Annotated in this window: 49 protein-coding genes, 1 tRNA gene and 3 pseudogenes (1 of these 53 running past the window's edge); 13 read left to right on the forward strand and 40 right to left on the reverse strand. The window is 58.8% G+C overall.

Annotated elements, in window-relative coordinates; genetic code table 11:
- Positions 1-76: 76 nt before the first annotated feature.
- Positions 77-490: an alternative ribosome rescue aminoacyl-tRNA hydrolase ArfB gene (gene arfB / locus FZE95_RS00005; protein ID WP_150298779.1), complete on the reverse strand. Its 414-nt coding sequence runs from the start codon at positions 488-490 to the stop codon at positions 77-79.
- A 69-nt stretch (positions 491-559) separates the two neighbouring features.
- Between arfB and FZE95_RS00010 the strand changes: the two genes are divergently transcribed.
- Complete coding sequence (locus tag FZE95_RS00010; RefSeq protein ID WP_190324441.1) at positions 560-1,747, forward strand: hypothetical protein; 1,188 nt, start codon at positions 560-562, stop codon at positions 1,745-1,747.
- An 11-nt stretch (positions 1,748-1,758) separates the two neighbouring features.
- On the opposite strand, the gene FZE95_RS00015 is transcribed toward FZE95_RS00010, so the two are convergent.
- The 3 genes from FZE95_RS00015 to FZE95_RS00025 form a co-directional block, all read right to left on the reverse strand.
- A complete protein-coding gene (locus FZE95_RS00015; RefSeq protein WP_150298780.1) occupies positions 1,759-2,484 on the reverse strand; it encodes a glutamine amidotransferase-related protein in 726 nt (241 codons plus the stop codon).
- Positions 2,485-2,623: 139 nt separating this feature from the next.
- Entirely contained in the window at positions 2,624-4,753 is a 2,130-nt protein-coding gene (katE, locus tag FZE95_RS00020) for a catalase HPII (RefSeq protein WP_150298781.1), read from the reverse strand.
- A 162-nt stretch (positions 4,754-4,915) separates the two neighbouring features.
- Positions 4,916-5,353 (reverse strand): nucleoside deaminase, encoded by a 438-nt coding sequence (locus FZE95_RS00025; protein WP_150299311.1) that lies wholly within the window; start codon positions 5,351-5,353, stop codon positions 4,916-4,918.
- 176 nt (positions 5,354-5,529) lie between these two features.
- On the opposite strand from FZE95_RS00025, the gene FZE95_RS00030 reads away from it, so the two are divergent.
- The gene (locus FZE95_RS00030; protein WP_150298782.1) at positions 5,530-6,582 is read left to right on the forward strand and encodes an AI-2E family transporter; all 1,053 of its coding nucleotides are present in this window, start codon (positions 5,530-5,532) and stop codon (positions 6,580-6,582) included.
- A gap of 25 nt (positions 6,583-6,607) precedes the next feature.
- Here the strand turns inward: FZE95_RS00030 and FZE95_RS00035 are convergent, their stop codons facing one another.
- Both FZE95_RS00035 and FZE95_RS00040 read right to left on the reverse strand, forming a co-directional pair.
- Positions 6,608-7,606 carry an Lnb N-terminal periplasmic domain-containing protein gene (locus FZE95_RS00035; RefSeq protein WP_150298783.1) on the reverse strand — a complete coding sequence of 333 codons (999 nt, stop codon included), beginning with the start codon at positions 7,604-7,606 and terminating at the stop codon, positions 6,608-6,610.
- Positions 7,607-7,689: 83 nt separating this feature from the next.
- A complete protein-coding gene (locus FZE95_RS00040; protein WP_150298784.1) occupies positions 7,690-7,956 on the reverse strand; it encodes a DUF2798 domain-containing protein in 267 nt (88 codons plus the stop codon).
- A 218-nt stretch (positions 7,957-8,174) separates the two neighbouring features.
- Here FZE95_RS00040 and FZE95_RS00045 point away from each other — a divergent pair, with 218 nt between their 5' ends.
- The 3 genes from FZE95_RS00045 to FZE95_RS00055 are packed head-to-tail and all read left to right on the forward strand — an operon-like array spanning position 8,175 to position 13,973.
- Positions 8,175-9,350 carry an efflux RND transporter periplasmic adaptor subunit gene (locus FZE95_RS00045; protein WP_150298785.1) on the forward strand — a complete coding sequence of 392 codons (1,176 nt, stop codon included), beginning with the start codon at positions 8,175-8,177 and terminating at the stop codon, positions 9,348-9,350.
- Positions 9,347-12,526, forward strand: a complete 3,180-nt coding sequence (locus FZE95_RS00050) for a multidrug efflux RND transporter permease subunit (protein WP_150298786.1) — start codon at positions 9,347-9,349, stop codon at positions 12,524-12,526. Before FZE95_RS00045 ends, FZE95_RS00050 begins: the two co-directional genes overlap by 4 nt.
- Entirely contained in the window at positions 12,519-13,973 is a 1,455-nt protein-coding gene (locus tag FZE95_RS00055) for an efflux transporter outer membrane subunit (RefSeq protein ID WP_150298787.1), read from the forward strand. The genes FZE95_RS00050 and FZE95_RS00055 overlap by 8 nt, the downstream gene beginning before the upstream one ends.
- 283 nt (positions 13,974-14,256) lie before the next feature.
- On the opposite strand, the gene fdhE is transcribed toward FZE95_RS00055, so the two are convergent.
- The 19 genes from fdhE to FZE95_RS00150 all read right to left on the reverse strand — a co-directional run bounded on the left by fdhE (position 14,257) and on the right by FZE95_RS00150 (position 34,816).
- Positions 14,257-15,147: a formate dehydrogenase accessory protein FdhE gene (fdhE, locus tag FZE95_RS00060; RefSeq protein WP_150299312.1), complete on the reverse strand. Its 891-nt coding sequence runs from the start codon at positions 15,145-15,147 to the stop codon at positions 14,257-14,259.
- 35 nt (positions 15,148-15,182) lie between these two features.
- The gene (locus tag FZE95_RS00065) at positions 15,183-15,884 is read right to left on the reverse strand and encodes a formate dehydrogenase subunit gamma (RefSeq protein WP_150298788.1); all 702 of its coding nucleotides are present in this window, start codon (positions 15,882-15,884) and stop codon (positions 15,183-15,185) included.
- Positions 15,881-16,816 (reverse strand): formate dehydrogenase subunit beta, encoded by a 936-nt coding sequence (gene fdxH / locus FZE95_RS00070; protein WP_150298789.1) that lies wholly within the window; start codon positions 16,814-16,816, stop codon positions 15,881-15,883. The genes FZE95_RS00065 and fdxH overlap by 4 nt, the downstream gene beginning before the upstream one ends.
- A 12-nt stretch (positions 16,817-16,828) precedes the next feature.
- A complete protein-coding gene (gene fdnG / locus FZE95_RS00075) occupies positions 16,829-19,891 on the reverse strand; it encodes a formate dehydrogenase-N subunit alpha (protein ID WP_190324473.1) in 3,063 nt (1,020 codons plus the stop codon).
- Between the two features lie 157 nt (positions 19,892-20,048).
- Positions 20,049-20,144 (reverse strand) — tRNA-Sec (locus FZE95_RS00080).
- Positions 20,145-20,164: 20 nt separating this feature from the next.
- Positions 20,165-22,105, reverse strand: coding sequence for a selenocysteine-specific translation elongation factor (selB, locus tag FZE95_RS00085; protein WP_150298790.1), 1,941 nt, complete (start codon positions 22,103-22,105; stop codon positions 20,165-20,167).
- A gap of 315 nt (positions 22,106-22,420) precedes the next feature.
- Positions 22,421-22,936 carry a hypothetical protein gene (locus FZE95_RS00090; RefSeq protein ID WP_163983642.1) on the reverse strand — a complete coding sequence of 172 codons (516 nt, stop codon included), beginning with the start codon at positions 22,934-22,936 and terminating at the stop codon, positions 22,421-22,423.
- A 93-nt stretch (positions 22,937-23,029) separates the two neighbouring features.
- Positions 23,030-23,461: a DUF1810 domain-containing protein gene (locus FZE95_RS00095; protein ID WP_150298791.1), complete on the reverse strand. Its 432-nt coding sequence runs from the start codon at positions 23,459-23,461 to the stop codon at positions 23,030-23,032.
- An 89-nt stretch (positions 23,462-23,550) separates the two neighbouring features.
- Entirely contained in the window at positions 23,551-24,012 is a 462-nt protein-coding gene (locus FZE95_RS00100; RefSeq protein WP_150298792.1) for an HPF/RaiA family ribosome-associated protein, read from the reverse strand.
- A gap of 94 nt (positions 24,013-24,106) precedes the next feature.
- Positions 24,107-25,117 (reverse strand): hypothetical protein, encoded by a 1,011-nt coding sequence (locus tag FZE95_RS00105; protein ID WP_223824910.1) that lies wholly within the window; start codon positions 25,115-25,117, stop codon positions 24,107-24,109.
- Positions 25,118-25,124: 7 nt separating this feature from the next.
- A complete protein-coding gene (locus tag FZE95_RS00110) occupies positions 25,125-25,370 on the reverse strand; it encodes an acyl carrier protein (protein WP_150298793.1) in 246 nt (81 codons plus the stop codon).
- Positions 25,367-27,283 (reverse strand): HAD-IIIC family phosphatase, encoded by a 1,917-nt coding sequence (locus FZE95_RS00115; RefSeq protein WP_150298794.1) that lies wholly within the window; start codon positions 27,281-27,283, stop codon positions 25,367-25,369. Before FZE95_RS00115 ends, FZE95_RS00110 begins: the two co-directional genes overlap by 4 nt.
- A 21-nt stretch (positions 27,284-27,304) precedes the next feature.
- Positions 27,305-28,843 (reverse strand): MBOAT family O-acyltransferase, encoded by a 1,539-nt coding sequence (locus tag FZE95_RS00120; protein ID WP_150298795.1) that lies wholly within the window; start codon positions 28,841-28,843, stop codon positions 27,305-27,307.
- A gap of 547 nt (positions 28,844-29,390) precedes the next feature.
- Complete coding sequence (gene xth, locus FZE95_RS00125; RefSeq protein ID WP_150298796.1) at positions 29,391-30,179, reverse strand: exodeoxyribonuclease III; 789 nt, start codon at positions 30,177-30,179, stop codon at positions 29,391-29,393.
- A gap of 42 nt (positions 30,180-30,221) precedes the next feature.
- Positions 30,222-31,487, reverse strand: a complete 1,266-nt coding sequence (locus tag FZE95_RS00130; protein WP_190324442.1) for a cation:proton antiporter — start codon at positions 31,485-31,487, stop codon at positions 30,222-30,224.
- A 131-nt stretch (positions 31,488-31,618) separates the two neighbouring features.
- A complete protein-coding gene (locus FZE95_RS00135; RefSeq protein WP_150298798.1) occupies positions 31,619-32,320 on the reverse strand; it encodes an RES family NAD+ phosphorylase in 702 nt (233 codons plus the stop codon).
- Positions 32,314-32,715, reverse strand: a complete 402-nt coding sequence (locus tag FZE95_RS00140; RefSeq protein WP_150298799.1) for an antitoxin Xre-like helix-turn-helix domain-containing protein — start codon at positions 32,713-32,715, stop codon at positions 32,314-32,316. Before FZE95_RS00140 ends, FZE95_RS00135 begins: the two co-directional genes overlap by 7 nt.
- A 78-nt stretch (positions 32,716-32,793) precedes the next feature.
- Positions 32,794-33,753, reverse strand: a complete 960-nt coding sequence (locus FZE95_RS00145) for a cation diffusion facilitator family transporter (protein WP_150298800.1) — start codon at positions 33,751-33,753, stop codon at positions 32,794-32,796.
- Positions 33,754-33,844: 91 nt separating this feature from the next.
- Positions 33,845-34,816: a MerR family transcriptional regulator gene (locus FZE95_RS00150; RefSeq protein WP_150298801.1), complete on the reverse strand. Its 972-nt coding sequence runs from the start codon at positions 34,814-34,816 to the stop codon at positions 33,845-33,847.
- Between the two features lie 219 nt (positions 34,817-35,035).
- Between FZE95_RS00150 and FZE95_RS00155 the strand changes: the two genes are divergently transcribed.
- The 3 genes and pseudogenes from FZE95_RS00155 to FZE95_RS20000 all read left to right on the forward strand — a co-directional run.
- Positions 35,036-35,488: a PAS domain-containing protein gene (locus FZE95_RS00155; RefSeq protein ID WP_150298802.1), complete on the forward strand. Its 453-nt coding sequence runs from the start codon at positions 35,036-35,038 to the stop codon at positions 35,486-35,488.
- 415 nt (positions 35,489-35,903) lie between these two features.
- Positions 35,904-36,590: pseudogene (locus FZE95_RS19995) on the forward strand (PAS domain-containing protein); the annotation flags it as partial.
- A gap of 99 nt (positions 36,591-36,689) precedes the next feature.
- Positions 36,690-37,136: pseudogene (locus tag FZE95_RS20000) on the forward strand (methyl-accepting chemotaxis protein); the annotation flags it as partial.
- A gap of 20 nt (positions 37,137-37,156) precedes the next feature.
- Here FZE95_RS20000 and FZE95_RS00165 read toward each other — a convergent pair.
- The gene (locus FZE95_RS00165; protein ID WP_223824911.1) at positions 37,157-37,915 is read right to left on the reverse strand and encodes an EAL domain-containing protein; all 759 of its coding nucleotides are present in this window, start codon (positions 37,913-37,915) and stop codon (positions 37,157-37,159) included.
- A gap of 138 nt (positions 37,916-38,053) precedes the next feature.
- Between FZE95_RS00165 and FZE95_RS00170 the strand changes: the two genes are divergently transcribed.
- From FZE95_RS00170 to phrB, 3 genes are read left to right on the forward strand one after another with little or no spacing between them, the layout of a single operon-like run.
- Positions 38,054-39,013, forward strand: a complete 960-nt coding sequence (locus tag FZE95_RS00170) for a YbgA family protein (protein WP_150298804.1) — start codon at positions 38,054-38,056, stop codon at positions 39,011-39,013.
- Positions 39,010-39,924 carry a MerR family transcriptional regulator gene (locus FZE95_RS00175; protein ID WP_223824912.1) on the forward strand — a complete coding sequence of 305 codons (915 nt, stop codon included), beginning with the start codon at positions 39,010-39,012 and terminating at the stop codon, positions 39,922-39,924. Before FZE95_RS00170 ends, FZE95_RS00175 begins: the two co-directional genes overlap by 4 nt.
- Before the next feature lie 10 nt (positions 39,925-39,934).
- The gene (gene phrB, locus FZE95_RS00180) at positions 39,935-41,563 is read left to right on the forward strand and encodes a deoxyribodipyrimidine photo-lyase (protein ID WP_150298806.1); all 1,629 of its coding nucleotides are present in this window, start codon (positions 39,935-39,937) and stop codon (positions 41,561-41,563) included.
- Here the strand turns inward: phrB and FZE95_RS19670 are convergent.
- From FZE95_RS19670 to FZE95_RS00240, 12 genes and pseudogenes are all read right to left on the reverse strand, one after another.
- Positions 41,563-42,141: pseudogene (locus FZE95_RS19670) on the reverse strand (SOS response-associated peptidase family protein); the annotation flags it as partial. The gene phrB and the pseudogene FZE95_RS19670 overlap by 1 nt on opposite strands.
- 168 nt (positions 42,142-42,309) lie before the next feature.
- On the reverse strand, positions 42,310-44,247 hold the full coding sequence (locus tag FZE95_RS00190) for a response regulator (protein ID WP_150298808.1): 1,938 nt from the start codon (positions 44,245-44,247) through the stop codon (positions 42,310-42,312).
- Positions 44,240-45,085 (reverse strand): sensor histidine kinase, encoded by an 846-nt coding sequence (locus FZE95_RS00195; protein ID WP_150298809.1) that lies wholly within the window; start codon positions 45,083-45,085, stop codon positions 44,240-44,242. Before FZE95_RS00195 ends, FZE95_RS00190 begins: the two co-directional genes overlap by 8 nt.
- A complete protein-coding gene (locus FZE95_RS00200) occupies positions 45,078-46,082 on the reverse strand; it encodes an ATP-binding protein (protein ID WP_150299317.1) in 1,005 nt (334 codons plus the stop codon). Before FZE95_RS00200 ends, FZE95_RS00195 begins: the two co-directional genes overlap by 8 nt.
- Entirely contained in the window at positions 46,079-46,483 is a 405-nt protein-coding gene (locus tag FZE95_RS00205) for an anti-sigma regulatory factor (RefSeq protein WP_150298810.1), read from the reverse strand. The genes FZE95_RS00200 and FZE95_RS00205 overlap by 4 nt, the downstream gene beginning before the upstream one ends.
- Entirely contained in the window at positions 46,480-46,842 is a 363-nt protein-coding gene (locus FZE95_RS00210; protein ID WP_150298811.1) for an STAS domain-containing protein, read from the reverse strand. Before FZE95_RS00210 ends, FZE95_RS00205 begins: the two co-directional genes overlap by 4 nt.
- Positions 46,843-46,844: 2 nt before the next feature.
- Positions 46,845-47,696: an STAS domain-containing protein gene (locus tag FZE95_RS00215; RefSeq protein ID WP_150298812.1), complete on the reverse strand. Its 852-nt coding sequence runs from the start codon at positions 47,694-47,696 to the stop codon at positions 46,845-46,847.
- Between the two features lie 215 nt (positions 47,697-47,911).
- The gene (locus FZE95_RS00220) at positions 47,912-48,370 is read right to left on the reverse strand and encodes a hypothetical protein (RefSeq protein WP_150298813.1); all 459 of its coding nucleotides are present in this window, start codon (positions 48,368-48,370) and stop codon (positions 47,912-47,914) included.
- A 107-nt stretch (positions 48,371-48,477) separates the two neighbouring features.
- The gene (locus FZE95_RS00225) at positions 48,478-48,933 is read right to left on the reverse strand and encodes a DUF305 domain-containing protein (RefSeq protein WP_150298814.1); all 456 of its coding nucleotides are present in this window, start codon (positions 48,931-48,933) and stop codon (positions 48,478-48,480) included.
- 10 nt (positions 48,934-48,943) lie between these two features.
- On the reverse strand, positions 48,944-49,489 hold the full coding sequence (locus FZE95_RS00230) for a c-type cytochrome (protein ID WP_150298815.1): 546 nt from the start codon (positions 49,487-49,489) through the stop codon (positions 48,944-48,946).
- A 221-nt stretch (positions 49,490-49,710) separates the two neighbouring features.
- Entirely contained in the window at positions 49,711-50,673 is a 963-nt protein-coding gene (locus tag FZE95_RS00235; RefSeq protein WP_397387063.1) for a copper resistance protein B, read from the reverse strand.
- Between the two features lie 13 nt (positions 50,674-50,686).
- The gene (locus tag FZE95_RS00240) at positions 50,687-52,498 is read right to left on the reverse strand and encodes a copper resistance system multicopper oxidase (RefSeq protein ID WP_150298817.1); all 1,812 of its coding nucleotides are present in this window, start codon (positions 52,496-52,498) and stop codon (positions 50,687-50,689) included.
- Between the two features lie 407 nt (positions 52,499-52,905).
- On the opposite strand from FZE95_RS00240, the gene FZE95_RS00245 reads away from it, so the two are divergent.
- Together FZE95_RS00245 and FZE95_RS00250 are read left to right on the forward strand one after the other, a co-directional pair.
- Positions 52,906-53,232, forward strand: coding sequence for a four-helix bundle copper-binding protein (locus FZE95_RS00245; protein ID WP_150298818.1), 327 nt, complete (start codon positions 52,906-52,908; stop codon positions 53,230-53,232).
- Positions 53,233-53,388: 156 nt separating this feature from the next.
- The gene (locus FZE95_RS00250; protein ID WP_150298819.1) at positions 53,389-54,078 is read left to right on the forward strand and encodes a heavy metal response regulator transcription factor; all 690 of its coding nucleotides are present in this window, start codon (positions 53,389-53,391) and stop codon (positions 54,076-54,078) included.
- A gap of 10 nt (positions 54,079-54,088) precedes the next feature.
- Here the strand turns inward: FZE95_RS00250 and FZE95_RS00255 are convergent, their stop codons facing one another.
- Together FZE95_RS00255 and FZE95_RS00260 are read right to left on the reverse strand one after the other, a co-directional pair.
- A complete protein-coding gene (locus FZE95_RS00255; protein ID WP_150299318.1) occupies positions 54,089-55,465 on the reverse strand; it encodes a heavy metal sensor histidine kinase in 1,377 nt (458 codons plus the stop codon).
- Positions 55,466-55,590: 125 nt separating this feature from the next.
- On the reverse strand, positions 55,591-57,671 hold the 3' portion of the coding sequence (locus FZE95_RS00260) for an efflux RND transporter permease subunit (RefSeq protein WP_150298820.1). Its footprint extends 1,060 nt past the window's final position; the window shows 2,081 of its 3,141 coding nt (coding positions 1,061-3,141); its start codon lies off the right edge, out of view; its stop codon occupies positions 55,591-55,593.

Raw genomic sequence — 57,671 nt, forward strand, 5'->3', positions numbered from 1 at the left:
TAGGAAAACCATACAAGGCGCGACCCGCGGCGATGCTGGCCCCCAGGCCAGCCTGGTTTACAGCGCCGCCACAAACTCAGATATCCACCCTTCCCCGCAATACCTTCGCCCGCCCCCTCGCGGTCTTACTATCTACCCGCCGCTTTTTCGAAGCCTTGGTCGCCTTGGTCGGCCGTCGCTGTTTCTTGATTTCAACCGCGCTGTTGATCAGCTCAGCCAGCCTGGCGAAGGCATCCTCGCGATTCTGTTCCTGGGTTCGGTATTGCTGCGCCTTGAGCACTATTACCTTGTCCTTGGTAACACGCGAATCCGACAGCTCGAGCAGCCTTTCCTTGAAAAAATCAGGAAGGCTGGACCTGTTTATATCGAACCGCAGATGAATCGCACTGGATACCTTGTTAACGTTCTGCCCGCCCGCGCCCTGGGAGCGAATGGCGGACACTTCCACCTCCGCCTCATCGAGCTCGACACCGTAGAGCAGCTTGATCATCAGGGTTTTTCTCCGTGTTGGCGAAACAGGATGGCTATTCTGGCCCCAAGGTTAAAGGAGTACAGCAATATGCACAAAAGCCTGCTGCCCGGCATGTTGATGATGTTGACCTTCACCGCAGTTGCCGAGCCGTCTGGAGACAGCGACCTTCCCGACTGGACAGTCGAACGTATCGACCCGCTTCACGATCGCCTTTCGCGCTGGGTAAACAATTCCTCACGCAGCATCGATGGGTTCTTTGGAACAGACGAGCACCTCGCTGTACGCAACCGTTCCTATCTGCGCCTTAGCCAGGAATTCGAATGGGAGGAAAGCGAAGGCATCGACAATGACACCAGCATTCGCTTCAAACTCGATCTGCCTACAACCAAGGACAGGTTGCGGCTGATCATCGAAAGCGATCCGGAAGAAACCCAGGGCACGCTCTCGGAACAGCAGGCAAATCGCCTCGGCGCGGAACAGCCCGGCAGCGGCAACACCATTCTCGGGCTGAGTCAGCTGGGCGGTGACGACAAGACCATTGGCTGGGAAACCAGTGCTGGAGCGGGTATCAAGTTTCGTTTTCCGCTGGATCCCTATGTGCGACTCACCGCCGAGCGCCTGTGGGATGTCGGCGAAGGTCCCTGGCAACTGGAATCCTACAATCGCGCCTCATGGTTCAACAGTGACGGCTACCGGGTCAGGACCCGCTGGGATCTGGGGCGCCCGCTGGATGATACCCAGCACCTGCGCTTCATAACGCATGTGCAATGGCAGGAGGATGAAGACACGCTGGAGTTTTCCGAGTCCATCGAGCTGAACCAGATACTCGGCAAGCGCAGCGCCATCCGCTATGCCGGTATCGTGATCGGCAGCAGCCTGTCCCACACCCGGGTCGAAGACTACGTATTATTGGCACAGTATCGCCGTAACCTGCACCGCAACATTCTCTTTGCCGACATCGTCCCCGAGCTGAGATTCCCGCGCGAGGCTAACTTTGCGCCGCGCTGGGGATTGGTTCTGCGTGTGGAAATGTTCTTCCGTGGCGAGGTAGTTGATCGCAGACAGTCAGCGATGCCAACCGATGACGCGCGGGGTTATTCTCCGGAGCGAATCACCCAAGCCTTCGAGACGGCCCTGGGCAGCCGGCATCCCCCTGCGCTCTATGCACAGCCTATCAGCTGGCCCAACACCAACAACCGGTACGGGCCCATGGGGCAGACCCCACGGACCCAGGCCAGCATGCTTGCCAACGCAAACCGTTTCGGCCAGCTATAGTCACGATGGCATCAGGCGTTGCGTCGAAGGACCAACGCCTCGTGCATGAAGTTGACCATCCACTTGGTCATCAGCTCGCCATCGACATCAGCACTGAGCGAGGCGTTACCTGCTCGCAGACGGACATCCGGAATAATCCCCTGACGTGCCGCCATGAGATCCCTCGAATACTCCTTGGAGAACTCAGGGTGCCCCTGAATGCTGAGAAAATGGTCACCGTACTGGACCACGTAGTATTCGCAAAAGTCGCTTTTTACCAGCACTTCAGCCTCGGCTGGCAACTCCACCACCTGGTCCTGGTGGCTGACAACCAGATCCAGCTTGTCCTGCCAGGGGTCCATCCAGGTCCTGCGCTGCACAAGCTGATTGAAGGAGACACCGACGCCCCAACCCTTTTCGGATCGCTCGACCTCGCCGCCGAGAGCCCTGGCAATCAGTTGATGCCCGAAGCATATCCCTACCAGCGGTTTTTTTGCTTCCCATAGCTTGATCAGGAAGTTTTCCAGCGCTTCGATCCAGGGTAGCGGATCATAGACACTGAACCGGCTGCCAGTAGTCAAGTAGCCGTCGTATTCATCGATGGAGGCAGGCAACTCGCCGTCATGTGTACGATAGATGACGACATCTGAAGTTCGGACATGCCCTTCTAGCCGCCTCAGCAGCATGTCCGGATAATTGCCATGGTTCGGTTGGAGATTCTCGGTCACATCGTCGCACTGCAAAATCCCGATCTTCACGTATTCCTCCCGTCAAATAACGCCCAGCAGCACACGGCTGAGATGCTTGAATCATGAGCGGAGTGGACCGGGATGGCAAGACATCGGCCACGCCTCAATCCGGAAGCGGGGCCGACTCCTTACAAGGGGCTGGCGTGTCCTACGCCGGGATGCTTTTGACTTTAGGTTCGCGGGCCCAGACCCGATGTTTGGTCATCGCTACGACGAGCTTGTCGCCAAGATCCTTGGCGGTTGGTGCACTGATCAAGCCTTCATCGGCGTCCAGGCGCAGGTGGCTCGCCAGGTTGCCGGCGTCACCACACAAGGCGATGGCCTTAAGGTGTTTATAGGCCTCCAGCAGGTAATGCTGTGCGGTGCCGTTCGCTTTCATCGCCTCGACAGCGGCTTCACCGCCAGGCACGAACACTGCGTCGAAGGCAATTGACGGCAGGCCTTCCATCGAAGCGTCTGGCACCAGACTTTGACCTTGCGCAGTCTTCACCGGCGCGGCGGAGGGAGCGATAAGCTTGGCCATCGCGCCTTCCTGCTCGAGCATGTTCATGATGAAACTGATATCAGCTTCCTCGACTCCGTCGGCAATCAGGATGGCCACCTTCCGTGACTTGATGTTCCCAGCCAGCAGGTGGAGTTGGCTGAGTGCCGGAGACTCCTTCAGGCTCAGCGCGCGCGGCGGAACTGTCGGCCCGGAAGGCGCGGCAACGCCAATATTCTCCGCGACGCGAGTGGCCAGGGTGAGATCAATATTGGCGAGGATCTCGTTTACCTGGCGTTCACGAATAAACATCCGCTCAACCTTGGACAGCTCGAAGCTGTAGGCGCCGATGATGTGCTCCTTCTCCGGCTCGCTCATGCTGTTCCAGAACAGCGTTGCCTGGGAGAAATGATCACCAAAGGATTCGCTGCGGTTGCGGATCTTGGTGCCTGAAACCGGTTCCGGATAGGATTCGAAACCACCGCCACTGGGAGCCGGCGGGGCTTCTTTCGGCCAGCCACCATCGATCGAGTTGGGCTCGTAGGAAGCGCGCCCCTTGTTGATTGTCTGGCGATGCGGAGCGTCACGCTGGTTGTTATGAAACGGACATACCGGCCGGTTGATCGGAATCTCGTTGAAATTGGGACCACCCAGGCGCAGCAACTGCGTATCGGTATAGGAGAACAGCCTGCCCTGCAACAACGGATCATTGGTGAAATCGATACCGGGCACCACGTGGCCAATATGGAAGGCGGCCTGTTCGGTCTCGGCGAAAAAGTTGTCCGGATTGCGGTCGAGCGTCATCTTCCCGACGATACGCACAGGAACCAGCTCTTCGGGAATGATTTTGGTGGGATCCAACAGGTCAAAGTCGAACTTGTGCTCATCCTCCTCCGGTACCACCTGCAGGCCAAGCTCATACTCTGGATAGTCACCTTTCTCGATGTCTTCCCAGAGCATGCGGCGGTTGAAGTCCGGGTCCTTGCCGGCGAGCTTTTGCGCTTCATCCCAGACCAGCGAATATACGCCTGACACAGGACGCCAGTGAAACTTGACGAAAACACTCTTGCCCTGCGCATTGATCATGCGGAAGGTGTGCACGCCAAAGCCCTGCATTGCGCGATAGTGCACGGGGATGGCGCGGTCAGACATGGTCCACAGCACCATATGTGCCGACTCAGGCGTCAGCGACACAAAGTCCCAGAAAGTGTCGTGGGCGGACTGACCGGTGGGGATCTCGTTATGCGGCTCGGGCTTCACCGCATGCACAAAGTCGGGAAACTTGATGGCGTCCTGGATGAAGAAGACCGGCATGTTGTTGCCCACCAGGTCGAAGTTGCCTTCATCGGTATAGAACTTGGTGGCGAAACCACGTACGTCGCGCACCGTATCCGCCGAGCCGCGCGGACCCTGCACGGTTGAAAAGCGCACGAAAACCGGGGTTTTCTTGGACGGATCGTTCAGAAAGTCAGCCTTGGTCAGATCTGACAAGGGCTCATAGACCTGAAAATAACCGTGCGCAGCGGATCCACGGGCGTGCACGACGCGCTCGGGAATGCGCTCATGATCGAAGTGCGTGATCTTTTCACGCATGATGAAATCTTCGAGTAGCGACGGCCCGCGGTCTCCCGCCTTGAGCGTGTTCTGATTGTCGGCAATCCTGGTGCCTGTATTGGTAGAGAGTGACTTGCCCGTGGCGTCTTCTCGGTAGGCTTCAAGCTGATCAATCTTGGTACTGGAATTGCCGCGATCGGTAGTATCGGTGCCCGCCAGATCACTTTTATTGTCGCTGGACATATGATTCTCCGTACTGAATGAAGGAGGATCCTCACAGCGGTGCTTCGGTTGCCGCAGGAGGGGTCTCAGTATCGGAGCCTGTCACCACGGTTTCGTTCGTCTACGGCGAAATAGGCTTTTTCAATGCCAGCTATTGTTTTTGTAAATCAGTCAACTCCGCTGTTATTCACCGATGTCTTCATTCCATAACGCCGGGTTGGTTGAAATAAACCGTTGCATCAGCTCCAGACAGTCGGGATTCTGTAACACCTGAACGTCCACTTCGCGCGAACGCAGCAGCTCCTCTTCACCCAGGAACGTCTGGTTCTCGCCGACAATCACCTTTGGAATGCCGTATAGCAGGATCGCACCGGTGCACATCGGGCATGGCGAAAGCGTGGTGTATAGCACCGAGTTGGCATAGACGGACGCAGGCTGGCGTCCCGCGTTCTCGAACGCGTCCATTTCTCCATGCAGAATGGCACTGCCCTGTTGCACGCGGCGGTTGTGTCCGCGGCCGATTATTTTGCCGTCATGAACGATAACCGAGCCGATGGGAATGCCACCCTCGGCGGCGCCGGCACGGGCTTCGTCAATAGCGCACTGCATGAATGGATCCATGGATACTCCCGGGTTGAAGGGTCTGACCAACGTGACCAGCACGGACAGTCGGGCTAAGCGCATTATGCATCCAAAAGCGGCGTTGCAAAGATCGTATTTTTAGCAGTGCCACCCCTGTAGCTGACAGGGATTCCGCCTTATGATGGCGCCCCCGCGCTTACTTGCAAGGATTCTCGATGCAACCGCAGTTCTCCTCCCAACCAACATCCTTTTCCGTCAGTCTGCACTGGCTGCTCGGCGCGGCCGCGCTGGTTGTCGTGCTCGGTGGCTTGAAAGCGATCAGCCATATCGTCACGCCCATTTTGCTGGCGGTATTTCTCGCCATTATCAGCGCCCCGCCGCTCACCTGGATGCAGCGCCGGGGCGTGCCCGGGCCGGTGTCCATTCTAGCGCTGTTCTCTGTCGTAGGTTTCACCTTTTTTCTGTTATTCCTTGCACTCAAGGGCGCTGCCGAGAGCATGGCAACCCAGGCGCCGATCTATCAGGCGCGCTTTACCGGCTGGATGCTGGAGCTGCGTGAATTCATTGCGCAACGAGGCCTGCCGCCCGATCTGTTACCGCGAGAACTGTCATTACCTGCGACCCCGACCATCACCGGTGCGGCGCGGGATATAGCCGGCGGGCTCGGCCAGTTCACCGCGACATCGCTGTTGGTATTGCTCGCCTTCATGTTCCTGCTACTGGAAGAACGCACCCTGTCCGACAAACTTGACGCAGCCTTCCCCAATCGGCGGCGGGCGCGCGTACGTGCACGCCGCTTTCTCCGTTCGGTATACCGTTATCTGCTGATCAAGACAGCAGCCAGCGCGGCAACCGGCCTGGTGATTGGTATCGGTCTGCTGGTTATCGGGGTAGATTTTCCGATTCTGTGGGGAATTGTCGCAGGGCTGTTGAACTTCATTCCCACCATTGGCTCGATCATCGCTGCGGTCCCGGCCGTTCTGATCGCCTTTCTCGGTCTGGGCATAGCAGAAGGTCTTGGCGTGCTCGGCCTCTATGTTGCCGTCAACACCCTGATTGGCAACATCCTGGAACCACGTTTCATGGGTCGGAGTCTAGGGCTCTCGCCTTTGGTGGTGTTGGTGTCATTACTGATATGGGGCTACGTGTTCGGCCCGGTCGGGATGCTGCTATCGATACCCTTGACGATGGTTGCCAAGCTGGCACTGGATGCCTCGCCCCAAACGCGTTGGGCGGGCATCCTGATGAGCGATGAAGCCAAGCGATAAGCCGGAACATCCAGACCGCCATCGCTCAAGGAATCGATTCCCAACCCGGCACGCCTCGTCTGATCACCTGGGAAAAGTCCTCGTCATCCTCAGCCTGCCGTGCCCGTTCGGTAAAATTACCACGGTCCTTCAGCGCTTCCAGCGGCCTGTCCACCAGGCCACCTACGTCTTTGACGTAGGAAGGTAGATACGCCGATAGCAACAGCCGCACGTCTATCGGCAACCCATCAACGATCTGCTCCATCATGTTGTAAACGATGATTGTGCAGTTCGCGGTAACGGTATGGTAGAAGCGCGGCTGCGCAGCAAGCCGGTTGGCCTCCTCGACATACGCCACGAACAGATCGCGCATGGCAGGCTCCGGCATCTCGACGCGATAGAGGTGCGCCTCTTCGCCGCGCACATTGGTTCGTACCCGAACGGCATCGCGTTCATCCGAGGCGAGCACGTCCAGCTCAAACTGTTTGAAAAACCCGCCAATTGCAGAAAAGCTCTCATCCCGCTCGCGGCGAATCTCCACCGTGAAGGTAATAAACTCCCCATCATCGAAGCCGAAGGACACCAGGATGTGGGCAATCCCTGGCATCCCCCATTGCGACGTGATCAGGTCAACCGAGCGTAAAGTGCCCAGATCATAACGGCGGGTTTCCCAGCGCACGTCATAATCATCCACCGAGCGCCAATGGAAGTTGCGTACGTTGTGCAGCGTAGCCTGCTGGCCATTGATATCGCCCTGGGTAATCCGCGCCAGGTCATCGGCCCACTGCCGCTCATGGCTCGGCTCCAGGCTGCCCCACCACACCATCAGCAAGGCGAACAGCAGCGCATATCCGGTCAGGCCGAGACCCACGGCGCCGGTCCAGATCAACCACAGGATACCCAGAGCGGCCCCACCCCAGACAACAATCAACCCGATACGCCCGGCCGGAGGCCATGGCAGCTGGAACCACAGCGCCATGCTTCCCCATACGCAGCTCAGGATGATGATCAGTGTTCCGAGGGAAAGTAACAGGGTGCGAAGCATCAAGCGGGTCCGTAAGGGCTTTGGTCAGCGTCAGTCTAGCCGCCCTGAAGCCGAAGGTGTACCGGCGATACCGCGTGACAGCCTCAGCTGCTATGGACAGTGCAGGTCACCAGCCTGATCACCAGTGGCCTGACCGCGAGTATGCAGAGAAAGGCGCTGGGCATGGCTACCTTGTAAGCTTGCCATACCTGTCCGACATAGCCCTGGCCCAACCCCGCGTTCGCTGCTGTAATCACCAGGCACATCAGAAACGCCATGATGCTGGACATATAGAATGCCACCGCAAAAGGCGTATAGCGCGACGGCAGTTTGAACCGCTGCGAGCGGGATGAGGGAGGTTGCGAAGACATGAGATACTCTCGTAAGCGTTGCGGAATCATCGGCCAGACCGGTGATCACACCGGAGCGGCCCGGGAGTGCGGGTCGCAAATGATAACATCTGGTTTTGCTTGTCGCATCGCTGGCCGAGACAAGGGCCGCCGATCAGGAACCCACACGCGCGCAGCGGTGTCGAGATTGATACTTCAATCAAGACCTCCGTCGCGGAATAATCACAAGAGAGACGTCAATGCAGTCACTGCCCCAGCGCCTGATTCTCTGTTTGGCCCCGCTTTTCCTTGTCGCCTGCGATGAAGAACAAACCAGTCCCGAGCCACCACCACCCACGGTATCGGTTGTAACCGTCGAAACCCAGCCGGTCGCCAACGTCGTTGAAATACCGGGGCGAGTCGAAGCCATAGCTGTCGCCGAAGTCCGCGCCAGGGTCGACGGCATTATTCAAAAGCGGCTGTATGAAGAAGGCACGGACGTCGAAGCCGGCCAGCAGTTATTCCAGATCGACCCGCGGGAAATGCAGGCCAATATCAATTCAGCCGAGGCAGCACTCGACCGCGCTAAGGCGACCGCCGCCAATGCTGCCCAGGATGTAAAACGTTACGAGGGCCTGGTCGCCAAACAGGCGATCAGTCAGCAGGAATATGACACAGCGCTGGCCCGCCTGCGTACCGCCCGCGCGGATGTGTCCCAGGCCGAGGCTGCGGTGGAGACAGCGGAACTCAACCTCGGTTATACGCGTGTCGAGTCTCCCATTGACGGTGTAGCGGGACGCGCAGAGGTGACTGTCGGTGCTCTGGTCAGCGCGGCCAACGGAACATTGCTGACCCGCGTCGAACAGTTCGACCCGGTCTACGTAAACTTCTCACAATCGAGCTCCGACCTGCTCTCGGTACGTGCCCAGATCGCTTCCGGGGCACTGGAAATGCCGGAGAAAGGCAAGGTCCCGGTACAGTTGGTTCTGGAGAACGGCGAGCCGTATCCGCATACCGGTTATGTTGATTTTCTGGCCATGTCGATTGACCGCGCCACCGGCACCGTCGCAGTACGGGCCCAGGTACCGAACCCCGATCGCCTGTTGTTGCCCGGCCAGTTTGTGGAGGCTCAGGTTGAAGTAGGAACGCGCCCCGCCAGCATTCTCTTGCCGCAGCGCGCGGTGATCATGAACGAGCGCGGTGCCAGCGTGATGGTCGTGGACGAGCAGGATGTCGCGCAATCGCGGGAAGTAAGAACCGGCAGCATGTATGACGGCAAGTGGGTCATCCTGGAAGGTCTCGAGCGCGGCGAAACAGTCATTGTCGAAGGCTGGCAGAAGGCCCGGCCCGGTACGCCGGTAACGCCGGAGCCCTACGACCCCGGGCAGCCACCAGGCGCTGGTGCGCCGGCGCAGGATGAGGCCGCCGCGCAATGACCCCGACATTCTTCATTCGCCGTCCAGTATTCGCCTGGGTCATTGCGCTGGGCATTCTGCTCGGAGGCATCCTTGCCCTGCGCGCCCTGCCCGTCGAACAGTACCCTTCGATCGCCCCGCCCCAGCTGAACATCAACGTGACCTATCCTGGCGCAGATGCCGGGGTCCTGGAAACCAACGTCACGCAGGTCATTGAGGAAGAGCTGAACGGCGTAGAGGGTTATCTGTATATGGACTCGACCAGCCGCTCGAACGGCACGGCGTCCATTTCCCTCACGTTGCAGGCCGGCACCGACATCGACGTCGCGCAGATGGAAGTGCAGAACATGCTCAGCCGCGTGGAGCCACGTTTGCCGGAAGAAGTGCGACGTCAGGGTATACGCGTCTATCAGGCCTCATCCAGCTTCGCACTGATCGTCTCGCTGGTATCCAAGACCGGCACCATGGGTAGCCTGGAGCTGGGCCATTTCGCAACCACCAATATCATCAGCGAACTGCGCCGGATCCAGGGCGTCGGAGATATTCGCGAGTTCTATACGCCCTACGCGATGCGCATCTGGCTGAATCCCGACCGGCTGGCGAGCTTCGGCATCTCGGCTGCCGAGGTCATGGCCGCCGTGCGCGAGCAGAACAGTCAGGCAGCCGGCGGCTCCCTCGGCGAACCACCTCTCAGCGAAAACATCGAGATTAATGCGCCCATCGAAACCCAGGGGCGCTTCAGCAACCCCGATGAGTTCGCAGAGATCATCCTGCGCGCCGACAGTGACGGCTCGGTGATTCGGCTCAAGGATGTCGCCCGCGTCGAACTGGGCGCGCAGAATTTTACTGCGCGCAGCGAGCTCAATGGTCAACCAGCTGCCGGCCTCGCCGTGCAGCTTGCGCCCGGCGCCAACGCGCTGGATACCGCCGAAGCTGTCAAGCAGCGGATGAGAGAACTCGAGGCGGGATTTCCCGAGGACATTGCCTGGACCGTCCCCTTCGATTCCACGCCCTTCATTTCCGCATCCATCCGTCAGGTACTGCTGACCCTCCTGCAGGCTATGGCACTGGTGGTGCTGGTGATGCTGGTGTTCCTGCAGAGCTGGCGCACCACACTGATCCCCACTATCGTCATCCCCATCACACTGATCGGTACCTGCCTGGGACTCTGGCTGCTGGGATTTTCCATCAACCTGCTCAGCCTGTTCGGACTGGTGTTGGCGATAGGTACGCTGGTGGACGACACCATCGTGGTCGTGGAAAACGTCAAGCGCTTGATGGATGAGGAAGGATTGCCCCCCTACGAGGCCGCAGTCAAAGCGATGGGGCAGGTATCGGCGGCAATCATCGGCACCACGCTGGCCTTGATCGCGGTGTTCGTGCCGCTGGCGTTCTTCCCGGGTTCCACGGGCGGAATTTACCGCCAGTTCGCCGTCACCCTTTCCATCGCAGTCGGGATATCCACCCTGCTGGCACTGACATTGACGCCCGCCATGTGCGCTGCGTTTCTCAAGCCAGCAGAGAAGGAAAAGGACAAGCCTGGCTGGAGCAAACGTATCTTTGCCCCCTTCAACCGCGGCATGTCATACATGACCGATCGCTATAACGGCGGAGTCGGTTTCGTACTGGCCCACCCGCTTATTTTTCTGCTGGGTTTTATCGCGCTCCTGGCATTGACCGCCCTGCTCTTTGTACGCATGCCGACCGCCTTTCTGCCCGATGAGGATCAGGGCTCGGTGATGACAGTCATTCAGGCCCCACCGGGCTCCACGATTGAGCGCACGACCACGGCGGTCAAGCAGGTACAGGCGTTCTATGCCGACCAACCGACCGTTGAAGATGTGGTCAGCGTGTTCGGCTTCAGCTTTTTCGGCCAGGGTCAGGCGCATGCCATGGCGTTCGTGCGACTCACCCCGTGGTCTGACAGGCCGGATGAAGAGCAAAGCTCGCTGGCTCTGGTACGCAAGGCCATGGGGGCCTTTTCACAGATCAAACAGGCCCAGGTATTCGCGCTGAATCCTCCATCCATCCCCGCGCTCGGCGTATCGGGCGGCTTTTCCTTCAAGCTGGAGGACCGCGGCGGCAATGGATACAAGGCGCTGCTCGACGCCCGGGACCAGCTCCTGGGTTTGGCTAGCGAGAGTTCGATTCTGGAGGGCGTGCGTCCGGAAGGTGCCGATGAGGCGCCCAAGTTGCGGCTGGATATCGACCGGATCAAAGCCCGCGCCCTGGGCCTGTCGATCAATGATGTCAACACCGCTTTAGGCACAGCGTTCGGCAGTGCTTACGCCAATGACTTCAACCTCGATGGCCGGGTGTTACAGGTTCTATTGCAGGCGGATTCACAGTTTCGCATGACGCCCGAAGACGTACTCGATCTTAAGGTGCTGAACGACGAAGGCGAAAATGTGCCCTTTGGCGCGTTTTCCAACGCAAGCTGGACCCTCGGTCCGATTCAGCTGCAGCGCTATAACGGCTATCCCGCCGTAACGCTCTCGGGCAACGCGGCGCAAGGGCATACCACCGGCGAAGCCATGGATGAGATGGCGCAGCTGATGGAGCAATTGCCCGCCGGCTTCGCCCATGAATGGTCCGGCGCATCCTACGAGGAACAGCAGGCCTCGGGTCAGGTGGGCATGCTGCTCGGGCTGTCTCTACTGGTCGTGCTGATGGTGCTGGCGGCGCTCTATGAAAGCTGGACCATCCCTATTGCCGTGTTGCTGGTGGTGCCCTTTGGCGGCCTGGGCGCGATCCTGTTCGCGATGCTCAGAGACTTGCCCGCCAATGTGTACTTCAACGTCGGCCTGGTAACCATCATCGGCCTGTCGGCAAAGAATGCGATTCTCATTGTCGAGTTCGCCATCGAAGAGGAAGGACGCGGCAAATCGCTCATTGATGCGGTGATGAGTGCAGTACGTTTGCGCTTCCGCCCGGTACTGATGACCTCGCTTACGTTCATTCTCGGCATGCTGCCGCTGGTGCTATCCAGCGGTGCCGGCGCGGCCTCGCGGATCGCAGTCGGCACCGGTGTCATGGGTGGGATGATCGTCGCGACACTGCTTGGCCTGTTCTACATCCCGCTGTTTTACATGTCAGTCCGGCGCTGGTTAAGCCGCAAGGGCCCTCCCGGCGTGCGGGACAATTCCGACAATGAGGACAACTCCGACGGCAACAAGGAGCAGCCAGCGCATGAATAAAACCTGCTCTGTTCTGCTGATAGCGCTTACCGCCGGCTGCCAGCTGGCTCCGGAACACCAACGACCCGAGCAGCCGACGGCAGCGCTTTATCCCAAGGTGTATGCGCCGGCACGGGGCGAAGCCGTCGCCAGCGATATCGCCTGGCAAGCGTTCCTTACTGACCCTCGCTTGCGGCAGCTGGTCACCACCGCGTTACAACACAACCGCGATCTGCAAATAGCCATCGAGCGTATCGAGGAAGCGCGCGGCCTCTATCGGGTCCAGGGCGCGAGCCGCTATCCCACGCTTGGCGTGAATGCCGAAGTGACCCGGGGCCGCTACCCTACCGGCGCGGGTGCCGGCGGGGCGACTGCGTCGCCGGGATCCCCCGGTGCCGCTGCCGGAGCCGGCGGTGGGATCGTTGAGCGCTACTCGCTGGGCCTGGGCGTTTCGGCCTTTGAGCTGGATTTCTGGGGACGTGTACGCAACCTGACCGAAGCCGCCCGAGCGCAGTATCTGGGTACGCTTGAAGCGCAGCGGGCATTTCGCCTGTCCTTGATTGCCGATGTCGCCTCAACCTACCTGGCATTGCTTGAGGCGGAAGAGCGTATCAGGCTCGCCGAGGCAACCCTCGAAAGCCGCCAGGACGGCCTGCGTATCGCCAGGGTGCGTCTTGACGCCGGCATTACCTCTGCACTGGACTGGAACCAGGCCCGCGCGCTGCTGACCCAGGCAGAAACCGAACTGGCGGGGCTACGGCTGACCCAGGCGCAGCAGCGCAACTTTCTGGCGCAACTGGTCGGCGCAGAGATTGAGCGCACCCTGCCCGAGCCTCTGCCGCTGACTCAGCAGATCAGCGAAACCACATTGCGCGCCGGGCTGCCCTCCGATCTGCTGTATGTCAGGCCGGATATTATTGCCGCCGAAGAATCGCTGCGCGCCGCGCGGGCCAATATCGGCGTCGCACGTGCTGCATTTTTTCCGCAGATTTCGCTCACAGGTACCTTCGGGTATGCCTCGAGCGAACTGGACGGGCTCGTCAACAGTGACAACGAAACCTGGAGTATCGGGCCCACCATCAGCCTGCCGCTGTTTGATTTCGGCCGAAACCGCGGCAACCTGACGGTGGCCCAGGCGCGCGAAAATATTGCTGTTGCAGAATACGAGGACGCCATTCAAACCGCCTTCCGGGAGGTGTCGGATGCGCTGGCCGGCCGGCAATTTCTGGCCGAGCAGTTGATTGCACAGGAAGAGAATGTCGAGGTTCTACGAGAGATCGCCGAGTTGGCGCAAGACCGCTACGCCGAAGGCGTGGTGAATTATCTGCAGGTACTGGATGCGTCGCGCAACCTGTTCCAGGCGGAACAGGCGTACGTACAGATCAAACGCGCGCAGGTGCAGAATCTGATCGAGCTTTATGTGGCGCTGGGGGGCGGGACGACGGCGCCAAGACAGCTGGCGGAGTAAAAGCCAAACCCTGGCGTAGCGCAGGCGCGCTACACCCCCAGGAGCCGCCCGCATCTTCCTGTGGGTGCTGCGGGCCCTGGGCCGGGTACAGAGTGCGCGTGGAGGGAGGCATTGGCGTAGCGCAGGCGCGCTACACCCCCCAGGAATAGCGTCAGAGCCGGGTTTCCGAAGGTAGGGTTTCCTGGGGTTGACTGGCCCCGGCCTGCGTTCGGACTCGCCTGGCGGGTTTGGTGTCGCGGCTGAGCTGGCGTAGCGCGGGCACGCTACACCCCTGGGCGAGTAATCAGTCCCCGATGATCAACAGCGGGTTATAACCGCTGGGCGAGTATTTGCCTTCCTCGGCCAGCATCACATCCAGCGCCAAGCTGGCCAGATTGTCCGCAACGGGATCGGCGCGGCCATGCAGCTCGCGCAGCGCCACCTTCAGGTAATGATCGCAATGGTCGCAGGCTTCGGCCTGAATCGGCAGGAAAGGCTTGCCGTTTTCATCATCCAACCCGAGATAGGTCAACTGCCCGCCCTCCCCGCACAGACTGCATTTGACCCGTTCGAGATGCCATTCGGTCGCACACAGACTGCAGTGCAGATAGCGTACACCGCTGCGGTATTGTTCACCGTGAATGACGCTGGCAACCGGCGGGCTACCGCAGGTGGGACATAGCGCTTCGGCTTGTATACCAGGCTTGTCAGGCGCGCGCGGCAGAGCTTGCGCCAGTCGTACCCAGGTCACCTGGAGCGCAGCCGCGACGAGCGGCATAAGCGGCCGGTCATCATGCGAACCGGAACCCGCTTCCAGCACATTCACCGCGATCGCATCGAGCTCCTCAGCTGTTTTGTTTCGCAGCGATTCCAGCAAGGCGCGTTGCCGCTGACCGATATGAAATTCGACGCTATCAAGCAATGCAGACAGATCGCTCTGCCAATTCACATCGCGCAGCAACGACTGAAAACCAAGCGGTGGCAAACCATGCTTGAGCGCTTCGTCGAATGCACCCTCGGCTGGCTTCCAGCCGGGCTCCTGTTCAGTCAGAACCTGATGCTGGGCCTGGACAACGCGGGCCATGAACTCGAGGAACTCATCCAGCGGCGGCACCTGGACCATCAACTCACGCAGCCGCGTAGCACGTTTCTGAAACAGACCTGCTCCTGCCAGAGCGACCTTGGGCGGGTCCATGATGCCGGATGGTGCACTTCCGTATGTATGATTCACTACGGCTCCTTGGGTCGTTCAGGGGTTGTGGTTGTTCTGGCCTGCGGACGGGTTTGCCCCTCAGGGTCACGGTTATTCACCACATCGTCATACCATAGTTTGTGATGATGGCGAGCCCAGGCATGGCTGACGCGACCCTGCGTCATCGCGCGAACCGAGCCCTTGACCCAGATCGCCGAATACACGTGAATGACCAGCGTGATGATGGCGATAAAGGCTGTGAAGGCATGGATCATCGCCGCCCAGCGTAAGGCCCAGATTGGCATGCCGTCAGCAATCCACGGGCGCCAGAGCACCACACCAGTGATCAGCAGGATCGGCACCGTCAGCAGGAAGATCCAGTACACGGCCTTTTGCCCGGCGTTGTTCTTGCCCACCGCAGGCAAACGGTCATCCCGGTTGCTGAGCATATCGGGCATGTGCTTCACCCACTGCACATCGTATCGGCGAAACAGGTTGTCGGTGAAAAACCGCACTGCCTGAATCAGAAAAAAGATGCTCATGAACACGCCAATATAGGGATGTGCTATCCGCGTCGGTTCAGGCCCGCCGAAAAGCGCGGTAAGCCCGAAGAACGCCGGGTAGAACAACGCCAGCCCGCTCAACGTCAGCAACACAAAGCAGATCGCAACTATCCAGTGGTTGGTACGTGACCACCAGCCATAGCGCAGGATGCCTTTGTTCACGTTGGAATGACTCATGGCCGGTCCTCCTCGCGACGGTCAATCTCCCGGGCTTGCGCCGCCTTTTCGGGATCCGGATCATCCTCAGGCTCTTCCTTGGGGCCCTTGATCATGTAATGGAAGAAGCCAGCCAGGACCGACGCGCCCAACAACGCGGACATGATCGGTTTGGTGACGCCCTTCCAGAGTTCGACCGTAGGGCTGATATGCGGGTCTTTCGGGAGGCCGCTGTATATCTCTGGCTTGTCGGCATGTTGCAGCACATACACCACATGGGTGCCGCCCACGCCAGCCGGATCGTAGATCCCGGCGTTGGCATAACCGCGTTCCTGAAGATTCTCGACCCGACCCGCGCCATAATCGAGCATGTCTTCCTTGGTGCCGAACATGATCGCCGAGGTCGGACAGCTTTTGACACAGGCCGGCTCCAGGCCATTGAACACCCGGTCCGAGCACAGGGTGCACTTGTACGCCTTGTTGTCCTTCTTGGAGATGCGCGGAATATCGAAGGGACAACCGGCCACACAGTAACCGCACCCGATGCAATGCTCGGAGTTGAAGTCGACGATACCGTTAGCGTACTGCACGATCGCTCCGGGTGCCGGGCACGCCTTGAGGCAACCCGGTTCGGCGCAATGCATGCAGTTATCCTTGCGGATCAGCCATTCCAGATTGCCCTGCTCATTTTCGTACTCGGAGAACCGCATCACCTCGAATGATTCGGGCGTCAGATCCTGCGGATTGTTGTAGGTCCCGTCACACTCGCCTACTTCGTCACGCAGATCATTCCATTCCGAACACGCTACCTGGCACGCCTTGCAGCCGATACACACCGATACGTCGATCAACTTGGTGACCTTCTCCACGCCGCCATGGCGCACTTGCGGAGAAGGCACCGTCGTCGCCGAACGGGCGATGACGTTCTGCAGGTTAATTTGATCACCTCGCATTCGGCATCTCCTCTATAGCTTCTCGACGTTCACGAGGAACGACTTGAATTCCGGGGTTTGCGTGTTTCCATCACCAACGAAGGGCGTCAAGGTATTGGTCAGATGCGCCTTCTTGGTAACACCCTTGAAGCCCCAGTGAATCGGGATGCCGATGTGATGGACCGTTCTGCCATCCACCTGCATGGGTTTCATCCGTTTGGTCACCACCGCCACCGCGTGAATGAATCCGCGCTTGGAGCTGACCCGCACCTTCTCGCCCACTGCGATACCCAGCTCTTCGGCGAGCTCCTCGCTCATTTCGATAAACTTCTCGGGTTGCGCAATGGCGTTCAGACGCACGTGCATGGTCCAGTAGTGGAAATGCTCGGTCAGTCGGTAGGTAGTCGCCGCGTAGGGAAACTCCTCGTTGCTGCCGAAATTCGCCCGATCCCGCTCGAATACCCGGGCAATCGGGTTGCTCATCGCCAGGGCATTGGTCGGACTCATCGGGTTGCGGTTGATCGGGGATTCCAGCGGCTCGTAATGCTCCGGGAAGGGTCCTTCATTCAACCATTCAGCCGCGAAGAAATGTCCGCCTCCGGATTGCGTGATGATGAAAGGCCCAACCCCGGCAGAAGGTGGCGAAGTAAGCGGGAAGTCGGGCACGTCCGCGCCTACCCAACGCTCACCGTTCCACCATATGAACGCCTTGTTCGGCGCCCAGGGCGTGCCGTCCGGCCGTGCCGAAGCGCGGTTATAGAGCAGGCGCCGGTTCATCGGCCAGGCCCACGCCCAGCCCAGCGTATTGCCGGTATTGTAAGGATCGGAGTTATCCCGACGCGCCATCATGTTGCCTTCCTGCGGCCAGGCACCGGAATAGATCCAGCACCCGCATGCAGTGGTACCGTCATCGCGCAACTCGCTGAAATCCTTCAGCTGCTGGCCTTTCGGGCGAATAACGTTGCCCTCCTGATCCAGCACATCTTCCAGTGCGCGGCCGTTGTACTCCTGTGCGAGCTCCTCAGCTGTAGGGGCAGCCGGATTCCTGTAATTCCAGCTCAGGTTGAGAATCGGATCGGGGAAGGCACCGCCCTCCTCCTGATACAGCTTCTTCAACCGCAGCATCAAGGCGCCCATGATGGTGGTATCGGTCATGGATTCACCGGGTCCCGGCGCAGACTTGAAATGCCACTGCAGCCAGCGCGAGCTATTGGTGATCGATCCATCATCTTCAGCGAAACAGGTGGTCGGCAAACGGAACACCTCAGTGCCGATCTGCGACGGATCCACATCATGGAATTCACCGAAGTTTTTCCAGAACTCGCCGGTTTCCACCGTCAGCGGATCCATGATGACGAAGAACTTGAGCTTGGACAGTCCTTCGAACACCTTCGCCTTGTCCGGGAACGCTGCGAGGATGTTGAAACCCTGGCAGAACGCGCCGTTGGCCTTGCCCTCCGTCATGTCATTGATCGCGTAGAGCACGTCGTAGATCGGCTCGGAGAGCTTGGGCAACCAGTCGTAGCACCAGTTGTTGTCCGCGGTAGCCATATTGCCGTACCAGTCTTTCATCAGACTGACGAAGAAACGCTCGTAATACTTCCAGTAGGAGACCTCGCCTTCCAGCAACGGCTGTTTGATCCGCGTCTGCATATAGGCCTGGTAATCCTGCAAGTCTGCGGAGGGAAGGTTCATGTAACCGGGCAGCAGGTTCGACAGCAGCCCGATATCAGTCAGCCCCTGGATATTGGAATGGCCACGCAGGGCATTCACCCCGCCGCCGGGCATGCCCATATTGCCCAGCAGCAACTGCACCATGGCACCGCAGCGGATAATCTGCGAACCGATGGAGTGCTGCGTCCAGCCCAGCGCATAGAGGATGGTCATGGTCTTGTCAGGCGCGGAGGTCTGCGCCATCAAGTCCCAGAGCCTGAGGACCATTTCCCGGTTCATGCCACAGATATTTTCAACCTGCTCAGGGGTGTAACGGCTGTAATGCTGGCGCATCAACTGAAACACACAGCGCGGATGCTGCAGGGTCGGATCGGTGCGAGCAAAGCCCTGTTCATCCGTTTCGAAATTCCAGGTTTCGCGGTCATAGGTACGGTCCTGCTGGTTATAGCCAGTGAACAGCCCTTCCTCGAAACCAAAGCCTTCGCGAACGATCAGGCTGGCATCGGTATATTCGCGCACATATTCCTGCGCATAGCGGTTGTTCTCGATCAGATAACTGATCAAGCCACCGAGGAATACGATGTCCGTCCCGGTCCGAATGAACGCGTGGTAATCCGCCACCGCCGTGGTGCGGTTATAACGCGGGTCAATCGAGATCAGTATGGCGTTATTCTGGTTCTTGGCCTGCATGACCCAGCGGAAGCCCACAGGATGTGCTTCGGCAGAGTTACCGCCCATGGACAGCACGACATCAGCATTGCGGATATCGACCCAGTGGTTCGTCATGGCACCGCGACCAAATGTTGGGGCAAGACCTGCCACCGTTGGTCCGTGTCAAACGCGCGCCTGGTTGTCCAGCTTGAGAATGCCGAGTGCCCGGGTGACCTTCTGCGTGATATAGGCGGTTTCGTTGGTCGTCGCCGAGGCAGCGACCATTGAAGTCGTCATCCAGCGATTGACCAGCCGACCCTGTTCGTCATGGGTCTCGAAATTCGCATCCCGGTCATCCTTCATGAGCCGGGCGATGCGGTCCAGCGCCTCGTCCCAGCTGATGCGCCGCCACTCGTTGCTGTAGGGGTCGCGCACCTCGGGATACTTGACTCGGGATTCACTGTTGATGAAATCAAGCACACCCGCGCCACGCGGGCACAGCGAACCACGGCTGACCGGGTGATCCGGGTCGCCTTCGACGTGGTAGATCTGATCGATGACGTTGATGGCTCCGTCGCCGCGTGAATACAGCAACATGCCACAGCCCACCGAGCAATAGGTGCAGATATTGCGCGAGACTGTGGAGCCGGAAAGTTTGAAATGGCGGACAGACGCAACGGCTTCATCCGGGGCGAACCCCATCATCGCCATACTCGATGCGCCCAGACCCGCTGCCCCTAGCTTCAGAAAGCTTCGTCTGGATACGTTCACGGACACGGAGGTCTCCTTGATACCTGGGATCAGCCACCCATACAGGTGCTTGAATGGCAAATCCGGCGCGCTTCTACGGCGCAGATTGAGAACTAGCTCAAAGTGTTGACTTCGCCGCCTGTGCTTGGTTCCGCTGCCCCCGGATCTCCGGATAGTATGGCGGAAGGCAGTGAGAGTCGAACTCACCCGGGAACGGCTGCCGCCCCCAACCGGGTTTGAAGCCCGGCCGCGCCACCGGACGCGAATGCCTTCCATATGTTGCTCAGCGGCATGCTACTCAGCGACCCTGGCCGTGAGTGTAGTGGAAACCTCAGATGTGGCCAGCGCATTGTCCGGCCTGATCCTGCGAAGATCGCCGACCCGCCTGGTCAGGCCGATACGGTCGAAATGCTCAAGCAGCTGGATACTGCGCTTGCGACCGAGACCGATGCGGTCACGAAAATCAGCTGTGGCTATGACGCCGTTGCGCCTGGCGAGTTCCATCGCGGCCGCCGCGAGGCTGCGCAACGTACCTTCGGGATAGAACAGATCCTTCACCACCTGCTGTAATTGCCCGAGCCGCGCGAGCTTGCGTAGCAGAAGACGGACCTCGCTCTCCTCCCGTTCCAGGGTTCGCGCCAGATCACGTACCCACGGCGGATCGTACCCGCCCTCCTCCAGCAACGGCCAGATCTGCGACTGCAGGCGCTCTTCATCAGCAGTAAGACGCACCCTGTGCCCGGGCTGATGCAGCCAGGGACCGCTGGCCTCGATACGCCCGGCGGCCAACAGGGATTCCAGCAGTGCCACAAAAACAGGCCGTTCCAGCCCGGGCATGGCATAACGGCGCAGGCGATCGCGATCTGGCCCCAACTCGTCAGGCTGTTGCTCATGGAACTGGCCAAGCCTGGCCTCCAGCTCATTCTGCAGCGTATGCCAGGCAGGCTCGTTGAACAGTCGGGGGCCCTGGCGCGTGGCGACTGCCAGCACACCCGCCGGTAACGCCCAGCTTCCAGCAGGACGGTTGAACTGGCGTTCCAGACGCCAGGGCTCGAGCCCCTGATGCGATTGTTCGAGCAAGCCAGGAAAGGCGTCTTCCAGCGAGCCTGCGGCCAGGGCCTGCAACTGGGCTATGCGCTCAGGGGTGCGGCGATGGCGCGCCGGAGCGAAGGGGTCCAGCACCTGACCGCCGCCAATGGTGCGTTGTGCCGATTGGTCACGCAGCACCAGCCGATCGCCATGCACAGCATGCGTGGGCGCGTTCAGTACCAGCTGCACCAATGCTCTGCCACCGGGTTCAAGCGTCTGCTCCTGCAGTAACGCAACACGCCCCGTCAGATCATGCGCCCCCAGGTGGATATGCACCGGCGACCAATGCCGTAGCGCTCTCGCCTCGCTGGCAAGCAGGTCAAGCTGGATATCCACCCGGGTGACAGGCGCATGCAAGGCCGGCGCAACCAGCCACTCGCCCCGGTGAATCTGTTGCACTGTCACGCGATCGCCCGCGATGTTCAGCGCCACGCGCTGGCCTGCGTGCGCTTCATCAACTTTCTGGCTCTGTGCATGCAGTCCACGCACACGGACCGTTCTGCCCGACGGGCTCAGCTTAAGCTCATCACCCACAGAGACCTGACCGGCGAACGCCGTGCCGGTGACCACAACGCCGGCACCGGCAACGCTGAATACACGATCGATGGCCAGGCGGAAATGCCCGACCTGGCTGCGTTCAAGTGCCTGCCGTGCTTCGGCGGCAAGCGCACTGCGTAATACATCTATCCCCTTTTCCTGTACCGCTGACACGGCAAACTGCGGGGCCCCGGCAAAGCGGCCGGCGGCCAGCAGCGCTGCGACCTGCTGCTGTACTTCGTGCAACCGCGCGGGCTCAACCCGGTCGACTTTGGTGATCGCCACGAGGGCGCGTGGAATGCCAAGCAGTTCGGCGATGGAGAGGTGTTCACGGGTCTGCGGCATCACGCCGTCATCGGCGGCAACCACCAGCAGCAGTAGATCAATGCCACTGGCGCCTGCGAGCATGTTATGCACGAACCGCTCGTGGCCCGGCACATCGATGAAACCACAGGGCTGATCGGCACCCAGGTCGGCATAGGCATACCCCAGATCGATGGTGATGCCGCGTTCACGCTCTTCCCGCCGGCGATCACCCCGGGCACCGGTCAATGCCTGCAGCAAGGCTGTCTTGCCGTGGTCGATGTGCCCGGCGGTACCTACGATCAAAAGATTCTCCTCAACAGACTTCGGTTTTCATGGGAGCACAGCCCACCACCCTCATCAACGGTGCCATGTAGCACCATAGAAGCTGGGAGGGAAAAAGCTGGAAGCTGGAAGCTGGAAGGGAGAGCCTGGGGTCGTTGTTTGGCCCTTCGAGCTCGTTTGGGTGACGCTGGTACGAGCTGGTGCTCGAACCTCCCCGAACCTCCAACTTGGACATCACTCCCAAGCATTGTTTTCATTGCCCGAACGAGCTCTCAAAGATTACCAACAACCCCGCCCCCTCCCTTTCAGCTTCCGGCCTTAAGCCTCCAGCCGTGGCTACAGATGAAGCCAGATGGAAAATGCGCCAAAAAACAACCAGAACGCAGAAAACAGCAACGGTGAGCGCATGGAGAAAAGCAGCGACTTGCGCTGGCCCCTGATGCTTGACTCCCAACTGGAGAAGAGCGGCGAATCATCATATATATGACCGACCGCCGGCTCACAACTGAGCAGACTGGCCTGCTTTTCGTACCAATGGTCGATGATATCGCAGGCGGCCTTGATGCCCGGCCATGCATTCAGCGAACTGAGAATACCCAGCAGAGCGAGAGTCGGCGGCACAACCAGCGTAAAGATGGGTCCCCAGTCGGGATTCATGTTGGCCATACACGAGCCATAGGCGATGACTAGGAAAGACTGGGCAGACAGGTAGGAGTTGGTCCGGGCAGATAGATTACCCGCCTCGTTGTGGATCTCGTTTCGATAAAAATCCAACCTGTCCTTCGGCGAAACGAACATGGCCTGCTCGCGTTCGACTTCGGATGGTTTGGGCGTATCGGGGGTTACTATCATGACTACCGGCTTCCAGACTTACTATGAAAGAAATTAGAAGCTGCGGCGTCAGGCAAGTTCAACCCTGCGGATGAAAGCACCTCGTGCGGCGGATCAAGCTGGCATGTCGAGCAGATTCAGTGTGTGCTCGTCGGCCTTGCCCTCATAGAATCCGTCCAGCACCAGCCTGAATTCATCCTGCCGTGGGGCCGCTGAGTTGAATAAGGTCATGCTCGAGCGCAACTTCATATCATCCGGCGACCCGAGAATGGCGCGCGGCGAGCTGCCGATATGCTGTAGCAGGGCCTGGGAGCATTCAAGCAGCCGTGGCCCGAGCGTGGGGTGCGCCAGATAAACCTGCGCCTCATCGAGCCCGGAAATGGCATAACGCTGCGCCATATCGCTGCGCCCCAGGCCGGAAATCTGGGGAAATATGAACCACATCCAGTGGCTTTGCTTGTTGCCCGCCCGCAGCTCAGCCAGAGCACATTCGTATACGGGCTGCTGGGCATCGACGAAGCGTTGTAATCGATAAGGGTCGTTCATGGATCTGCCTTCGGTTGGTTCAAACGATGGGCGAATCGCAGAAGGTGGTTTGCGCGAAGCGGCGCAGCCCGCAGGCTGCGCCCGGGGATTCAGTTTCCCGGTGATTTCTGCTCGGAGTCATCATCGAGCTCCGTAGGCTCTTCCCCCTGCTTGGCGAGGAATTCTTCCTGCAACAGCGCATCGCGTGTGCCTGGCGGACCCTCTTCGCCCAGTGGATCATCGATTTGACGACTGGTGACGGGCCGCGCGTCCAGCTTGCCGGTCAAATGCTCAAGCGCATGACGCGCCTTGGCTGCGGCACCCTCGACTGCCAGATGCAGCGACTCTGCCTTGTGCGATACCGACATGGACTGGTGGCCCTTGGGACGAAACTCGATCTGGCATCGCTTGTCCTGCGCTCCGCCCTTCTGGGCATTCTCATCACTCACATGTATCTCGACCCGCGTGAGCAGTTCCTCAAACCGCTCCAGCTGCTCGACGACTGTCGAACCAACCCATTCCTGCAGTTGAGCACTGCCCTCAATGTGATTGCTGTTGACCTGAACTTGCATATACGGCTCCTGATGTGACGTGCTTGTATGTTGGAGCCGGACTCAGCCACGAGGTTCAGCGTGTTGGTCAAATACTCTCCGGACGCAACAGACCCTAGGCACCGCGCCGGTGATCAGGCAGTTTTTCCGCCAGCGCTTCAGTGAAACCCTTCGCAGCCGACCAGCGCATATGTATCGCGTCAATGAACGCTGCTGCGCCCGGTTCCCATCCGTTATCACCATCCCACAGCCGGGCGCCTGTACCACCTAAGGTTTTAGCCAGCGCCTGATTGAATCGGGTGCCTAGTTCGCCCTTCGGGTCAAATTTGGCCTTCCAGTCGGGATTGAGCGGTGATGTGACGATAGTGAACAGCTTACCTTCATGCTGAAGCCGCCGCGCCATGGAAGCAAGTGCGTCAAAGCAGACCGGATCGAGCGGTTCCGGCTGGCCGTAGAACAAACCGCGCGAACCTCGGGTGTTCAGCGGACCGTCACCGAAACGATTGAAAACCAGGGGGTTCATTTCGTCCAGGTTGGACCGCTGAGCCTGTACCGTTTGGGCGTTACGCAACAACGAGACCGGCGAGAAATAACGCATATAGTATTGCCAGCGCCAGGCGTCACCGTATACGAAGGCGTCGATATCCTGTTTATCGAAGGGCGCATCGGGCAGTACGCTGCAGCCCGCAAAATCGATTGGATCAACCAGCATCACCACCTGCTCGATGCCCGGCTCCCGCTCAAGTAACCAGTCGGCGATATACACAGACTGATTGGCATGCATCCCGCAGAACGCCCCGTTAAGCGGCCGGATCCCCGGCGCGTGCTTTATCAAGGTATTGCTGTCGACGTGACGCCACGCCACGGATGAGCCCATGACCAACAGGTTCGGATTCTGAGCATGGTTGGCTCGTAGGAACTCGAGCTTTTCATCGGCGCACAGGTTGTTCGAAAAGGCCGGGGGCGGCAGATTCCCGGTTTGATCCAGTAACGTCAGCAGCAGACAGAAGGCTGCCACTGCCCCGACCAGACCGCCCGCAACACCCCACAGGTAGCCTCTGAAATTCGGCGGCTCGGGTGATGTCGTCATCGGCTGTCGCGCGTCCGGGTCCGTGGTGTGGGTCATAGGATAATTATCCGTTGAGCTTGGTACTGATCAACGCGACGAAATGGCCGACATTGCGCATGGACTCCAGCTCGGCCGTACGGAATTTGACGCCGAAGCGCTGCTCCGCAGCCACAACCAGATTAACGTGGGCCAGGCTATCCCAGCCCTCGATGTCCTCGGCGGTGGTTTCTGAATCGATAACAATATCGTCGTCATCGAATACGTCCTGAAAAATCGGGTGGAGTGCGCTCAGAATCTCTGTTTCGGTCATGGATTCAGGATCTCTATGAAGTGATGGGTTTCAGGTGTGTTGTGAAGATCGAGACGCCAGAAGCTGGCGTCCGGCTCGGCCCATTCGGGCGTCTCGACGGGTTCAAATCCCAGGCGCGGGTAATGTTCGGCAACCATGCCGTTACGCTGGGTCGGGCGGTATTCGCCGATCAGTGCGGTGCGCCCGTATTCGGCTGCGAGCCTGGCCAGCACTTCGAGTACGGCCTGCTCCACCTGGCGTCCGAGTACCCGGCAACTCATCAACCAGCTATCAATCAGCAACTCGCTGTTGCCGACGCCGGGGTCCGGACGCGCCATTACCACACTGATCAGGCCGTTATCGCCGAACTTGTCTTTCAGACGTACGGCCAGCGCAATGGCCTGCGAATCATTCGCTATGCGTTCGACTTCAGCTTCGCTGTAACGTCGCGTGGACAGGTTGAATTGATTGGTCTTGTTGATTAGCTGAGTGGCGCGCGGCAGCTCAGCGGCCCCGATCCGGATTGCGCTCAGCTGCATTTCAAGGCCGCGCAAATATCCTTCGATATCGGTTGCCTGGCTCATGGCGACCTTGCGTTCGGCGTTCAGCGCATAGCTGCGTCCGCGCGCGGCATCGTCCGACGTGAAGGACACCGCGTCAAAATAGCCGGCAGCCGCCACGCAGGCAGGATAACCGGCGATATCATCCGGTAATTCCGGCACTGCCACTTCAGGTAATTCCCGCCGGATTATGTCGCGCTCGGCCGGATTGTCATCGACGAAAACCAGGCTATCCAGGCCGATATCGAGCATCGAGGCGATACGCCGAAGGTTGCCGGCCTTGTCTTCCCAATTGGCAACAAAGGCCGCAATGTCGCCGCGCTTGAGCACCATCTCGGGATGCTTGAAGGCTGCTTCGGCGACTGCGATATCGTTCTTGCTGCATACCGCGAGAATGACACCACGTTGAGCCAACAGGTCGGCATAACGCTGAAACGCGACAAAGGCTTCGCCGGTGGGCGAGCCCTGACCAAGGTGAATACCCTCGATTCCGTCATCACCGATTACGCCGCCCCACAGCGTATTGTCGAGATCCAGCACCAGGCATTTGCGTGAAAGCCCGGCACTCGCCGCCGCAATACGCGCGAGATGATCGCCATACAAGGGCGCCAGCTCCGGGCTTACCAGTTGCTTGGCCTGATGCCAGCGTGTCGCGTCGCCAAGTCCCGGCCCGTAATGCCCCTGTGCCGCCTGCCAGGCCAGATCCATCAGCAGTACGCCCTCCTCCCGGGCGGCAGCGCGTATAGCAGCATTGAGCCGATCGATAACCGCATAGGGCGCGGCCGGAACCAGCCCCTCATATGAACCAAACACCGGCGGATCAACGGGAACCAGCGTCTGCTGAACAACGCGCGCAGCAAACCGTTCCCGCGCAGCGCGCCATAACTGGCGCAGCTCATTGACTCTGGCTTGCACTGCCTCGTCTACTTCCCCCTTAGTTGCTTGCAGGGACAGCTGCAGTGGCGCATCCCGCGCATCCAGAGCAAGCAGTATCAGCTGTGGCGCGAACGCAGTCAGCTCCGGGTCGTCGACCAGCAATGCCTGGCGATACATGCCATACGGGGCAACATGCACCGACAGCGCCAGACGCCGATTCAGGCCCGCAACGCGGATCGCGGGTACCAGATGGTCCACTGTGTGGGACGACAGGAGGGCAACACGCAATGGCGTCAATCCGGCCTTGCGCGCAGGGTCGGGATCGCTGAGTGCTTTACTGGCAAACCGGTCAAGCCGGGTCGTCAATACAAAATCGCGCTGATAACCGGCAAGTTCAATCGCCCGGGCCAGGCGTTGGCCCGGATCAGGCTCGGCCTTGGCGGCATTCAATGCAGCGCCGGGATCAGCATGCCGAGGTAACCAATGCAGCTCTGCCATGGTTCCGTGCTCCTTGTGTAATCAGAACTGGAAGTATAGGAATTCTGTCGGGGCTACCGAGAAGGCAATCGCCAGCGCGAAGAACCCAGCCACACCGACCACCACTCCAATTGCAGGTGTGGGCTGCCAGAGCGCTACGGGCACCCAACGCTGCACCCAGTTTTCCTGAACATGGAAGTCCAGCGCGGTGCGCACCTTGCCCATCCACTGCTCGACATTCGGGAGCCCCCAGACGATCAGCAGATGCACGGCGATATAAAGAATATCGGCCCGGTAGAAAGTACTTTCCTGAGGGCTTAGGCCGGCCATACCCGCCAGCATGGTCATCGCCGTGGCGAGATCCGGCGCGCGGAAAAACACCATCGCAACGACCACGCAGCCAAAGGTCAGCAATACTGCCGCGATATGGTGCAACCTGTTTTCACTGTCCAGGGCCCAGCCCTGGCGCACCTTGTAAGCTCGCCAGCCATGCGCGACCACCAGATACATGCCGTGCAGCAGACCAAAGGCGACGAACTGCCAGCCTGCCCCGTGCCAGACTCCGGACACAAACATGGTGAACAACGTGGGATAGGCCACCAGGGCGACAAAGGTGCCAAAGGTCATCTTGCCGCGCCGGGGCTGTGGCTTGCCTGCCTTCATACGGGCCCGGGTGCGGCCCATAACTATCGGGTTGTAGATATAGGCAGTCAGAAACCGGGTAAGCGTCATATGCCAGCGCGACCAGTATTCGATCACGTTATGCGCCTTGAACGGGCTGTTGAAGTTCGCCGGTAGACGAATGCCAAACAGAAGCCCCAGGCCGATCGCCATGTCGCTATAGCCGGAGAAATCGAAATAGATCTGCAGCGTATAGGTCAGCGCACCCGTCCAGGCCTCGAAAAATGACGGGATAACCCCCGAGGCAGCGCTGGCAAAGACGGGGGAAGCCATGCCGCCAAGCGGATCGGCCAGCACCACCTTTTTGAACAAACCCAGCAGGAAGATGGTGGCGCCAATTGCCAGATTGTCTGCACGGGGGCGAAAGGTCTCTTCGTCGCGAAATTGCGGCAACATTTCCCCATGGTGCGTGATAGGGCCGGCAATCAACTGGGGAAAGAAAGAAATGAACAGGCAATAATTGAAGAAATCATGCTCCTGTACCTGTCCGTCATGCGCATCGACCAGATAGGCGATCTGCTGGAAGGTAAAGAATGAAATAGCCAGGGGCAGGATGATGTTATCAATCGACCAGTCCAGTCCCACGGCCGTATCAAGCGTGGCAAAGAGGAATCCGGTGTACTTGTAATAGCCAAGCAAAAGCACGTTGGCCGCAACGCCGAGGACCAACAGCACACGTGAGGGGCTGCGTAGAAGATAGCCACCTAACAGGTAGTTGACGACCATGCTGCCGGCCAGCAACGGAACGTATGACGGATTCCACCAGCCATAGAAGACCAGCGAGGCTACGGTGAGCCAGATCACTGCCAGGCGTTGGCGGCCTGATCCAGCGAAGAGAAAAAACCCGAGCAGCACTACCGGGAGAAATCCAAGGATGAAAACTGCAGAATTGAAAAGCACTGCCCGGCTCCCTCAATAACGCTCACAACCATCCATAAAAATGCTGACTTGTAATTAGCCCAGCACGACGACCAGGTGTTCCGTTTCCTGTGCGAACCGTTCCGTTGCTAGGTCCGACTGAATTGGTAACAGAAAGTTTCAGAACAAGCGGGTTATACGACATCAGCATGACGGCTGCAGGCGAAGTCTGATCGAGTGGATATGCTCCGCTGCCCGGTCTGTTGGGCCAGGTCGAAAGCCGAACCGCCCTGCCCCCCTGTTGCCAAGGGGGGCAAGGTTTATGCGCCATTGAGCAGTTTGACTGTGAGTGCTAGCGGCGCCCGAGCTTTCTGGCAGCCCGATGACTGTCGAAGCTCTTGAACGTCCACAGCGGAGCGAGTAGTGAAATGATTATCGGGCCAAACCCTACTGATTCTTCACGCTGTTTGCAGAGTCGTGCCAGTTGACCGGGCCAGCAAGCGAAGCACGGAATAATTCCCCCCTTTGCAAAGGGGGATAGGGGGATTTGGGTTTCCATTTACCAGCCCCGAACCGAAAACCAGTGGCCTTAATGTTTAAAATCCAGCTCAATCCAGGTAGGCGCATGATCGCTGGCCTTGGGTAGATCCCGCACCCAACGGTCCACCCCTGCATCGACCAGCTTCGGCGCCAGATCTGCGCTCAACAGCAGATGATCGATGCGCAGGCCCGAGTTGGTCTTCCAGTGCTGACGGAAGTAATCCCAGAAAGTATAGATACGCTCCTCCGGGTAGAGCGTGCGCAGCGCATCGGTCCAACCCTGGTCGAGCAACCGCTGGTAGCATTCTCGCGACTCCGGCTGCAGCAGCGCGTCCTTCTTCCAGGAGCGCGTGTTGTATATATCAAAATCAGTAGGGATAACGTTGTAATCACCTGCCAGCACGACCGGATGCCCTGATTCAAACAATCCCTGCGCATGGCCTATCAGTTGCTCTAACCACTCCAGCTTGTAATCGAATTTGGGACCCGGTTGGGGATTACCGTTGGGCAGGTAGATGCAGCCAACAATCACACCCTGGACGGCGGCCTCGATATACCGACTCTGGCCAGGATCAGGGTCGTCCGGCAGTCCGCGGCGGGTTTCCAGCGGGTCCGTGCCTCTTGCCAGTATGGCGACCCCGTTCCAGGATTTCTGTCCGTGCCAGATGGCCCCGTAACCCGCATCGTTGATTGCATCGACAGGGAATCCCTCGTCAGGCGCTTTCAGCTCCTGAAGACACACAACATCCGGCGATTCTTTCTCAAGCCATTCCAGCAGAGCGGCCTGACGCGACCGGATGCCGTTGATGTTGAAGGTCGCAATTTTCAGCTTGCTCACGGACCCGTCCCCTTCGCGATTGATATGACTGTTAGCCGATTTTCATTCGTCATCACGCCTGCTGAGTACACGGCTACCCTCTGGTGGCACGCCTGCATGGCGTGCATACAAACGTGTCAAAGGCGCAGCGGTGATGCCATGTACCAGAATAGACGCAAAGATGATCGCGCTGCCCGCGTGCCAGAACAGCGGCTGGTCCATATGCTTGTGCGCCAGGCTGGCGTAATAGATGGCGGCGATGCCGATCGGGCCGAACCACCCAATGAAGCGCACGTCCGGGGTTGTCCAGTAGCGCCTGAGAGCCGGATATAACATCAGCAGTATCGGTGGTCTGCGCAGCAGCAGAATCAGGATCGTCAGCGCGAGCAGCGGCCAACCCAGCTCGGCCCACGCCGCGAAAGGCAAAGCGATACCGAAAATCACGAACATGGGTAGCGTGAACAGCTTCGCTACGCCCTCCTGGATTTTTTCCTCCTCATGCTCGTCGTTCTTGTCGCTGAACAGATTGAAGGTCAATCCCGCCAGAAATACGGAAACGACCGCATCCGCCTTGAGCAGCTCCGCCAAGCCAAGCGCGAATAACGAAAACGCGACCGTGTAACCCAGCAGCGAGGTCTTGTCGACCAGGCCATGGCGCTCGGCCAATGACAGCAGTCTCGCCGCACTAAAACCGATCACACCTCCCAACACAACGGCAAACACAACGCCGATAAGCACCGATTCAAGCAACCACTTGGACCACGCCGCCCCTGGCGCGAGCGTCATCATGAAAATCGGCAGCATGACAAACAGATAGGCCAGGCCGTCATTCGCGCCGGATTCCAGCGACAGGCCATCACGGATGCGCAGCGGCAGGTGCGTCTTGGCAAATTTTCCGGTGACGATGGTACTCGCCACGACCGGGTCCGTTGGCGTAACCACCGCGCCAAACAGCAGCGCAGCCCACAGCGGCAGCCCCAGCAACCAGCCCGCAAGCAAAGACGAAGTCAACCACATTGCCAGCATGACAATAGTCAGCAGCACGATAATAGGCTTCAGCAGGACCCTCAGACTTTCCCGTTTGAGCCGCAGCGCAACACCCATCAGACCGATCGCCAGTGTCAGTCGCGAAGCCTGCTCAAGTATTGCTGTCTCGTCACCCCACTTCGACAGATCAAGCAATGCCAGCCCGTACGGACCCACGGCAATCCCCACTGCCATGGCCAGGATCGACTCGGTCACAGGGCTCCGTTTGAGCGCCGACGACATCAGGGCGACACCGACCGCCGTTGCCCCCATCACAGCGAGAGAAAGGTTGAGTTGCTCCATGACTGGCTCCTGAATGCTATGTCCTTGCGAGGCCGTCATGTGAGGGAAGTTCCAGAATGGAGTCGATACCGTTTCGTTTCGGAGTTTTGATCGCACGGCCCGCCCAGCTCAGAAGTGCATGCTGAGCGCCGCTATCTACCCATGAAAGTCGACAGCTTGTGCACTGCGGCAATCTCACCGCTCCATATCATTTCGTAGTGCGCGGTCTGGACGATGGATGAAACCTGCCTGGGTGTGAGCAGCCCCCAGCAAATTCCGTCTGCCTGACGCACCGAGTGGTAACGGATGGCTGTGGCGCCGGCGTCCCGCGCATCACGGCCCAGTATGCGAGGCGCAGCATAATCGGTGGGCGAGTAAATCGGATCTGTACGCGGCACCCCCAGCGCATCCACCGAACCTGCCTCATCAAAACGAGCGGTCAGTGCGCGAAACACAAACCGCTCGTAGCGCAGGTCCGGAACCCGGGACCAGTAGGCTTGCTGATGGTGCCTGACCTCAGCGATGGCGGTTTCTACGCGATCCGCCAGATACAGCACACCGAAGGTCCCGTCGCTGAAGCGCGAGCCTTCCGGGTTAACGTGGGTGAAGGGCGCGGCTGCGTAGGAGCAGCCTGGAATCCCGAAGGGAATTTCGCTGCGGGGGATAAGCTCCATATTGCCTGTCTGGTTCTGGATGCGCGGATTGGTCAGCGCCTGTAGCGCGTACAGATCATCAAACTCGGCGGCGCTGGCGACGTCATCGAAGATGGCTATTGGCGGAAATTTGGAATTGACCAGTCGATAAGCGCGGACCGATTGCGCCGGCAATACCGGCAGGCTACTGACCGCTACCACCGACTGCCCCGCAGAACATCGATTCGCTTGAAGGTTTCATACACCGCGACCATGTCGCCGCTGCCCATGACCTCGAGAGGTGAACGTCCAAAGAAGAACCCATTGTCGTTCGGCATCCGCATGAAGCCGTAGAGGTTATCGGGGTTATCAAAGATCGTCCGCAGCGCTGCATGAATATTCAATACGAAGCTCAGCCGCGTGAGCTGATCCCGGTCCAGACTGATCGATTGCAGACCATCCTTGCGCTTGGCACGGGCATAGGTGCTATGCGAGACCCGCAATATTGCCTCGCCCTGCTCCCCTGTGGCGCCCCACTTGTCGAGGATGGTCACGGCAGTCCGCAAACCGGTAGCGGCGGCGGTTTTATCTGCTGAAACGGCGGCAGTATTGAGCATGAGACAACCCTTAAGCGATATGTCTATAAAGACTACACCTGAAAAATAGTATCTGCAAACACACCTGATCCGCCACCATCAATGGACATGGCCTGAGCGTCCGTGCCCTCCTGCACTGCAGTTCTGCTCGACTGCGCAATCGAGCCGTATTTGTGCATCCTCCGGCTGCAGGGTGCTGTGCTGGATACCAAAGCGCTCACTCAGCAAAGTTTGCATCTGGGGTAACACCGCCTGCCATTCGGTCATTACTTCGAGATCGACGTGGGCAGCCAGCGCGTGACTGGTCGAGGACAGGCTCCAGATGTGCAGATCATGCACTGCAATCACCCCGTCGACCTCAGCCAGTGCCTGCCCGACTTCACGGGAATTGATGCCCTGCGGGACGCCTTCCATCAGCACGCGAATCACCACGCCGAGCAAGCGGATCGCTGATATCAGAATCAGCAGGCAGACGACCAACGACAATATCGGATCCATGACGCTGGGCCCCCCAAACCAGATGATCGCGCCCGCGGCAACGGCTGCGACCGAGCCGAGCAGATCGCCCATCACATGCAATAGCGCTCCGCGTACATTGATCGTCTGCTCGCCGCGCATCAGCACCCAGGCAACGATGATATTCACCAACAAACCCAGGCCACCGATGAGCAACACGGTACCGCCATCTACTGTTGGCGTGTCCTGCATCCGCTCGATCGCCTCGAACGCAATGACCGCAATCACCACAAACATGAACAGCACATTGAACAGCGCGCCCAGCACCTCGGCTCGTTGCAGGCCAAAAGAATGCGCGCGTGATGCGGGTTTGCTCGCAAGCCAGGCGGAAAAGGCCCCCACGGCCAACGACAGCGAGTCGGTAAACATATGACCCGCGTCAGATAGCAGCGCCAATGAACTGGCCATAACGCCACCAATAACCTCTACCACGGCGAAGCCCGTCGTAAATAGCAGGGCAAACAGCAACGTCATACCGCTGCCATGGCTATGGCTATGGTTGTGGTTGTGATCGGCGTTGTGACTATGGGTATGGCTGGACATGAACGCGCTCCGCTGGGCTTCAGCCCATTGAAACCATCCGACTGCTGAAGCGTCAAGCGGAGCTAGCGCTTTGCTCCGGCGCTGACCCAACTCAGGTATCGAGCCGCCCTCCCAGGAACTGCGCCAACCGGCTACGCATGAGCCGGCTCTCGCTGCCGAGATTGGCGATGGGTGAGCCCTTGAGTTGTTCCTCGGCCAGTTCCGCACCGACACCGGCCAGTGCCAGAGGACAATCAATGGCCAGCGCCAGCTTGTTTATATGCCGGAGCAACGTAGCCGTGGCAGGTACCGGGGCGAACAGGACCAGCCCCTCAGGCTGGACTGACTGGCATACCAGCGGCAACTCATCAAGCGGCTGACCCGTTGGCAACACCTGGACCGCTCCGTCGTCTGCGCCTAGCAACAATCCAGTTACCAATAGCTCCAGTTCAGGACAGTGTTCAGGCAACGCGGCGAGCAATACGCAGCGGTTTGAGGCGCGCCGGCCCAGCTGCAGGCGTTGCAGCACGCGGGCGCGAAGAAAGGCATCGTAAAACAGCCACTGGCTGAGCTGACCGAACCCGCGTTGATGCCTATGCTCGCGCCATACGGGCAACAGTACCTCTTCGAATATCAACGAAACCGGGTAAGTAGAGAAAAGCTGACCGTACACCTGCTCGAGACGGGCTTGGTCAAAAGCGGCCAGCGCCTCTCCGATACGTGCTTGCCACCCGCGCCACTCACTGGCGTCTGATGGGACGAACGTGATGCCACCGGCCTGCGATGTGATCTGCGCCCCTGAATCAACCGGCTTGCTGCGTGCAAGCAGACTGCCCACCTTGCTCACTGCTACGCCGCGCTCTGTCCAGGACATGATGCTGCGAATGTTTTCCACGTCACCCAGTGAATACAGCCGATGCCCGCCTTCGGTCCGCACCGGCTGGATAAGCCCATAGCGGCGCTCCCATGCACGCAGCGTTACCGGATTGACGCCCGTCAGGCGCACCACTTCACGAATCGGTAGCAGTTCATCAGTGACAGAGTGCTCGATAGGGTCAGACACAGGCTCGGCTCGTTTGGTCATGGGCGGGAAACGCTATGGATGAATGTCGGCATTGTAACGCGGCGATCCATCATCGCCAGGCAATAAAACCCCGAATCCGCGGCGACTCACAGAATATGAAGGCATTTCGCCAGCTACAACAGGAAGAACGTGGAATAATGCCTGCCAAAGCGCTTTTGAGTAGGCTGCAGTCAGGCCGAGTTGTTCTAGAATGGCGCCAAACGTACCGGGGTTAAAAGAATGATCAACGCAAAACTGCTGCAACTGGTAGTCGAAGCATCCAATGACGGCATCGTGGTAGCCGAACAGGAAGGCGACGACAATATCCTCATCTATGCCAACCCCGCCTTTCAGCGTCTGACGGGTTATCAGGTCGATGACATTCTTTATCAGGACTGTCGTTTTCTGCAGAACGATGACCGGGACCAACCCGGTCTGGCTGCAATTCGCGAAGCGATTCAGAATGGCCGCCCGTGCCGCCAGATCATTCGTAATTACCGTCAGGACGGCACCGGCTTCTGGAACGAGCTGTCGATTACCCCGGTATTCAACGAGGGCGACCAGCTCACCTACTTCATCGGCATTCAGAAAGACGTGAGCGTTGAAGTCGAAGCTCAGGATCGAGTGCTTGAGCTCGAAGCGGAGGTCGCCGAACTGAAGCGCCAGCTGACGCAGCTACAGGAGAAATCCTGACCGAACAGGCTGGATCGATGGTCCGCGGATACGGCGATAGCAGCCGCCGACTTCTGACTCGTCACATAATATTCTGTATGCAGGTGCGTGCTCCGAAGAGCCCCCTCGCCTGCTGAGCCGTATCCTGCGGCGCTTCCTGCTCCCAGCCTGCCCCTCTGTTAACAAGCACCCCCCAAAACCTGTACAAAGCCTGAACCAGGGAATGCTTTACCTGTTGTTATACATATGTGATTATTTGTACAACTTAGGCCGTAAGTGCGCTCACGCCGATTTCGGCATGGATAGCCTGCTTACACGGAACGTTTCACGGAGCCCCATCATGTTCACCCGCACTCGTAAACTGAACGACGCCCTACAGGATTGCCAGACCCAGTTGGCGGCGCTTCGAGACGAGCAAGCCGCCCTGCGCAACGCCATGGCGATTGTCGAGTTCAGCCCTTCAGGCGTGGTGCTGGATGCCAGCCCGGTGTTCCTGGCCATGACGGGCTATTCCCTGGATCAGCTTCGTGGCCAGCATCACGCCAGACTTTGTGAATCGTCCTATGCGCACAGCCGTGAATTTGCCGATCTATGGCAGCGTCTGCGAGCCGGAAAGCGCTTTAGCCAGCTAGTGCTGCGACGAGCAAATGACGGACGCCAGCTCTGGCTGGATGCCAATTATATTCCGGTATGTGATGCCAGCGGCGCGGTACAGCGCATCATCAAAATAGCCACGGACGTCACGCAGCGCACATTGCGCTCGCAAAGTGAGTCCAGCTATGTTCAGGCAGTTGACCGGTCCATGGCGGTCATCGAATTCGACCTTGAAGGCCATGTGGTGCATGCCAACGACAATTTTCTGAAGGTAATGGGTTACCGACTGGAAGAGGTTCGCGGCGAGCATCATCGGGTCTTCTGTCAGCCGCTTGAAGTGCAGAGCGACGAGTATCGGCAATTCTGGAGCCGCCTCAACCGCGGCGAGTACAGCGCCGGACTCTTCGCGCGAATCAATAAATATGGCGCCAAAGTCTGGCTTCAGGCGACGTATAACCCTTTGTTCGATGCGCAGGGAGAGCTCTATGGCGTGGTCAAATTCGCCACTGATATTACCCGGCAGGTCGAACAGCGCGAAGCTGAGACGCAAGCAGCGCAACTGGCCTTTGATACCTCCCGACAGACTGACGCGCATGCCGAACAGGGCACCGCAGTCGTTCAGCAAACCGTTACCGTCGTGCAAAGCATCGCAGATGAACTGCGCCAGGTTGCAGAGGGTATCAGCGCGCTGAGTGTGCAGTCAGAAGAGATCGGCAGCATCGTCGATGCGATTCGTGGCATTGCCGAACAAACCAACCTTCTGGCGTTGAATGCCGCGATCGAGGCAGCACGCGCCGGCGAACAAGGCCGAGGCTTCGCAGTGGTAGCCGAAGAGGTACGCAACCTTGCGCGGCGTACCAGCGAGGCAACCGTTGCGATTACCGAGGTGGTGGGTAAAAACCGCGAGCTGGCCAGACGGGCCGAAAGCAGCATGCAATCAGGCACACTCAAGGCAGAACAAGGCGTGAGCCTGGCCAATCAGGCCGGCTCAGTGATTCTCGACATCCATCTGGGCGCCCAGCAGGTAGTGCAGGCCATCGGTCAATTCGCCCAGACCCTCGACCAGCACCGTTGAGGCCTGCTGCCTGGCCGGCCTCAGGATGCCGGCCAGGCTACGTCAGGCAACGCTTCGAAAGCCGGACGGGCGAGCAGATAACCCTGGAACAGATAAACCCCCAGGTTTCGCAATTCACGCAGCTCACCTTCCGTCTCGATCCCCTCAGCGATAACTTCGATATTCAGCGCCTGACATACGCCGAGTATCCCCTGCACTATGGCCCTGCGCACCGGATGCGTGTCGATGTCCCGCACCAGCCCCATATCGATCTTGATAATGTCCGGCTGGAATTCCGCGAGTAAATTGAGCCCGGAATAACCGGCACCAAAATCATCGATCGCGGTCCTGAATTTTTGCCGTTGGTACTCCGTGATGATGTCTTTCAGATGCTCCTTGTTCACCAATTCCTCACTCTCGGTAATCTCGAAAATGATTTTCTCGGTGGGAAACCCAGAGCGCCGCGCAGCAGCCAGGGTCGCGCGAATGCAGGTCGCGGCCTGGTAAACCGCGTTGGGCAGAAAGTTAATGCTCAGCATACAGGGCATCTGGAGGCGCGCAGCCAACTCCACGGCCTTGACGCGGCACGCCTGATCAAAGGCATAGCGGTTGTGTTCGTTGACCCGTCCAAGCACTGCCCCAGCGCCGCTGCCGTCGGTGCCGCGCACCAGCGCCTCGTAGGCATACAGGCTGTTATCGCGTAGATCAACGATCGGCTGAAACGCCATACTGAAATCAAACGCCAGGGCTTTTCCATCACGGCAGGACTGGCAGGGATTGTTCGAAGGCTGAAGGCTCATAAACAGGAATATCCATATAAGAATTGAATGATGCAAAAAGTTCTACGTATTCTTATACAACACCATTGACTTGTACAATATAAATCGTACTCTTATAAAATATGTACACCATACGGATCTCGTACAAGGAGCACATCCATGGCCGTCACCCTCGACACTATCAAGATCGGCATAAGCGCCTGCCTGTTAGGACATCCCGTGCGCTACAACGGCGGCCATAAGCAATCGCGGTTGTGCAAGGATGTTCTGGCCCGCCATTTCGAGTTCATACCGCTCTGTCCGGAGCAGGCGATAGGCCTTGCCACGCCGCGCGAACCGATACGCCTGGTTGGCGACCCAGCCAATCCCCAGGCATTGGGCAGCATCAACCGCACTATCGATGTGACCGACGCGCTCACCTCCTTCGGCACGCAAACCGCCGAGCAGCTGGACGATATCTGCGGCTACATCCTGATGCAGAAGTCGCCTTCCTGCGGCATGCAACGCGTCAAGGTATATCAGGACAACGGGCAGCCTGCTGACGGCGGCGGCCGTGGGTTGTTTGCCGCAGCGCTGATGCGTGCGCGTCCTGATCTGCCGGTCGAAGAAGACGGTCGCCTGAACGATGCGGTACTCAGGGAAAACTTCATCACCCGCGTCTTCGCCTATGCCGAATGGCAACGGCTACAACGTGCCGGACTGACGCGGCGCGGGTTGATCACCTTTCATGAGCGTTACAAGTATCAGCTCATGGCAACATGCCGCGAGCAGTACCGACAACTCGGGCGTGAGGTGGCACAAAGCGCCTCCATACCGCTAGAGGCGTTTGCGCCACGGTACTTCAGCCAGCTGATGGTCGCGCTGAAACAACCCGCCAACCGCGGTAGCCACACCAACGTGCTGCAGCATCTGTCCGGTTATCTCAAGCGCGCGCTCAGCTCGCCGGAGAAGCAGGAGCTGCAGCGGCTGATCGAGCAGTACCGCACGGGAGTAGTGCCTCTGGTCGTGCCAATCACCATGATCAAGCACCATTTGCGTCGGCACCCGCACAGTTACATTGATCGTCAGGCGTACCTGCAGCCGCACCCTGATGATCTCAGCCTGCGTAACGCATTGTGATCACGCCACACAGTGCCGATAGCGGCTCCCAGCTGGCCGATGACTTATTACCGATCCGAGAAGTGGCCCGCCAGACCGGCGTGAATCCGGTCACCTTGCGCGCCTGGGAGCGTCGATATGGGCTGATCCAGCCCCAGCGCACGCCCAAGGGCCACCGCCTGTACAGCGCAGAACACATCGCCCGGATTCGCCAGGTGCTCGGTTGGCTGCAGCGCGGCGTGGCGGTCGGTCAGGTCAAGCGACTGTTACAGGACTCGCCAACCCTCAGGGAGCCGATCAGCTCTCAATGGGATGAGCAGCTGAATGAATGGCTGGCTTGTATCGAACAGCTCGCCGAGCGCCAACTGGACGACGTATTCAACCGGGCGCTGGCCCTCTATCCCTCCGAGACATTATGCGAACATCTGATGTCCCCCTTGCTCGCGCAGCTGCAATCACGCTGGGCCGCACACCCAAGCATGCGCGTGGAACAGGCATTTTTTCTCTCCTGGCTGCGCAGCAAACTCAATGCCCGGATCTACCACGGAAACCGGCTACTGAGCGGTGCGCCACTGTTGATGCTGAACCTGTCGGATCGCGCCATGGAACCCAATCTGTGGATATGCGCCTGGCTGGCAAGCAATGCCGGCTACCCGGTGCGGGTGCTCGAATGGCCCGTTCCGGCCGAAGACCTGGCGCTGGCAGCAGAGCGAATCCGCCCGTGCGCCCTGCTGCTGTTCAGTGATCAATGCATTGACCCGGCTCACCTGAAGCGCTTGCTTGGCGCCAGTCAGCTACCCCTATTGCTGTGCGGCCACGCCGTGAGCATCCACCGCGACGCATTGCAGAGCCTGTCCACCCTGCACCTGGCAGACACTCCATTGGCTGCTCTGCACTGCTTGCAGCGGCTCAGCTTGCCCGACGGCCAATGAGGACTCTCACATGCGTCAGTTGATGTGGTTTCGCAGCGATCTGCGGGTTCAGGATAATACCGCCCTGACCGCCGCCATGCAGGCCGGGCCGACTATTGCCGTGTTTCTCCTCAGCCCTGGCCAATGGCAGGCGCACGATGATGCACCGTGCAAAGTCGATTTCTGGCTACGCAACCTGGCAATGCTGCAACGCGAGCTGAAGAAACTGAATGTTCCGTTGCTCGTCCGACATGCGCGGCATTGGCCGGATGCCGCGGGTGTTATTGCTGATCTGTGCCATGAGCATGACATCGGCAGCGTTCAGGTGAATGCCGAATACGGCGCCAACGAGGTGCGGCGCGACGAGGACGTCACAACCGGCCTGGATGCACTCGGCATCAGTTTTCACAGCCACCTGGACCAGGTGTTGTTCCAGCCAGGCAGCATTCTGTCGCGTTCGGGCAAGTACTTTCAGGTCTTTAGCCAGTTTCGCAAGGTCTGTTACCAACGCCTGAACACCGCACCGCCAACAAGCGTTGGCTTACCGTCTGCGCAAACCCCACTCGGAATCGCCAGCGACCCGATCCCCGACAGCGTTGCGGGTTTCGATACAGCGGATGCCGCCTTGCAGGGCTTGTGGCCAGCGGGCGAACACGAGGCAGTCGAGCGTCTGGAGCGTTTTGTGACAGAGCGCCTGGACGACTACAACCGCGACCGCGACATCCCTGCCAAGCCCGGCACCAGTCAGATCTCGGCCTATCTTGCAGCGGGCGTGCTGTCACCGCGCCAATGCCTGCATGCGGCGCTGCGCAGCAATCGCGGCGAGTTCGAGACCGGCAGTCCTGGTGCGGTTACCTGGATCAATGAACTGCTGTGGCGCGAGTTCTACAAACACATTCTGGTCGGTTATCCGCAGGTATCGCGGCACAAGGCATTTCGCTCGGCAACCGAAGCCCTTCCCTGGCGCCACAATCCGCAGGAGCTGGCCGCCTGGCAACAGGGACGCACTGGTTTTCCGCTGATCGACGCGGCCATGCGGCAACTGCTGGCCACTGGTTGGATGCACAACCGCCTGCGCATGGGGGTGGCGATGTTCCTCACCAAAAACCTGCTGATCGATTGGCGCGAGGGCGAACGCTTCTTCATGCAGCATCTGATCGACGGTGATCTGGCCGCCAACAACGGCGGCTGGCAATGGAGTGCCTCCACCGGTACAGACGCAGTGCCCTGGTTCCGCCTGTTCAATCCCGTCACCCAGTCCCGCCGATTCGATCCGGACGGGCGTTTCATTCGTTACTGGCTCCCCGAGCTGGCCGGACTGGACGACCGCAGCATCCATGAACCGGCTTCAGCTGGAGATTTGTTCGGTATGGCGGATTACCCGCCGCCCATCATCGATCTCGCCGCAAGCCGTCAACGGGCCTTGAACGCGTTCAGGAGTCTCTCATCAATAGATGTGCCAAGCATCCGATTTCTCTGTTACTCGGCGACAATTTACAGGTTGAATGCCCGGGCTGCGCATCAGAAAAGCGGGAGGGATTCCTGTAGCGATGTGTCTTCTGGCGGTAGCGGAGCAATCATCTCCGGGCCGTCATTGCTGACGTTGCCTACCGCTCTGGTCACGGCATACCATTCAAAGGCATCGGCGGGCAGCGAGTGATAACGTGCCAGATCATGGGCATGGTTTGCCGGCAAGGCGGGGTCAAGCCATTCGCGTGCGACATCCGGCGGTAACACAACAGGGCGCCGATCATGAATATCCACCATGCCCTGATCCGAATCGTCAGTAATAATGGCGAAGCCCCCTGCACTATCCCCCTGTGAGAAGGCTGCAATAGCGGCAAGAAACATCGGCTCATCAGCCTGCAGCCTGAGGTAATAGGGTTGCTTGCGCCTGGGGTCATCCGCATCCGCGACCCATTCAAACCAACCGTCCGCGGGTACCAGGCACCGCCCGATTCCCCAGATGGCTTTCCAGAACCGACTGCTTGCAGCGGTTTCGAGCCGCGCATTGATAGCCGGGGCACGTCGTTCTTTCGCCCATGCAGGTGCGTAACCCCATTTCACCTGAGTAGTAAGCAAGTCAACGCCGTCCTGACGGATCAGATGGACCAGCGTTCCCGGCGGCACGTTATAGCGACCTACCGGTGGCTCGCTCGTCGGCTGCTCCAGGGACTGGTTAGCCAGATAGCGAAGATACAACTGCAGCGCACGGTGTTGCGCGATACGTCCACACATGGGCGGGTCTCCGGCTGAGTGCCTCACTGAAGCATAGCTGACACACGCTATGCGCCCGTCGTCCCGCCCAGCAATTGCCGCCTGCGTGCCGGCTGGTTGCTACCGCTAGCAGCGCTCGATGTGTGAAACAGCGCCACTACCGGTACGAGCCTGACCGTCAACCGAACATCAGGCCGAGGTCATTAACCGTAATAACTTGGCGAGCAGCTCATCCAGGTTGAAAGGTTTCATCAGGATATCGGTGCCGGGTTGGCTGAACTGGTTCCGGTCCTTGGCGCTTTCCGCATAACCGGTCATGAACAATACCGGCAGGTTTGGCCGTACGCGCCGCGCTTCGTCCGCCAGTTCATGCCCGCTCATGCGTGGCAGGCCGATATCTGTCAGCAGCAGATCGATGGGCGCGTCACCATGCAGCAGTGCCAGCGCGCTTTCTACATTGTCCGTCTGCGTACATTGATAACCGGCATCGGTAAGCCGCTCGGTGATGGCTGCACTCACAGCGATAATGTCTTCAACCACCAGAATGTGTCCGCTCGTCGTGGCGCGGGCAGGGTTGCCTTCCACTTCAGCTGCTTGATGTATTTCTTCGCCGACTGGCAATAACAGCATCACTTCGGTGAATTCCCCAACCTCACTACAGAGCCTTGCCACACCACCGGACTGACCGGCAAAGCCATACAACATGGACAATCCCAACCCGGTCCCTTTGCCTACAGATTTAGTGGTAAAGAACGGGTCGAACACCTTGTCCAGCACCTCGGGCGCGATACCAATGCCGTTATCTCTGACTTTGAGCGCCGCATATCGCCCATCGGCAAGTTCAGGATCACGCTCCACCGTAACCACCTCGGTGCTTATGCAGATCTCGCCGCCATTTGGCAGCGCGTCCCGGGCGTTGATTACCAGGTTGATCAATGCGCTTTCGAGCTGACTTCCATCTGCGTAGGCGACCACAGGTGAGGGGGCCAACTCCATGACCAGCTGGATGTTTTCACCTATGGCGCGACGAATGAAGTCATCCAGCGAGCCAACCAGTGCATTGACGTCTATGGATCGGGCTTCCAGCGGTTGCTGTCTAGCAAAGGCAAGCAAACGGTGGGTAAGACCGGCGCCACTTCTGGCCGATTGCAACGCGGTGTCGGCGTAGCGTTTGATCTCGCCATAACGCCCGGCCTCCACCCGTTCGGTGATGAGCTCCAGGCTCATGATTACGCTGGTCAGGAGGTTATTGAAATCGTGGGCGATACCGCCGGTCAACTTGCCCAGCGAATCCATCTTTCCGGCTTGCAGAAGCTGCGCTTCGGTACGCTCGCGTACCTTTACTTCATGCTGCAACTGGTGACTGACAGTAGCCAGCCGCTGCTCCTGGCTACGCTCCTTTTGCAGCCGCTCGGTCACATCTTCAATAAAAACAAGCGCCAGATCGGGCGGCCTGTACGGCGCTACCTGCCATTGGGTAATACGCTCTGAAAACGGTCCACGCATGGTTGCGGTCCCGGTCCAGCGTTTACCTGCCTTGATTCTCGCACTGACGGTATCCAGCAGGTCCTCCTGGCCGTCTGCCATGCAATTGGAGATATCATCACCCGGGCAGCTAGCGATCAACCTGGAAAACGCGCGGTTCTTGTTGTGCACCTGAAACGATGAATTGACCACAGCGATGGGCGCAGAAATATTTTCAAAGATTTCGCGAAAATGCTCTTCCCGCTCCTTCAGTGCGCGCTCTGTATCACGCACCCGCAGCAGCGTACCCAGCGTCGCCAGCAGCACGTCGGGATCTATTGGGTGAACCAGATAGGCATCCGCTCCGGATTCCAGACCATTGATGATGTCGCTGGTCTCGATTGAGGCGGCTGATACATGAATAACCGGCAATACCGCTGTGCGCGGATCGGCGCGCAAGCGGCGGGCAATATCGAAGCCGCTCATGTCAGGCAGATTGATATCGAGAATCAGCGCGTCGATCGATTCCTCATCGATCAGCGCCAGCCCGTCAGCGCCGTTGCCTGCCTCAAGCACCAGATAGCCATGAGCCTCGAGCCGCCGGCGAATGGAATATCGAGTGGCTGCGTTGTCGTCGACGACGAGCAGTCTCCGCTTAGTCATCACTTGCCTCCGTTCTGAGCGACACCGGGATCACCAGGTAAAATGTTGAACCGACACCTGGCTGGCTTTCGATGCCGACACGTCCACCAAGCAACGCAGCGTACCGCTTGCACAGTGACAAGCCGAGCCCGGTGCCGCGCAGACGCTTCTGCAAAGGCGAATCGATCTGCACGAAATCCTCGAACAGGCGGTCATGCATGTCGGCGGGAATGCCAATTCCGGTATCGCTAACCGAAAAACGTACCTGGTCCTCGCCGACCATCATCGCAGAAATCCGCACCTCCCCGCGCAGGGTGAATTTCAACGCATTGGAAATGAAATTTCGCAGAATCTGGGCGAGCTTCTTGTCATCGGTATACAACCGCTGCACACCGACCGGCTCCTCGAAGATCAGGTCGACTGCATCGGTGTCGACGATTGGCCGGAACATGCCGCGCAACGCGGCGAAAAAGTCGAACATATCGAACCAGCCCGGCGAAATGGTGATTCGCCCCGCTTCAATCTTGGCCAGGTCGAGCAGGTCGTTGACCATTTCCGTCAACTCCCGCGCAGCGCTCTTCACGAACATCACCTGCTTCTGTTGCTCTTCGTTGAGCGGCCCGTCGAGTTCATCCTTGAGCAAGCTGGCAATACTGAGTATCGACCCAAGCGGAGTGCGGAATTCGTGGCTCATATAGGACAAAAAGCGGCTTTTGAGCTCTGACGCCTGCTTCAGTTCTTCGGCCTGAGCGTCCAGCTCGGCATAGAGTGCAAGCACCCCCTGATTGGTCTCCTCAAGCTCCTGTCGCAGGGCCTCGTTCTCGGCCCGCAAGCGAGCCAGTTCATTTGATTCAGCCATTGAGCAGCTCCAGGTCTATAGCCATGACGGTGACATCGTCGCGGCCTCTGCAGAAATCCCTGTGCAACACCGCTGCAACAGTCGCGGGGTGCTGCATACCCAACGCCGGATAGTCGCCAAGATCCCAGCGGGACTGCAAACCATCGCTGTACATGACCAGCAGCTGAGCATTCGCCTCTGCATAAGTAAAGGTATGCGCCTTGCGATACTGCACGCCGACAATGCCCGGATGCGAGGCCATGCCGCGCGAGCCCTGGGCCGAAATCAGCCGCGCACCGATATTGCCAATTCCGGAAAATTGCAATGTCCCGCTGTCAGCGTCGTATTGTGCAATGGCCGCCGCCCCGCCCCGCGTACCGTTCATGGCGCGGTGCATATCGGTCAGCAGCGCATCCGGATGTTCAAAAGGGCGCTGAGCAAAGGCTTCGGCGCCGCAGCGCCCCGCCTCTTCCGCCTCTTCGCCATGACCCAGTCCATCAATGACCAACGCGCTGAGCTTGCCCCCACGAACAGCCAGATGCCATACATCACCACATGCCGCCTCATTACGCATGGCGTGCTGGTTGACCCCTAGCCGCAGATCCGTCACGTCACGGGGAAACAGTCGCGCCAGGACAACCGCCCCGCGCTCATCGGCGTATATATCCAGCACCTGGGACTGTCTGGAAATCGATCCCAACCCTTCGCCCGGCGTGCCTCCGGTGGAGAAGCCGTCGCGCAGGCAACGGTGCGCGTCAAAGCCCGGTCCCCTGTCGATGGCGATAAGCTCGATGCCCTGCCCGCCGCGCCCGGGTACAACCCGGCAATGCAACTCACCGCTCTGCGCATGTTTGAAAATATTGGTGGCCAGCTCGGTCGCGACCAACGCTGCCCGGCCCGCGCCGGTCTGATCGAAACCAAGCTGTTCAGCCAGTTGTTTGGCCCGACGACGGGCCTGGCCGATACGACTGTCGTCATCGACCGGGATGACCTCGGTGAGCGTACCTGCGAGGTTCAAGTCCATTGGGTGATCGAAATGCGGGTGCCCTTGCCAGGCGCGGTCTCGAGATCGAACTCGTTGACCAGCCGCTTGGCGCCGGTCAGCCCTAAACCCAGCCCACCTCCGGACGTCCAGCCTTCGGTCATTGCCAGCTGCAGATCCGGGATGCCGGGACCCTCATCGCTGAAAACGATCCGAATGCCCCGACGCACCCCGTCTTCCAGCATTTCCCAATCAAGGTCGCCACCGCCGCCATATACCAGCGTATTGCGCGCCAGCTCACTCACAGCCGTTACCAGCTTGGTTTGCGCGACCAGGCGCAAGCCGCAATCCTGCGCCAGCTTGCGGCACGCCTGACGGGCGAGAACGATATCCTGCTCGGTGCGGATGGGCCGTGTGCCCTTGTCGGTGACCTTCATTGTTGCTGCACACTGTGGCGCAGCAACTGCATTCCCCGGTCAACATTCAGCGCCGTTGCGACACCCGGCAGATTCAGCCCCAGTTCGACCAGCGTAATGGCAACCGCCGGCTGCATGCCGACAAGTACTGTCTGCGCATCCATGATTTTGGAGAGGCCGGAAATGTTGGCGATCATCCGTCCAATAAAGGAGTCCACAATCTCCAGGGCGGAGATATCGATGAGCACGCCCCGCGCGGCCGTTGCGCTGATGCGATCAGCAAGGTCTTCCTGCAGATTCAGCGCCAACTGATCGTGCATCTCTACCTGGACAGTCACGAGCAGAAAATCACCCATCCGAAGTATCGGGATACGTTCCATGATCAGCTCGCTTTGGTTACTGAAAGGCCTGAACGGCGCAGAGCAAGCGCAAAGGCATCAGCAAGGTTGGCCTTGGTGACAATACCTTCAAGATCGAGCCCGAGGTGCACGATGGTCTGGGCGATCTGCGGCCGCACGCCACTGATAATGCAATCGGCGCCCATCAGGCGGATGGCCGTTACGGTCTTCAACAGATGCTGCGCGACCAGCGTATCGACTGTCGGCACGCCAGTGATGTCGATAATCGCAATTTCTGAACCGGTATCCACGATGCGCTGCAACAGCGACTCCATGACCACCTGGGTGCGCTGCGAGTCCAGCGTACCGATCATTGGTAGCGCCAGCACGCCATCCCACAGTTTCACCACGGGCGTCGACAGTTCCAGCAATTCTTCCTGCTGACGCTTGATAACCGCCTCGCGAGCCTTCTGGAAGGTGCGCACGGTGTGCAGCCCCATCGCATCAAGCAGTTCGGAGACCGCAGCGATATGGTTGGTCAGCGTGGCCGGATCGACCGAGGTCTCGCGTTGGAACAGATCAAACAGCGGACGCTTGAGCGAGAATATGAAACTGGCGGTCTGCTGCGCATCGAGGCCTTGCAGAGCACGGCTATGGGACAACGCTTCGAGGAATTCGCGAGCCTCGGCCCAACCAGCGGCACCCAAGTTATCCATTCCCGACTCGGCAACCCCTTCGCTGAACAGCTTCAGGAAATCACCCGTTTGCTTCTTCAGTTCATCACCACGTACACCACGAGCCGCCCCGCTCTCTTCCAGGTTGGCAAGCCACGCCGCTTGTATAGACGACTGCTGCCCCGAGAGCGCGTCGATGATGCTTTGATCCATTTGTGACATTCGTCAGTCTCGCTGCTGAGTAAATTTGACGAATAGTACCTGTTTTGGATCGCTTTTGGCGTTTTCGTCGCGATCAAAGGTCGCAACGGGCTGAACTGCAAATTGGGATCGCCATGACTGGCGGCCGTTTGTGCGGAACGGGCAGCGCGGCGTTCACAAGTGAGTTGCGAACATCGGGCGGTTCAGCGCGGCGTCCAGCATCAACGTCGCGGCAGCTACTGCGCTTGGCACTCATACCAACCGAGATACCCAATGCTCAGCCCCTGCTCAAGAGAGAAATGCAGCTCTGTTGCCACGCGCTCTCCCGGTTTCGCTGACTCCGCCTGTCCTTCTCCATCTGGAAACACCTTCATTTCCAGGCCTTGTGCAGTAAACGCGAGCCCTTTATTCAGGTTTTCATAACCGGGATTCTGGTCTGCTGACAGCTCCACCAGCCGGCCGTGAATTTTCATGACGGCACGATATCTCTCGTTCTTCGCAGCGTTGCTGGCGGCCAGTACCGGAGGGCTCTCTGCGGTGTATCTGTATTGGCAATAAGGACCATCCCCCAGCACCTTCTCGATTTCGGCACGTTGCATCGTCTGGGGATCGATCGTGGGGATATCAGGCGAGTTGACGGCTTGTTGCGCCCCCACTACCTCTGGAGGCGGCGCCTGCATCATTGAATTGTCCATACCATCCCGGGAGGCAGGATCGTCGCATCCAGCCAGAAAGGCGGCGCTTAGTGCTGCGGCCGCAAGAAACAGACTGGGCCGAGTACGGTACGCGGAAGCCATAAGCATCAGTCTGCCCCCTCCAGGTCGCGAATGAGATATTTCATTTCCGAGATTTCGCGGCGTTGCGCGTCGATGATTTCATCGGCCAGCTTTCGTACTCGTGGGTCCGTAATCTGCGCACGCTCGCTGGTCATGATTGCTATTGAATGATGAGGAACCATAGCTTTCATATATTCGGCATCGTCGACGGTAGCCTGGCTACGCACCAGCCATAGGGCGGCAACGAAAAGCACTGCGCTGCCCGCGTAGATGGCGATATTCACCCCTTTTTTCTGGTACATATTGAGCATGAAGCTGAGCATTACCACTGCCATGACAGCGCCCATCACAAGCGCCATCCAGGCTCTGGTTTCGCTCCACAGGACATGTTCGAGCGCGTAGGTGTTGAGGTACATCACCCCATACATGATGATCGTGGAGGTGCTGACCATTGCGCCGAAACGCCAATACGACATATTCATATGGTTTCCTTTAGTGTCTCTGATCTACCGAGTCGCCCGTGTCAAAACTGGCATATTCATCAGCCGTCATTCCAGGCAGCCGTGCGACAAAGGCTGTGATTTGCCACATATCATCATCACTATGAGTCGGTCCAAACGCAGGCATGCCGCTCATGCGCACGCCGTTTTTTACCAGCCAGAATATTTCATTGGGCTTCCATTCAGAAACAACGTCTGGAAGATGCGGAGGCCGCGGCAGCATGCCCTGAGACCACTCACTTTTTTCAATTCCTGGAGCGCCGTGGCAGTGTTCGCACATTGCTTGATAGCGTACCGCTCCGCCAGTAACCATCGCGTCGTCCAAGGCAGGAATGTCAATGGACTCTGCTCTGTCGACCACAGCGTTTTTCATGGTTGTTTTGAACGCCCAGCGTACGATGGGCTGATGGTCCCGGGACGCCCCAACATTGTAGGCACCCGAATAAACGACCCAGATGATGAAAACCAGGGCGACTAGAATGAACGCCAGAATTCCGGCGATAGCTCCGAAAGCTGACTGTCTGGTTTTCGCTTGCATTGCATCACCTCTTGTCTAGCTTCACAGAGCCGCCCCTGTTAGGTGACTCGCGCAGGATGATGAGGTTTCATCGATTATGCCAAGCTGACAGAAATGTAATGTCCCGCCCCTCATAGCTACGCCAGAGATCGCGCCCCGTCAGGGTGATCAAAAGCGGCTGGCGTCCCGGCGAGACTTGGTGACTGGTTTTGGGGCAACCTGGCCGGTTTTCATGTTCGGCTCTAAAACCACATGCGTACCCCAGCAACAAACCGCGCTTCTTCCGTTTTCTCACCTTCCTGCCGGGCGATATCGGCCGTTTCTCCAAAAGACCGCCCCCAGCTCACGCCGATATAAGGCGCAAACTCGCGGACTATTTCATAGCGAAGGCGCAAGCCAGCTTCCAACTTACTCAAACCGGAGCCTACCCCACGCGCGGGATCATCCTTGCCATAAAAACTCAGCTCGGCCACCGGCTGGAGTACCAGACGGTTGGTCAGCAGGATGTCGTACTCACCTTCCAGGCGGGCAGCGGTCTGTCCGCCTTCACCCAGGTAGCCGGTCGCCTGTACTTCCAGCCCATACAGTGCCATGCCCTGTACTCCCAGCGCGGCCCAGGTCTGGGGCGAGCCCGGCTTGAAGTCTTGTCTCACGCCGCCGACCACTTCCCACCAGGGGCCGATAGCATGCCCCCAAAGCAATTGCAGCTCTGCATCCTCAGTCACGCCGTTGGTGCGCTCGCCCTCGGAGCGAACCCAGAGCCGGTCGATGTCACCGCCCCACCATCCCGAAACCTCCCAGGCCAGAACGCTTCCTGCGTCGGCGTTCTGGTATTCGAGCTGATCAAACAGCAACAGACCGAAAGGCACTTTGTCGTGCACGGTGTGCCCCTGAATAGCCGGGAACGCAGCGGCGCGATCAGCATCCGTCAGGGCCGGGATAAACGCGGGCAGCACACCGTCAGGTCGGTCCAATCCCGACGAGCCGTGTCCCATCTGGCTATGGTCCACCTCATCGTGTTCAGCTGGATGGTGTTGCATCTGGCTATGGTCCACGTCCTGCTGCACCGGTTCGTGATCCATGGTGGTGCCGTGGTGTTCCCCGTGTTCTTCGGCTCCCAGAGCAACCTGGACGGGAACAATGCTCAGCAGCAACGCAGCCTTCAAGGCATTGCGGGTAAGATAATTGCGCTTGCAAAGATTCATTGTTGCGGCTCCTTCAGGTTCGCTCATCGACACGGACTTCACGAAACATCCCCATCTCCATGTGAAACAGCAGGTGGCAGTGATAGGCCCATCGCCCCAAGGCATCGGCCGTCACGCGATAGCTGCGCCTGGATCCCGGGGGCATATCGATGGTGTGTTTGCGCACCATAAAGTGTCCGTTCTCGTCCTCAAGGTCGCTCCACATTCCATGCAGATGAATCGGGTGCGTCATCATCGTGTCGTTGACCAGGGTGATGCGGACGCGCTCGCCGTAGGTCAGCCGCAGCGGCTCGGCGTCGGAGAACTCCACACCATCAAAGGACCAGGAGAATCTTTCCATATGGCCGGTGAGATGCAGCTCGATGGTTCGGCTCGGCTCGCGGCCATCCGGATCGGGAAAGGTACTGCGGAGGTCAGCATAGGTCAGCGTGCGCCGACCATTGTCGCGCAGCCCCAGCCCCGGATCGTCCAGCTTGTGAGTCGGCATCATCGTCTGCATATCGACCAGCGGATTGCCCTCTTCGCTAGCTGGATGTTGCTGCATCGCTCCCATCGCTCCATTGGTAGCATCGGCACCGTGATCCATCGTGCTCGACTGGCTATGATCCATATCACCGTGATTCATCGAGTCATGGTCCATCTGGCTATGGTCCTTCTCCGCCGTCGGTTGAACAGCGCCGTGATCCATACCGGCCATGCTCCCATGATCCATACCCATGTCCTGCATGCTGAGCTCGGGGCGCGGGTCTGTTTCGGGAACCGGTGCGCTCAGCCCTTCTCGAACCGCCAGCGTGCCCCGCGCAAAGCCGGTGCGGTCCATTGACTGGGCAAAAATGGTATATGCCTGTTCGTCCTCAGGCTCGACGATCACATCGTAGGTTTCCGCGACCGCAATCCGGAACTCGTCGACGCTGACCGGATTGACATGCAGGCCATCTGCGGCGACCACGGTCATCTTCAAGCCGGGAATGCGTACGTCGAAGTAGCTCATGGCTGAGCCGTTGATAAAGCGCAGGCGCAGCTTTTCGCCGGGTCTGAACACCCCCGTCCAATTGCCATTGGGTGCCTGGCCGTTCATGAGGTAGGTATAGGTATAGCCACTTATATCGGCCAGGTCCGTTGGGCTCATCTTCATCTGCGCCCACATTGTTCTGTCGGCAAGCGTTGCGCTCAAACCGTCGTGCCTTACATCGTCAATGAAGTCACCCAGGGTGCGCTGGTTGAAGTTGTAATAATCGGACTGCTTCTTCAGCTTGGCCATGACGGCCTCCGAGCTTTCGTCAGTCCAGTCAGTCAGCATGACGACATAATCGCGGTCGTAGTCGAAGGGCTCCGGGGCCTTGGGGTCGATAACCAGGGGGCCGTATACACCGGCCTGTTCCTGAAAACCGGAGTGGCTGTGATACCAGTAGGTGCCGTTCTGGTTAACCTGGAACCGGTATTCGTACATGCCATCAGGGGCGATGCCATGAAAGCTCAAGCCCGGCACACCGTCCATATTGGCCGGCAGAATGATGCCATGCCAATGGATCGAGGTGTCTTCGCTAAGCCGGTTCGCAACGCGCAACGTAACAGTGTCACCCTCACGCCAGCGCAACAGCGGGCCTGGAATAGTGCCATTGATAGTCATCGCGGTTCGCGGCTTGCCTGTGATGTTCACCGGCGTTTCGCCGATAACCAAGTCAAATTCGGTTCCCGTCAAGACCGTGGGCTGGCCGGGGCTGGTCAAAGCCCATACAGGTGAACGCCACAACCCAAGCCCTCCAGCCAGTCCGGTTGCGACTAAACCTTTGACGAAGGTCCGTCTTGAAGTCTTGTATTGCATGCCCTTATGTCCCGTCGTTATGAACTCGATTAACCGACTGCAGCGAATGATTGCCTGAAAAACGCTTAAATCTGCCATATCTGTACCCGGTGCGTGATTACATTTGCGTCAGGTTTATTGCGCTTCGGTCGGACAACGCGGCCCGTACGGGCAAAAAAAAAGCGCCACAGAGGGCGCGAAACATCTCCACAAAAAGGAGTAAGAAGTTGTAGAGAGAAGGAGCCCACCCAAACAGCACTCTCGTCAAGGAAGACGCCAGACGAGTATGTCGCCCGCCTGATCGGGACATTACAATTCTGTCAGTTAGATCCTCAGGGTAAAACTTCTCTCCTCGCCTTTAATCACAAGCATGTGCCCGCCCGACTAGCGAGGCGGCACAAACCAACCTTTAAAGTGGAGAGACACACATGAATTCCAAATTTGAATCATGCATCCAGGCCTGTAGCAACTGTGCGATCGTATGCCAAACCTGCGCCGCTGCGTGCCTCGGCGAAGACGATGTGAAGATGATGGCTCGCTGCATCAAGCTCGACCTTGACTGCGCGGATATCTGCCAACTGGCCGCTAACTTCATGGCCCGAGACAGTGAGTATGCCAAGGAAGTTTGCCGAATCTGTGCTCAGATCTGCCGCGCCTGTGGCGAAGAGTGTAAAAAACATGAAGCAGATCATTGTCAGCGCTGTGCAGAGGCTTGTATGGCCTGCGCCGAAGAATGTGAGCGGATGGCTGGTTAAGACCGCTTGGCGCGCTCGGGACCAGTACGGGCGCGCCAATCCAGGCGAAATCTGAGTATCGATGATGCATTAGACTCAACCTCATTACATTTCTGAAAGGAAATGGCTTCCCCCAGTGGAGATCGGCACAATGAGCTATCGCTTAGGAGCTTAATTGTGAAAATCCTGGTTGCAGAAGATGAGCCGAAGACCGGCATTTACCTGAAACAGGGCCTCAGTGAGGCCGGGTTTGTGGTTGACCTGGTCACAAACGGGATTGATGCGGCCCAGCAGGCCCTTAACGAACAATACGACCTGTTGATTCTGGATGTGATGATGCCGGGCCTGGATGGCTGGCAGGTGCTGGAACATGTGCGTGCCGGCGGAAATGCCACCCCTACTCTGTTTCTCACTGCCAGAGACCGGGTGGAAGATCGGGTCAAGGGGCTGGAACTGGGCGCCGATGACTATCTGGTCAAACCCTTCGCGTTCTCCGAGCTGCTTGCTCGGGTCAGATCCCTTTTACGCCGAGGTAACGGCACCACCGTCCAGACCACACTGACCGTAGAGGACCTTCAGATAGACCTGCTCAAGCGCAGGGCGGAGCGCGGCGGCAAGCGTATCGACCTGACCGCCAAGGAATTCAAGTTACTGGAACTGCTGCTGCGCCGGCGTGGCGAAGTGTTATCCAAATCGCTCATTGCCTCGCAAGTGTGGGATATCAATTTCGACAGCGACACCAACATTATTGAAGTCGCAATCCGACGGCTGCGGGTAAAGATCGACGACGACTACCCGGTCAAGCTGATCCATACGGTGCGGGGCATGGGCTATTTTATTGACGGTGACGAAGCGGGTCAGGGCTAGATGGCAAGGGTCAGACTGTTCCCGCTGGTAGCTTCACCCCGAAGGTAGTGACGCCTTCAGCCGAGGTACAGATGATCTTTCCTTTATGCGCCTGCACAATGGAGTTTGTAATCGCCATGCCCAGACCCGCGTTCAAAGTGCTGCCCTCCCGCCGTGCGCTGTCCACCCGGTAGAATCGATCAAACAGCTTCTCGATATGCTCAGAGGGGATCGTCGGGCCCTGGTTGCTTACCTTGAGTTCCACCCACGGGCCGTTTTTGGAGATGGTGATATCAATGGTGGTGTCGGCCTCGCCATAGCGCACCGCATTCGACATCACGTTGGAGATTGCTCGACGTAGCATGAGGTCATCCCCTCTCACAGGCGCCGGACCATCGCTGTGCACAGTCAGTTTGATGCCTTTTTCGTCGGCAGCGTATTCGTAATACTCCAATACGTTCGAGGCGACCTCCGCCAGATCATGGTCTTCGAAGTCGGGTGTGATCATGCCGTTATCGGCCTTGGCGAGGAACAGCATGTCGTCAACCATCCGCGCCATACGGCGGAGCTCTTCAAGCGTCGAAAACAGCGTGTCTTTGTAATCCGTCGCGTCGCGATCCTTCAACAGCGCGACTTCAGTCTGCGTCAGCATGCTGTTCAACGGGCTGCGTAGCTCATGCGCTATATCGGCAGAGAAGTTCGACAGCCGTAAAAAGGACTGATCGAGTCGCTCAAGCATGGCGTTGAAATTAGCAACAAGCTCGTGGAGTTCACTCGGCACTGACTCGGTTGAAATGCGGGTATCCAGGCAGTTCGCAGTGATGACGGAAGACGTCCGGGATAGTTTGGATATCGGCTCCAACCCTCTGCGTATAAAGACAAAACCAAGCGCACCGCTGAGAATCGCGCTGACCACCAACGTGTAAATAAACCACTGGCGAATCATTTCGTAAAAGTGCGTGCGATGGGTGACATCTAGCGCCAGGTGAATCGTTCCTCCGTCCCCGCCAGACCACCCCGGGATGCGCTCGGTGATGCCACTGTAGCGGTTGTCTCCCAGATCGATGAACCACCGGTCATCCTGTCCTGGGCTAAGCAGTGCGCCCAGCTTCTCGGACAGTTTGTGATGGGAATACACCACCTGATCGGCTTCCTTGATCACGGCAGCCAACCCGAAAGAGGTATCGATCAGGCGGTTGATGTCCGCCACCATTGCCGCGTCCAGCCCGCTACCGCGCGTGAGAATAGCTTTGACCTGTCCGACTCTCTGATCAAGCAGCTGGGCATCCTGCCGCTCGAAATGCAGACGACAGAAATAATCGAAACTGATGGCGGCGAGTGTCAGCACCGCGGTCACCACCATGATGAAAAGAAACGCCATCCTCCCGCGTAGCGACAACCTGCCCATTTCTGCCTCTCGTTCGGTGTTGAGCCCACAGCAGATGGCTCGTGCGTGGACAGCATCGTATCGTTCCACCCAGCCACCATAGGTCGCGTTGGCGGAGTTCGGCAAGCCGCCAACGCTGCCTGGCATCAGCTCGGCGGGTTCTGCGCGGTCTCCCGGCGTCTCAGCAACAGATACGCTGCCGGTAACACAAAGAGTGATAGCAAGGGTGCTGTAATCATACCGCCAACCATAGGCGCGGCAATCCGGCTCATGATTTCGCTACCCGTACCGCTGCCCAACAGGATAGGAAGCAAACCCGCGATGATAACCGCTACCGTCATCGCTTTGGGCCGAACGCGTTGTACCGCGCCTTCTCGAATGGCATCCACCAGCGCCAGGGTATCGGAGCGTCCGGCGCGCCGGTGATCCGCCCAGGCATTGGTCAGATACAGAAGCATGATGACGCCAAACTCAGCGGATACACCGGCCAGCGCAATGAAGCCAACACCCGTCGCTATCGACAGGTTGTAATCGAGCAGATACAGGAACCACACACCGCCAGTCAACGCGAACGGGAGTGTCGCCATGATCAACAGCGCTTCACTGAAGCGATTGAAAATAAGATAGAGCAGCACGAAGATGATCAGCAGCGTGGCCGGCACAACCAGTTTAAGCTTTGCGTTGGCGCGCTCCATGTACTCGAACTGTCCGGAATAGCTGATGCTCATACCCGTCTCAAGCATCACCTCTTCCTCTATTTTCGTACGCAAATCGCCCACCACCGAGGCCATGTCCCGGTCGCGCACGTCAACGTATACCCAGCCTGTCAGCCGGGCGTTCTCGCTTTTCAGCATCGGCGGGCCCTCGGTCACCTTGATTTGCGCGACGCTGCCCAGGGTGATCTGGCTACCCTGCGGCGTGTAGATCGGCAGATTGCGAAGCTCGCTGAGCGAGTCACGCCATTCGCGCGGATAGCGCAAGCTGATCGGGTAGCGCGCCAGGCCCTCTACCGTCTCGCCGATGTTCGCGCCGCCAATAGCGCCAGCGACAATGGCCTGCACCTCAGCGATGTTCAGCCCGTAGCGTGCCGCCGCCCCTCGATTGATGTCGACATCAATGTAACGTCCACCGGTGATGCGGTCGGCCACCGCCGAGCTAACACCTGGCACTGTCTTGGCAATGCGCTCAACGGATTGGGCGACCTTGTCAATTTGCGCCAGCTCAGCGCCGTACACCTTGACCCCTATTGGGCTCTTGATGCCGGTGGCCAGCATATCGATGCGGTTGCGAATGGGCGGCACCCAGAGATTGGCCAACCCTGGCACCTGAACGGCCTGATCCAGTTCCTTGACCAGCTTCTCAGGCGTCATGCCTGGGCGCCATTGGTCTTTCGGTTTGAACTGGATGGTCGTCTCGAACATGGTCAGAGGCGCAGGATCAGTCGCGGTATCGGCACGGCCGGCCTTGCCGAATACCCGCGCCACCTCGGGGACGGTTTTGATCAGGCGATCAGTTTGTTGCAGAAGCTCAGAGGCCTTCCGTGCTGATAACCCCGGCAGCGCCGTCGGCATATACAGCAGATCGCCCTCATCCAGGGGCGGCAGAAATTCTCCACCCAGGCGAGAGACCGGCCAAAGAACCGTAAGAAAGACGAGTACTGCGACCGCTATGGTGACCCTGGGCCAACGGAGCACCGCTTCAAGCGCTGGCTGGTACACCCGGATGAGTCCACGGTTGATGGGGTTGCGGTCTTCCTCAGGGATCTTGCCGCGAATCCAGTAGCCCATCAGCACCGGAACCAGGGTGACCGATAGCCCTGCGGCCGCTGCCATAGCATAGGTTTTGGTAAAGGCCAGCGGGCCGAACATGCGCCCTTCCTGTGCTTCGAGCGTGAATACAGGAATGAATGACAGGGTAATGATCAGCAGGCTGAAGAACAGCGCCGGCCCGACTTCGATCGCCGCATCGGTGATCACTTTCCAGTGCTCGGCGCCCTCCAGTTTCCTATCGGGATTGTTCTTGTGCCAGGCTTCGATATGTTTGTGGGCGTTCTCAATCATCACGATGGCAGCGTCGACCATGGCTCCAATGGCGATGGCAATGCCCCCCAATGACATGATGTTCGCGTTGATACCCTGGCGCTGCATGATGATAAAAGCAATCAGAATGCCGACCGGCAGCGAGACAATGGCCACCAGCGATGAGCGCACGTGCCAGAGGAATAGAA

This window comes from Pseudomonas profundi (assembly GCF_008638305.1).
Classification (GTDB): domain Bacteria; phylum Pseudomonadota; class Gammaproteobacteria; order Pseudomonadales; family Pseudomonadaceae; genus Halopseudomonas; species Halopseudomonas profundi.

What these genes read in the sequence shown, in the direction of transcription:
- arfB (WP_150298779.1), bottom strand. Translation starts at nt 490, where the DNA reads ATGATCAAGCTGCTCTACGGTGTCGAGCTCGATGAGGCGGAGGTGGAA.
- FZE95_RS00010 (WP_190324441.1), top strand. Translation starts at nt 560, where the DNA reads ATGCACAAAAGCCTGCTGCCCGGCATGTTGATGATGTTGACCTTCACC.
- katE (WP_150298781.1), bottom strand. Translation starts at nt 4,753, where the DNA reads ATGTCCAGCGACAATAAAAGTGATCTGGCGGGCACCGATACTACCGAT.
- FZE95_RS00025 (WP_150299311.1), bottom strand. Translation starts at nt 5,353, where the DNA reads ATGGATCCATTCATGCAGTGCGCTATTGACGAAGCCCGTGCCGGCGCC.
- FZE95_RS00030 (WP_150298782.1), top strand. Translation starts at nt 5,530, where the DNA reads ATGCAACCGCAGTTCTCCTCCCAACCAACATCCTTTTCCGTCAGTCTG.
- FZE95_RS00035 (WP_150298783.1), bottom strand. Translation starts at nt 7,606, where the DNA reads ATGCTTCGCACCCTGTTACTTTCCCTCGGAACACTGATCATCATCCTG.
- FZE95_RS00040 (WP_150298784.1), bottom strand. Translation starts at nt 7,956, where the DNA reads ATGTCTTCGCAACCTCCCTCATCCCGCTCGCAGCGGTTCAAACTGCCG.
- FZE95_RS00045 (WP_150298785.1), top strand. Translation starts at nt 8,175, where the DNA reads ATGCAGTCACTGCCCCAGCGCCTGATTCTCTGTTTGGCCCCGCTTTTC.
- FZE95_RS00050 (WP_150298786.1), top strand. Translation starts at nt 9,347, where the DNA reads ATGACCCCGACATTCTTCATTCGCCGTCCAGTATTCGCCTGGGTCATT.
- FZE95_RS00055 (WP_150298787.1), top strand. Translation starts at nt 12,519, where the DNA reads ATGAATAAAACCTGCTCTGTTCTGCTGATAGCGCTTACCGCCGGCTGC.
- fdhE (WP_150299312.1), bottom strand. Translation starts at nt 15,147, where the DNA reads ATGGACCCGCCCAAGGTCGCTCTGGCAGGAGCAGGTCTGTTTCAGAAA.
- FZE95_RS00065 (WP_150298788.1), bottom strand. Translation starts at nt 15,884, where the DNA reads ATGAGTCATTCCAACGTGAACAAAGGCATCCTGCGCTATGGCTGGTGG.
- fdxH (WP_150298789.1), bottom strand. Translation starts at nt 16,816, where the DNA reads ATGCGAGGTGATCAAATTAACCTGCAGAACGTCATCGCCCGTTCGGCG.
- FZE95_RS00090 (WP_163983642.1), bottom strand. Translation starts at nt 22,936, where the DNA reads ATGATAGTAACCCCCGATACGCCCAAACCATCCGAAGTCGAACGCGAG.
- FZE95_RS00095 (WP_150298791.1), bottom strand. Translation starts at nt 23,461, where the DNA reads ATGAACGACCCTTATCGATTACAACGCTTCGTCGATGCCCAGCAGCCC.
- FZE95_RS00100 (WP_150298792.1), bottom strand. Translation starts at nt 24,012, where the DNA reads ATGCAAGTTCAGGTCAACAGCAATCACATTGAGGGCAGTGCTCAACTG.
- FZE95_RS00105 (WP_223824910.1), bottom strand. Translation starts at nt 25,117, where the DNA reads ATGACCCACACCACGGACCCGGACGCGCGACAGCCGATGACGACATCA.
- FZE95_RS00110 (WP_150298793.1), bottom strand. Translation starts at nt 25,370, where the DNA reads ATGACCGAAACAGAGATTCTGAGCGCACTCCACCCGATTTTTCAGGAC.
- FZE95_RS00115 (WP_150298794.1), bottom strand. Translation starts at nt 27,283, where the DNA reads ATGGCAGAGCTGCATTGGTTACCTCGGCATGCTGATCCCGGCGCTGCA.
- FZE95_RS00130 (WP_190324442.1), bottom strand. Translation starts at nt 31,487, where the DNA reads ATGGAGCAACTCAACCTTTCTCTCGCTGTGATGGGGGCAACGGCGGTC.
- FZE95_RS00140 (WP_150298799.1), bottom strand. Translation starts at nt 32,715, where the DNA reads ATGCTCAATACTGCCGCCGTTTCAGCAGATAAAACCGCCGCCGCTACC.
- FZE95_RS00145 (WP_150298800.1), bottom strand. Translation starts at nt 33,753, where the DNA reads ATGTCCAGCCATACCCATAGTCACAACGCCGATCACAACCACAACCAT.
- FZE95_RS00150 (WP_150298801.1), bottom strand. Translation starts at nt 34,816, where the DNA reads ATGACCAAACGAGCCGAGCCTGTGTCTGACCCTATCGAGCACTCTGTC.
- FZE95_RS00155 (WP_150298802.1), top strand. Translation starts at nt 35,036, where the DNA reads ATGATCAACGCAAAACTGCTGCAACTGGTAGTCGAAGCATCCAATGAC.
- FZE95_RS00165 (WP_223824911.1), bottom strand. Translation starts at nt 37,915, where the DNA reads ATGAGCCTTCAGCCTTCGAACAATCCCTGCCAGTCCTGCCGTGATGGA.
- FZE95_RS00170 (WP_150298804.1), top strand. Translation starts at nt 38,054, where the DNA reads ATGGCCGTCACCCTCGACACTATCAAGATCGGCATAAGCGCCTGCCTG.
- phrB (WP_150298806.1), top strand. Translation starts at nt 39,935, where the DNA reads ATGCGTCAGTTGATGTGGTTTCGCAGCGATCTGCGGGTTCAGGATAAT.
- FZE95_RS00190 (WP_150298808.1), bottom strand. Translation starts at nt 44,247, where the DNA reads ATGACTAAGCGGAGACTGCTCGTCGTCGACGACAACGCAGCCACTCGA.
- FZE95_RS00195 (WP_150298809.1), bottom strand. Translation starts at nt 45,085, where the DNA reads ATGGCTGAATCAAATGAACTGGCTCGCTTGCGGGCCGAGAACGAGGCC.
- FZE95_RS00205 (WP_150298810.1), bottom strand. Translation starts at nt 46,483, where the DNA reads ATGAAGGTCACCGACAAGGGCACACGGCCCATCCGCACCGAGCAGGAT.
- FZE95_RS00210 (WP_150298811.1), bottom strand. Translation starts at nt 46,842, where the DNA reads ATGGAACGTATCCCGATACTTCGGATGGGTGATTTTCTGCTCGTGACT.
- FZE95_RS00215 (WP_150298812.1), bottom strand. Translation starts at nt 47,696, where the DNA reads ATGTCACAAATGGATCAAAGCATCATCGACGCGCTCTCGGGGCAGCAG.
- FZE95_RS00220 (WP_150298813.1), bottom strand. Translation starts at nt 48,370, where the DNA reads ATGGACAATTCAATGATGCAGGCGCCGCCTCCAGAGGTAGTGGGGGCG.
- FZE95_RS00225 (WP_150298814.1), bottom strand. Translation starts at nt 48,933, where the DNA reads ATGAATATGTCGTATTGGCGTTTCGGCGCAATGGTCAGCACCTCCACG.
- FZE95_RS00230 (WP_150298815.1), bottom strand. Translation starts at nt 49,489, where the DNA reads ATGCAAGCGAAAACCAGACAGTCAGCTTTCGGAGCTATCGCCGGAATT.
- FZE95_RS00235 (WP_397387063.1), bottom strand. Translation starts at nt 50,673, where the DNA reads ATGAATCTTTGCAAGCGCAATTATCTTACCCGCAATGCCTTGAAGGCT.
- FZE95_RS00240 (WP_150298817.1), bottom strand. Translation starts at nt 52,498, where the DNA reads ATGCAATACAAGACTTCAAGACGGACCTTCGTCAAAGGTTTAGTCGCA.
- FZE95_RS00245 (WP_150298818.1), top strand. Translation starts at nt 52,906, where the DNA reads ATGAATTCCAAATTTGAATCATGCATCCAGGCCTGTAGCAACTGTGCG.
- FZE95_RS00255 (WP_150299318.1), bottom strand. Translation starts at nt 55,465, where the DNA reads ATGGGCAGGTTGTCGCTACGCGGGAGGATGGCGTTTCTTTTCATCATG.